The organism is Bradyrhizobium sp. USDA3516 (assembly GCF_057651995.1).
On record NZ_JBYGYN010000017.1, the window covers coordinates 55,991 to 102,172 of the forward strand.

Annotated in this window: 39 protein-coding genes, 1 tRNA gene and 2 pseudogenes (1 of these 42 running past the window's edge); 19 read left to right on the forward strand and 23 right to left on the reverse strand. The window is 61.3% G+C overall.

Features of this window, described 5'->3' with window-relative positions; translation table 11 throughout:
• The 4 genes from AC24YW_RS35655 to AC24YW_RS35670 form a co-directional block, all read left to right on the forward strand.
• Window positions 1-183, forward strand: partial view of a hypothetical protein gene (locus tag AC24YW_RS35655; protein WP_487487068.1) — the 3' portion only. Its footprint begins 63 nt before the window's first position; 183 of the gene's 246 nt are visible here — the last part of the coding sequence; its start codon lies off the left edge, out of view; the stop codon is at window positions 181-183.
• Window positions 180-476 carry a hypothetical protein gene (locus tag AC24YW_RS35660; RefSeq protein WP_461327291.1) on the forward strand — a complete coding sequence of 99 codons (297 nt, stop codon included), beginning with the start codon at window positions 180-182 and terminating at the stop codon, window positions 474-476. Before AC24YW_RS35655 ends, AC24YW_RS35660 begins: the two co-directional genes overlap by 4 nt.
• A gap of 226 nt (window positions 477-702) precedes the next feature.
• On the forward strand, window positions 703-2,562 hold the full coding sequence (locus AC24YW_RS35665; protein WP_487487069.1) for an ATP-dependent nuclease: 1,860 nt from the start codon (window positions 703-705) through the stop codon (window positions 2,560-2,562).
• Entirely contained in the window at window positions 2,559-4,283 is a 1,725-nt protein-coding gene (locus AC24YW_RS35670; protein WP_461327289.1) for a UvrD-helicase domain-containing protein, read from the forward strand. Before AC24YW_RS35665 ends, AC24YW_RS35670 begins: the two co-directional genes overlap by 4 nt.
• Before the next feature lie 18 nt (window positions 4,284-4,301).
• On the opposite strand, the gene AC24YW_RS35675 is transcribed toward AC24YW_RS35670, so the two are convergent.
• The 3 genes from AC24YW_RS35675 to AC24YW_RS35685 all read right to left on the reverse strand — a co-directional run bounded on the left by AC24YW_RS35675 (window position 4,302) and on the right by AC24YW_RS35685 (window position 8,905).
• On the reverse strand, window positions 4,302-5,594 hold the full coding sequence (locus AC24YW_RS35675) for a Shedu immune nuclease family protein (protein WP_487487070.1): 1,293 nt from the start codon (window positions 5,592-5,594) through the stop codon (window positions 4,302-4,304).
• Window positions 5,595-5,669: 75 nt separating this feature from the next.
• Window positions 5,670-6,374: a hypothetical protein gene (locus tag AC24YW_RS35680; RefSeq protein WP_487487071.1), complete on the reverse strand. Its 705-nt coding sequence runs from the start codon at window positions 6,372-6,374 to the stop codon at window positions 5,670-5,672.
• A gap of 545 nt (window positions 6,375-6,919) precedes the next feature.
• Entirely contained in the window at window positions 6,920-8,905 is a 1,986-nt protein-coding gene (locus tag AC24YW_RS35685) for a hypothetical protein (RefSeq protein ID WP_461331496.1), read from the reverse strand.
• A 153-nt stretch (window positions 8,906-9,058) separates the two neighbouring features.
• On the opposite strand from AC24YW_RS35685, the gene AC24YW_RS35690 reads away from it, so the two are divergent.
• Complete coding sequence (locus AC24YW_RS35690; protein WP_487487072.1) at window positions 9,059-9,673, forward strand: hypothetical protein; 615 nt, start codon at window positions 9,059-9,061, stop codon at window positions 9,671-9,673.
• Between the two features lie 143 nt (window positions 9,674-9,816).
• On the opposite strand, the pseudogene AC24YW_RS35695 reads toward AC24YW_RS35690, so the two are convergent.
• From AC24YW_RS35695 to AC24YW_RS35720, 6 genes and pseudogenes are all read right to left on the reverse strand, one after another.
• Window positions 9,817-10,200, reverse strand: a pseudogene (locus AC24YW_RS35695) (hypothetical protein).
• An 18-nt stretch (window positions 10,201-10,218) separates the two neighbouring features.
• On the reverse strand, window positions 10,219-10,419 hold the full coding sequence (locus AC24YW_RS35700; protein WP_487487073.1) for a hypothetical protein: 201 nt from the start codon (window positions 10,417-10,419) through the stop codon (window positions 10,219-10,221).
• Between the two features lie 468 nt (window positions 10,420-10,887).
• Complete coding sequence (locus AC24YW_RS35705) at window positions 10,888-11,433, reverse strand: hypothetical protein (protein ID WP_487487074.1); 546 nt, start codon at window positions 11,431-11,433, stop codon at window positions 10,888-10,890.
• Between the two features lie 330 nt (window positions 11,434-11,763).
• Entirely contained in the window at window positions 11,764-12,519 is a 756-nt protein-coding gene (locus tag AC24YW_RS35710) for an ImmA/IrrE family metallo-endopeptidase (protein WP_461327369.1), read from the reverse strand.
• Complete coding sequence (locus AC24YW_RS35715; RefSeq protein ID WP_461327368.1) at window positions 12,516-12,941, reverse strand: hypothetical protein; 426 nt, start codon at window positions 12,939-12,941, stop codon at window positions 12,516-12,518. The genes AC24YW_RS35710 and AC24YW_RS35715 overlap by 4 nt, the downstream gene beginning before the upstream one ends.
• Window positions 12,938-13,546, reverse strand: a complete 609-nt coding sequence (locus AC24YW_RS35720; protein ID WP_461327367.1) for a sigma-70 RNA polymerase sigma factor region 4 domain-containing protein — start codon at window positions 13,544-13,546, stop codon at window positions 12,938-12,940. The genes AC24YW_RS35715 and AC24YW_RS35720 overlap by 4 nt, the downstream gene beginning before the upstream one ends.
• A gap of 146 nt (window positions 13,547-13,692) precedes the next feature.
• Here AC24YW_RS35720 and AC24YW_RS35725 point away from each other — a divergent pair, with 146 nt between their 5' ends.
• The 5 genes from AC24YW_RS35725 to AC24YW_RS35745 all read left to right on the forward strand — a co-directional run bounded on the left by AC24YW_RS35725 (window position 13,693) and on the right by AC24YW_RS35745 (window position 19,710).
• On the forward strand, window positions 13,693-14,892 hold the full coding sequence (locus AC24YW_RS35725) for a nucleotidyltransferase domain-containing protein (RefSeq protein WP_487487075.1): 1,200 nt from the start codon (window positions 13,693-13,695) through the stop codon (window positions 14,890-14,892).
• 4 nt (window positions 14,893-14,896) lie between these two features.
• Window positions 14,897-15,379 (forward strand): type II CBASS E2 protein, encoded by a 483-nt coding sequence (locus tag AC24YW_RS35730; RefSeq protein WP_461327376.1) that lies wholly within the window; start codon window positions 14,897-14,899, stop codon window positions 15,377-15,379.
• Window positions 15,376-16,416, forward strand: a complete 1,041-nt coding sequence (locus tag AC24YW_RS35735) for a CBASS cGAMP-activated phospholipase (protein ID WP_487487076.1) — start codon at window positions 15,376-15,378, stop codon at window positions 16,414-16,416. The genes AC24YW_RS35730 and AC24YW_RS35735 overlap by 4 nt, the downstream gene beginning before the upstream one ends.
• 192 nt (window positions 16,417-16,608) lie before the next feature.
• Window positions 16,609-18,516 carry a hypothetical protein gene (locus AC24YW_RS35740; RefSeq protein ID WP_487487077.1) on the forward strand — a complete coding sequence of 636 codons (1,908 nt, stop codon included), beginning with the start codon at window positions 16,609-16,611 and terminating at the stop codon, window positions 18,514-18,516.
• Window positions 18,517-19,710: a hypothetical protein gene (locus tag AC24YW_RS35745; protein ID WP_487487078.1), complete on the forward strand. Its 1,194-nt coding sequence runs from the start codon at window positions 18,517-18,519 to the stop codon at window positions 19,708-19,710. It begins immediately after the preceding gene.
• Window positions 19,711-19,794: 84 nt separating this feature from the next.
• Here the strand turns inward: AC24YW_RS35745 and AC24YW_RS35750 are convergent, their stop codons facing one another.
• The gene (locus tag AC24YW_RS35750) at window positions 19,795-21,138 is read right to left on the reverse strand and encodes a type II toxin-antitoxin system HipA family toxin (RefSeq protein ID WP_487487079.1); all 1,344 of its coding nucleotides are present in this window, start codon (window positions 21,136-21,138) and stop codon (window positions 19,795-19,797) included.
• Window positions 21,128-21,406, reverse strand: coding sequence for a helix-turn-helix transcriptional regulator (locus tag AC24YW_RS35755; RefSeq protein WP_487487080.1), 279 nt, complete (start codon window positions 21,404-21,406; stop codon window positions 21,128-21,130). Before AC24YW_RS35755 ends, AC24YW_RS35750 begins: the two co-directional genes overlap by 11 nt.
• A gap of 537 nt (window positions 21,407-21,943) precedes the next feature.
• Between AC24YW_RS35755 and AC24YW_RS35760 the strand changes: the two genes are divergently transcribed.
• Together AC24YW_RS35760 and AC24YW_RS35765 are read left to right on the forward strand one after the other, a co-directional pair.
• Window positions 21,944-23,257: a DUF2130 domain-containing protein gene (locus tag AC24YW_RS35760; protein ID WP_461327360.1), complete on the forward strand. Its 1,314-nt coding sequence runs from the start codon at window positions 21,944-21,946 to the stop codon at window positions 23,255-23,257.
• 42 nt (window positions 23,258-23,299) lie between these two features.
• Window positions 23,300-23,581, forward strand: a pseudogene (locus AC24YW_RS35765) (IS5/IS1182 family transposase); the annotation flags it as partial.
• A 12-nt stretch (window positions 23,582-23,593) separates the two neighbouring features.
• Here the strand turns inward: AC24YW_RS35765 and AC24YW_RS35770 are convergent.
• The 3 genes from AC24YW_RS35770 to AC24YW_RS35780 form a co-directional block, all read right to left on the reverse strand.
• On the reverse strand, window positions 23,594-26,062 hold the full coding sequence (locus tag AC24YW_RS35770; RefSeq protein WP_487487081.1) for an AAA family ATPase: 2,469 nt from the start codon (window positions 26,060-26,062) through the stop codon (window positions 23,594-23,596).
• Entirely contained in the window at window positions 26,049-26,252 is a 204-nt protein-coding gene (locus tag AC24YW_RS35775) for a hypothetical protein (protein WP_354202895.1), read from the reverse strand. Before AC24YW_RS35775 ends, AC24YW_RS35770 begins: the two co-directional genes overlap by 14 nt.
• Before the next feature lie 515 nt (window positions 26,253-26,767).
• Window positions 26,768-27,091 carry a hypothetical protein gene (locus tag AC24YW_RS35780; protein WP_439401230.1) on the reverse strand — a complete coding sequence of 108 codons (324 nt, stop codon included), beginning with the start codon at window positions 27,089-27,091 and terminating at the stop codon, window positions 26,768-26,770.
• Between the two features lie 170 nt (window positions 27,092-27,261).
• Here AC24YW_RS35780 and AC24YW_RS35785 point away from each other — a divergent pair, with 170 nt between their 5' ends.
• Window positions 27,262-28,788: a site-specific integrase gene (locus tag AC24YW_RS35785; RefSeq protein WP_487487082.1), complete on the forward strand. Its 1,527-nt coding sequence runs from the start codon at window positions 27,262-27,264 to the stop codon at window positions 28,786-28,788.
• Between the two features lie 311 nt (window positions 28,789-29,099).
• On the opposite strand, the gene AC24YW_RS35790 is transcribed toward AC24YW_RS35785, so the two are convergent.
• The 5 genes from AC24YW_RS35790 to AC24YW_RS35810 all read right to left on the reverse strand — a co-directional run bounded on the left by AC24YW_RS35790 (window position 29,100) and on the right by AC24YW_RS35810 (window position 33,559).
• Window positions 29,100-29,175, reverse strand: a tRNA-Lys gene (locus AC24YW_RS35790).
• A gap of 166 nt (window positions 29,176-29,341) precedes the next feature.
• On the reverse strand, window positions 29,342-29,938 hold the full coding sequence (locus AC24YW_RS35795; protein ID WP_487487083.1) for a Spy/CpxP family protein refolding chaperone: 597 nt from the start codon (window positions 29,936-29,938) through the stop codon (window positions 29,342-29,344).
• 194 nt (window positions 29,939-30,132) lie between these two features.
• Window positions 30,133-31,137, reverse strand: coding sequence for a TRAP transporter substrate-binding protein (locus tag AC24YW_RS35800; RefSeq protein WP_487487084.1), 1,005 nt, complete (start codon window positions 31,135-31,137; stop codon window positions 30,133-30,135).
• Between the two features lie 187 nt (window positions 31,138-31,324).
• Window positions 31,325-32,887: a 2-isopropylmalate synthase gene (locus AC24YW_RS35805; RefSeq protein ID WP_487487085.1), complete on the reverse strand. Its 1,563-nt coding sequence runs from the start codon at window positions 32,885-32,887 to the stop codon at window positions 31,325-31,327.
• 408 nt (window positions 32,888-33,295) lie between these two features.
• Window positions 33,296-33,559: a hypothetical protein gene (locus AC24YW_RS35810; protein ID WP_487487097.1), complete on the reverse strand. Its 264-nt coding sequence runs from the start codon at window positions 33,557-33,559 to the stop codon at window positions 33,296-33,298.
• Window positions 33,560-33,741: 182 nt separating this feature from the next.
• On the opposite strand from AC24YW_RS35810, the gene AC24YW_RS35815 reads away from it, so the two are divergent.
• From AC24YW_RS35815 to AC24YW_RS35825, 3 genes are all read left to right on the forward strand, one after another.
• Window positions 33,742-34,974, forward strand: coding sequence for an SMP-30/gluconolactonase/LRE family protein (locus tag AC24YW_RS35815; protein ID WP_487487086.1), 1,233 nt, complete (start codon window positions 33,742-33,744; stop codon window positions 34,972-34,974).
• 160 nt (window positions 34,975-35,134) lie between these two features.
• On the forward strand, window positions 35,135-37,642 hold the full coding sequence (gene uvrA, locus AC24YW_RS35820) for an excinuclease ABC subunit UvrA (protein ID WP_487487098.1): 2,508 nt from the start codon (window positions 35,135-35,137) through the stop codon (window positions 37,640-37,642).
• Between the two features lie 162 nt (window positions 37,643-37,804).
• Window positions 37,805-39,115, forward strand: coding sequence for an ABC transporter substrate-binding protein (locus AC24YW_RS35825; RefSeq protein ID WP_487487087.1), 1,311 nt, complete (start codon window positions 37,805-37,807; stop codon window positions 39,113-39,115).
• A gap of 190 nt (window positions 39,116-39,305) precedes the next feature.
• On the opposite strand, the gene AC24YW_RS35830 is transcribed toward AC24YW_RS35825, so the two are convergent.
• The 4 genes from AC24YW_RS35830 to AC24YW_RS35845 all read right to left on the reverse strand — a co-directional run bounded on the left by AC24YW_RS35830 (window position 39,306) and on the right by AC24YW_RS35845 (window position 42,726).
• On the reverse strand, window positions 39,306-40,475 hold the full coding sequence (locus tag AC24YW_RS35830) for a Gfo/Idh/MocA family protein (protein WP_487487088.1): 1,170 nt from the start codon (window positions 40,473-40,475) through the stop codon (window positions 39,306-39,308).
• Window positions 40,476-40,518: 43 nt separating this feature from the next.
• The gene (locus AC24YW_RS35835) at window positions 40,519-40,833 is read right to left on the reverse strand and encodes a septal ring lytic transglycosylase RlpA family protein (RefSeq protein ID WP_487487089.1); all 315 of its coding nucleotides are present in this window, start codon (window positions 40,831-40,833) and stop codon (window positions 40,519-40,521) included.
• A 101-nt stretch (window positions 40,834-40,934) separates the two neighbouring features.
• A complete protein-coding gene (locus tag AC24YW_RS35840; protein WP_487487090.1) occupies window positions 40,935-41,780 on the reverse strand; it encodes a CmcJ/NvfI family oxidoreductase in 846 nt (281 codons plus the stop codon).
• A gap of 484 nt (window positions 41,781-42,264) precedes the next feature.
• A complete protein-coding gene (locus AC24YW_RS35845; protein WP_487487091.1) occupies window positions 42,265-42,726 on the reverse strand; it encodes a hypothetical protein in 462 nt (153 codons plus the stop codon).
• A gap of 341 nt (window positions 42,727-43,067) precedes the next feature.
• Between AC24YW_RS35845 and glgC the strand changes: the two genes are divergently transcribed.
• Genes glgC through AC24YW_RS35860 form a run of 3 tightly spaced genes read left to right on the forward strand, consistent with a single transcriptional unit; the run spans window position 43,068 to window position 46,074 of the window.
• The gene (glgC, locus tag AC24YW_RS35850; RefSeq protein ID WP_487487092.1) at window positions 43,068-44,330 is read left to right on the forward strand and encodes a glucose-1-phosphate adenylyltransferase; all 1,263 of its coding nucleotides are present in this window, start codon (window positions 43,068-43,070) and stop codon (window positions 44,328-44,330) included.
• Window positions 44,327-45,781, forward strand: a complete 1,455-nt coding sequence (gene glgA, locus AC24YW_RS35855; protein WP_487487093.1) for a glycogen synthase GlgA — start codon at window positions 44,327-44,329, stop codon at window positions 45,779-45,781. The genes glgC and glgA overlap by 4 nt, the downstream gene beginning before the upstream one ends.
• A 32-nt stretch (window positions 45,782-45,813) precedes the next feature.
• Window positions 45,814-46,074, forward strand: coding sequence for a SemiSWEET transporter (locus tag AC24YW_RS35860; RefSeq protein ID WP_036006700.1), 261 nt, complete (start codon window positions 45,814-45,816; stop codon window positions 46,072-46,074).
• The last annotated feature ends 108 nt before the right edge of the window (window positions 46,075-46,182 follow it).

Here is a 46,182-nt window from a genome sequence, read left to right on the forward strand (position 1 = left end):
TTGGCCTTTCCGTCGTCGACTAACGTCCCGCGCACCTGGCTCGCCGCCCTATCCAGAGCAAGAGCCTGGCTCGATGCTACGGACGTTCTGGAGGACGGGTCGCCACGTCTCTGCCAGTTGATCGACGCGGCCGGTGAGGTCGAGGAGGCAGCGATCCGCGCGCTGTCACGGGGTACGGTGTGATCGGCGAACGGCTTGGTTTTTCCAGGCCGCTGCCCGGCGCCGCGTCCGCCGCGAAGGCGGCCTACGACCGTGTGGTCGGGAAGTCGCCGCGGCTCAGCTTCGACACCACGCGTGGCGGCATTGAGCTGCACGTCCTCAACACGGAGGGCGAAGCCAGCATCGTCGGGACCATCCAGGCCTCGCCCCCACTGCGCGCCTTTAGAAGGAGAAGCACCGTGCGACGTCATCAGGGCAGCAACGCACCGGGTCAATGGCGCAAGGCGACACGCGACATTGGGCCGGTTGCGCTTTAATCAACTCATGGCGTTACATCGCAATATTTGATTTGTTCGCGACCTCGCCTTTTACGCGACGAGTAACCTCGCCATCGTGATCTCCGAATGGTCGACTTCATCTTTCCTTGGGCGTGAAGGCTGGCCTTACGCCACAGGGCGCCCGAATACGGCCGGGTGACAATTGCGGCAATCCGGATCAGGCGGGCGCCGCACGGATTGAATATTTCTTTGGGGCGGAAGGGGCATGTATCTAGAAAAGCTGACGCTGAACAACTTCCGATCTTTTGCGCAGTCGGAGATTCCACTGTGCAAGGATCTCACACTCCTTGTCGGAGAGAATAACGGCGGCAAAAGCAATGCGATCGACGCCATTCGTCTCTTGACCACTCCGCTCGGTGGCCGTCGCGAGCTCTATTGCGAGACGACCGATATTCGGTTTGGAAGCGCGGAACGGAAGTTCGAGCTTGCCGGGACGTTCGCAGAGTTAACTCCCCCACAGCAAGGCCGCATGATATCGGCCGCGACCGACGCAGCCATCAGCGGATGTATCTTCGGACTTCGATACGACGAAACGACGGGACGCTTTCCGATCCGGCCGAGCCTATGGGCGGGGCATCAGCAGGGCAATCCAGAGCCTGGCTGCCACGAAATGGTCCGTCACGTTTATCTGCCTCCGCTGCGCGACGCGAAGCGGGCGCTGGCTTCTGGCAACCCGACGCGAATCTACGCATTGCTGAACCACTTCCTCGAAGGAGGCGATCCGGAAGCGCTCGCAAAGTCATTGCGGCGGGGCAGCGAGGCGGAGATCCTTGGCAAGGTCGGAGGAGCGGTCGAGATTGGCCTGAGTGCCTTGACCGCAGGGGTCCGCCGGCAAGCCGCCTCGCTCGGCTTTGCGAGCGATGAGAAGCTGATCGATATCGCCCGTGACCTGCGGTTCAAGCTTGCCGATCACGGCATAGAACCAGAGGATCTTCGGTACTCAGGTCATGGCTACGCAAATCTGCTCTACATGGCGACTATCGCGGTTGAGCTTGAGAAGGTAAACGACGCGGATCTAACGCTTTTCCTCGTCGAAGAGCCAGAAGCGCATTTGCATCCCCAGCTTCAGGCCGCGGTCCTGAGTTTCTTGGATGAGCAGGCCGAAAAGTCGCGCAAGCCACGTGCGGGCCACAAGGGGCCGGCGGGCGAGTTGCAGGTGATCGTGGCCACCCATTCGCCAAACCTGTCGGCCTGGGTTGAAAGCAAGAAGCTCGTCTTTTTCCGGTCATTCCTGCCAGCGCAGGTAGCCTCGTCGCCGGCCGGGGCAGACAAGGCGGAGGCCCAGCCGCTCGCCGGTGTCCCCGCCGAGATGATGCCGGAGAACGAGCCGAATCCGGTCATGCCGGTTGGTCGTGCGCGGCGGGAAACACGCTGCATCCCGCTGGCAGCGTTACCGCTCGATCCGGTTGAGCGCCGGAAGGTCGACCGTTATCTGGACGTAACCAAATCGGCCTTCCTCTTTGGCGGCCGCGTGCTGCTTGTGGAAGGCATTGCCGAAGCGCTGCTGCTTCCCGTCATGGCCAGGAAAATCGTGCTGAAGGACGACGCTGACAAGCTGCGCCTGTTCCGTTCGGCAGTCTTCGTCCCGATCGACGGGGTAGACTTCCAGCCCTACGCCAAGCTGTTGCTTTCGCCACTCGACGAAGTCCGAATCGCGGATCGCCTGGTCGTGTTAACGGACGGCGACGGCGCGGATGTGCCTGAAGGCGGAGTAACGCCCGGCGCCGCGCGCAAACGCGACCTCGAAGCTCTCGTCGCCGGTCTGGGGGCCGCGGATCTTCTCGATGTCGTCATCAACGACTATTCGCTTGAGACCGAGCTTGTGCGCGCCGGCAACGCTGGCACTTTGAAGGACGTCTATCTCAAGCTCCATCCGCGTTCCGGCGACAAGTGGGATGCGGCTGTGGGGCAGACCGATGCCGCCCAGGCGACGGCGGTCCAGAAGCTCTTCGAGACGACACGCAAGGGCGATTTCGCGCAACTGGTCGCCGAGGAAATCAACAACGGCGCGGTCTTTACGGTACCAAACTATCTGAAGCTGGCGATCGAGACCTTGGTTAAATGATCGCCAAGCCATTCGAGCCGACCGATGAGCAACGGCGGGTGATAGAGCATGCAGGCTCTGCGTTCATCGCTGCCTGCCCCGGCGCGGGAAAGACGCGCGTAATGGTCGAGCGAGCACGGAAGCTTCTTGGCGGCGGACCGACAGGTCGCGGCATCGCCTTTCTTTCGTTCACGATTGCCGCCGTCTCCGAACTGGAGGATCGATTGCGTCGAGAGCAGCTTGTCGAGACCCCGGCGTTTCCGCATTTCATCGGGACATTCGATGCCTTTCTCTGGCAATTCCTCATCGCACCCTTCGGCGTCGATGGCTGCGCCGCTAAACCGAGACTTATCCCGGACAAGGACGACCGCACTATAAAGCCGTTTCCCGCCGCGCAAGCCCTGCCGCTGGAATGCTTCGATCGAACGACGGGGAACGCTATCCCCGCCATGATCCGGCGTCACGGCTTTCACGGGAAGATCAAGGCATACGAGACGGCGGCGCGAAGGACACGCGCGCGCCTTCTAGAACGGGGCGAACTTGACTTTGCTGACGCGCGTTCCGTGGCACTCGCCCGGCTCCGCGATCCGGCCTGCGGCGCCGTCTTGGGGCCGGCGTTTGCAGGGCGCTTCCAGGAGCTTATTGTCGACGAGGCGCAGGACTGCAATCCCGTCGATCTGGAGATCATCACCTGGTTCCGGACAGCTGGCATTCCGATCAAAGTCATCTCGGACCCGAACCAGGCGATCTACGGATTTCGGGGTGGCGTGACGCGGGAGCTTAGTCAGTTCGCCGCAACATTCAGCGACGCCGAGCGTCTACCCATGAACGGAAACTTCCGGTCCAGCGGACACATAACAAAGGGCGTCGTGGCCCTGCGCGCGCCCCACATGCGCACCACGATCGACGAAGCTCTGGGAGAGTTTCGAAAGGAGCCGACGGCGGTTCAAATTCTGTCCTATTCCGGCAAGAGCGTTCCATCGACGATCGGGACGAAGTTTCAGGAACTGGCGGCAGCGATGGGACTGGCGGCCCGAGATTGCCCTGTCGTCTCCGCGACACGGCGGACCGGAGCAAACGCCCTTGGACATCCGCAGGATTCCGGGGTCCGGGATCTCAGCTACAGGTTGGCGGTCGCCGTCAGCGACTTCCATTTTTCGTTCGAAGTTGGTGGCCGCAAGGAGGCTCTCGTCGCCATTCACCGTATCATGCTCGAATTGGGCGACCGGATGGGCGGAAAGACCTATCACCAGCACCTCGCCGATGCTGACGTGCCCTCTGACGCATGGCGGCCAGAAGCGCTCGCTTTGGCTCAGGCGCTCCGCTTCAGCCCGGAGCGGTTCGCCACAACCGAGGCATGGCACGACGAGGCGCGCAGGTTGCTCGCGCCCCTGCTGTCGGCTGACGGCCGATCCATCAATCAACGGCTTCGTCGCAATGGCGAGCTGGAGAAGGCTTTGTCGGTCGCGCCTGCATACGGCCACCCCGCACGGACCATCCATAGCGTGAAGGGGATGGAGTTTCCCGGAATCTGCGTGGTGATGTCGCCAAGCACCGCGAAGGGTATCGTCGATTCCCTGGTCGGTGCTGCTGCGGGCGATAACGAAGAAGCTCGGAAAATCTACGTCGGCGCATCAAGGGCACAGCGTCTCCTGGCGATCGCGTTGCCACGGACGCAAGCCCCGCGTCTGCGGGATCTGATGGTCGCAATGGGCGGCGCCGTCGAGCTTGTTACGCTCTAGCAGAGACTGCTCAAGGCTTCAAATTGCTCTGGTCGCTTCATCCACCTCACCAGCGTTTCGAGCCGTAGACCGGCGCTGCAGTGAAGAGATGATGTTCTCCAGCCGGCGCAATAGGTCATCGTAGGTCAGAATATCGATCATGTTCGCATATTTGCGCTTAATGATCTCTAGATCGAGTTGCTGCCTCCCGTCGAGCGCCAAGGAACCGTTCGGGCGCCGATCACGGCCAAGAATGATCATGGCCTTGGGAGTTGTGATATGGATCGCCATGCCAGGCGGAAGCCTTTCCGAGTAGCGTTGCGTGAGGGCCTTCTCACCGGCCAAGCCCCATTTGGACAGGTGAAACAGGTATTTCTCCGCCTGCATGATGCTGCCGGAAAGCTCCTTAGTTGGGATGTAATTGTCTCGATAGGGAGTGCGAGCCATGAGCGCATCGTCGAAGGGCTTTTTTATTTCAATAACGTTGATGTTTCCGGCCGCATCGACCAGTGCGAGATCGATAAAGCGGTCTCTGGTGGTTCCCGGGGACGAATAGGCGTCGACCACCTTCACGTTGGACAACACCGCTACGTATTTTGGAAAAATTAGCAGCAGAAAATTGAGGATCATCTTCTGCCAGTCGTGTTCGGACCGCGTCGCGCCGTCCCGCAGCCATCCGATGATGGTGTCGCGGATGAAGACGTATTTTTCGATCTCCGTCTGGAGCAGCTCTTGTTGCGCCAAAGGCACGTCGGACGCAGTCGAGCGCCGGCGGTTGAGATAGCCTTCATACTGTGCTCGCGCGTCCTTCATGGGTGTGATGTAATCGCCAATCACGGTTGCGACCCTGGCGGCGGCATATCGGTTGAGTTCGGTGGTGTTGGGGAATTTACTCAACAGGGCCCTGAAATCGGCGATTGGAATGGCGCCGGGCCGGTCGCCACCAACGATTATCGGCTGATCGGGTGCGACGAGACTGGCGATCTTGCTGAAAATGGAGATGTTCCGCTCGGCAACGAAAATCTTTCGTTCGATCGGGAGGCCCGTGTCGGCGATAAGTACCGCGTTATCAATATTAAAGATCCGGCCCTTGATGTGGAAATAGCCGCCACGGCGCACCGCGAAGCGGAACGAGTACTGAAAGTTCTCGAAGTCATTCTCATCGTCTGTCTCAGCTGGCTCTGCGACCAGGTCCTGACGATTGAACGTGAAGACTCGACTAAGAGTGACGGTGCCGTGATCTTGTAGTTCACGCCAGACCCATCCGTTTCCTGGCTGGTCGGCTTGGTACGTCAACACCAGGCCGGACGTAGAGCTTACGAAATCGACCAATGCTTTACTCCTCCTAGGTCACGCAACCGGCCTATGCAGCCTTTGGAGCACACTGGGACGCGGCTCAGCTCGTGTTTAGGATTGCTGCTCCTTCCACCGACGATGCTCCTCACGCAGTGCGGGCTCAGTTGAAGCGAGCTGGCGATCGTAATCCAGTCCGTTGGGGCTTGCGGCGGCCACTTTCGCAGAAAGGACGAGGAGCCGCCACGCCGCGTACTCGTGAAACGGATTCAGGCCGATAACGTTACCAAGCGAGAGATCGCTCGGCGCCGGCGCCAACAACAACCTGGAGAAGGTGGCGATGGCAGCATTCATATCCCAGTCCGAGACGAACAGCACTAAGGCGCACAGGGCGAGCAACGCGACCGGGGGTCCCTTCAGCCTATAGTAATCCGGACGGACCTTACCAAAATCGATGCCGCCATTCGCAGCGACGAAGCTGGCAAGCGAGACCGCTGCGTCGTAGTAGCGCTGGAGTACAGTGGGGTCGAACACCTCGCGCTGATAGTGCTTCCGAAGCAGCTCCCCCGCTTGTCGACAAATCCCGTCGTCGATTGGGATACCTTTTATCAGATCGAACAGATGCTGATGATCTTCGGTGAACCGATGCTTGGCGGCGGCTTTCCAGTTGAATGCGGGCATTTCCGCTTGAGCTGGGTGGAATGTCCAACGTTGGTAGCTGGGACGACGATGGAGCGCTCGCGTCCAGGCAATCGCCTCTTGCGGCGTTGTTAGGGTGAAGCGACTGGCGGACTTAAGATCGAAGAACCACTGGCGCATGTCCCGAATGCGCCGCTGGTCAATAACCCTTGCTCGATACCTTTGCACACGAGGAGCCGCACGGCCCTCGTTTCTGTGCTTTTCTCCGAACCGAAATCGAGGACGCTTGCCTGCACCGATCGATTTTCGTCATCGCCGTAGAACTCGCAGAATGGGTGGTGCGCGTCGCCACCATTGGGATCGACGAACCTGAAGTGTGCTTGCCGGAGAACAGCCCTTGACGCACGCGACCTGGCGGATCGAACCACGCGAGCACCGAACTTCCCGCACGATGAGCATTGGATATCGGCGCGGATCGCCTCGCCGGATGCGCTGAGAAGCTCAGCTCCATCGCGTTCCGATGTCGGCTTTTCGCCTGTCATCAACATCGCGAGTTGGTCGACATCGAGTTCGCGGGCGAATCTGACTGAAAAAGCAGTTGCGGGCATCTCTTCCCCAGATACATCTGATCCTGAAGCGCCCGACAAACGATCGAGCGACGCGGCGGTACGCTACATATCAGGATTAACGTAGGGTCTGGACTCTCGCAACGTGAAGCCACCTGGCTACGGACACCAATTGTGCGCGCAATAGCTGTCGATCGGTTTGGTGATGGTCTTGATCACCTGGTCGACGACCTGTCCAGGCGTACTCCTCTTGAAGGAGCCGGCGGGGTCCGCGATCCATTCCTTCAGCTTTTCGGTGGAAACTTCGTGACCTATGCGTTCGGCCATCTCCTTCGTGAACTTGCCAATGGCGACGAAAAACTTCACCACCTCATTATTCGGCCCAATGACGAACGGACCCAATTTGACCTCGGTCGACGAGTCGCCACCACAAGCCGCTGGTTTCGCCAGTTCGGATATCGCTGCCCTCAATGCCTGGCGCGCCGCCGCGGCTCGAACCATTTCGTCGGCGCGATCAGATGTCGACACCGTTAGCGATGCCGTAATGAGCCAGCCGGCGTCGCTCACATCGATCCCAATCGGAGAAACTGCAGCAGATAAATAACGCCATGCCGGCTCGATCGTCATGCTTCGGCCGCTCGCCGAAAATTGCCGCAAGTGCCCGTCCGGATCCCGCGCATCGATCACCAAGGGCAGCCCGTCCAGAACGATGATCGGTGTCGGGCCAGCCAGCGCCAATGGCTGGTGTCGCACGATTCCTACGCTTGGCACCTTCGTCCATCCAAAATCCGTCTTCGCCTTGCCATCGGTCTCCAGGTCGAGATCGAAGCGGCCGCAGCGCGCTGCGGGACGCACCACCACTAAATTGGCCCCGTTGAGAGAGGCCGCTTCAACTTTGAGGTCAATTCCAGAACGGGCGACCGCGTCGCCGACGAGACCTAGGGTTGTTCCGACTCCACCGCCGATCAGCGGATCCACGTGGACGTGCACTTTCGCTTCGGCGTGCGCCGCCGCTTCGAGATCGACGCTCAGCCCCTGTTTTGGCACCCAGTTCGACTTGATGTTGCCGATGACGACTTGGCCGGTCAGCGAGCGATCGTCGACGAACTCTGCGAAGGTGCCGCCCTTCCCAAGGAGATCGTCGCTCCAATTGTCTTCGGCGATACGCCCATTTATCTTTGTCGATTGGACCGTCACCGTCCTTTGCGCTGGCGGTTGGCTCGCGAACCGATCAAGCATGGAGAGGAGCGGCTTCGATGACAGCCAGACTGCCATGTCAACGGCTGGTGTCTCCACCCGAAGCAAGGTGGAGCGAATGCTTTCGAGTTCATGTGTAAGGGAATCCGGGCTGCCTCCTTCTGGAACCGGCGGCTTCGGATAGGAGTCCTTTTCGCTCGAGGCTAGTAGCCACATCCCGTTCCGGACTATCAGCGGGAAGAAGGATCCGACTGTCCAGGAGACTTCCGTCTTCGGCACGGCCAGTTCGTAAGTCAAGGTCGAGCCCAATCCCTTGTTGAGGTCAACCGTAGCAGTGCTCTTCCCGCCGAACTCCGCCTGCAGGTTCTGCTGTAGCGGCACGCTCAACGGGGCGGCGGCAAGCAACTTGGGAAGCAGGCCTGTGGTGATCAGTTCGGACGCCAATCTACCGCCCCGAAAATCAAGGCCGGCCCATGCGATCCGAGGCACGATATCGAGCGGTATCATCCTAAACTCGAGCACCCCCGAGCCCGGCTTTGACTCTTCGTAGCCAGCATAAACGAGCTCGGAATCGACTTTGAGCGTTAGATCCGCGCCTCTCTTTGGTGACGAAGCTTGCAACTCGAACTGAATGTCGAGAAATGCCGGCATCGCCGTTACAGACACGTCTTTGAGCTTAAGGGACAGATCGTCATCTTGCAGCGCGAGAGTGAGGCCGTTCAGGGTTCCCACCAGTTTTTTCATCGCGTCATTGGAGAGGAAGACCGCCGCATCCCAGCCGGTGGGCGATGGGGCTCGCTTGAGCGCAGCCTCCGCCAATTTGGCCGCCTGCCACTCCAGCCCGAGCCGATCTGCCCGATAGGCGACTTGAAGCCGTTCGCGATAAACAGCGAAAGCAGCTCCCCCCACAACGGCTAGAGCGATCAGGGCGGCAACGATCCTCTTCATGTAAAGGTACTCCGTGACAACACGCTGAAGTTATGAAAAACTGTAAAATACAACCCCACTGAAATGACATTGTCGATACTTTTGATGGATTGGAATCTTGAATTTGTCGCTGCGTCCTTATGGCCGCACGAACCAGGTTGTTAGGGTGTTTTCATGTTGCCGTTGGCGCGCTTCTGGACCTGGATTGGCACCGCTTACGTTCCTGCCCTGGCCAGCGGCATCTTCTACATCAATAACGGCCCTCACCGGGGCGTCCTGATTTCGGCCGGTTACCTCGGCCTTTGCGCAAGCCTGGCAGTCGGCACCATCCTCGCCGTGACCCTGGCGCTCTATGTCATGAAAGCCCGCAAGTCGGCGGATCCGATCCTTGCCCCTCCAAACACCCTATTCGAAGACGCGGAGCATCGAAATCGGCTGATATCGTGGGGTACAGTGATCGTTTTCGCGCTTGCAATACTGGTGGGGCTTATCGGCTTTGGCAACAGATACGCCGACAGCCGCATCCACCTATGGGACAAAACGACCCCGCTGGCGGACTCATTCACCGCCAGCCGAGCGGCCGCCTATGCAAAAGGCTGTCCGAAGGGGCCATGCTTCGCGATGGGCCAGCGCATGGAGGATAAGACACCGGCCGAACATGTGGCGGAATATGTCTTGTACTGGACCGATGGCTTCCTGATCTTTCTGTGCCTGTCCCTCTTGGCGGCTTTGACGTTCCTCGCTCGTGCTTTCCGCCAACCCCATGAGCCTCCAAGGTACACCCTCTAGACGGACATGGCTGGTTGTTCGCTGGTGGGAGCGGCCCTGATGCCGCTCTAGTTCAGCGTATCGGCTGTTTCCGCAAAGTGCGCCAACCAAACGCAGGCCAAGTTGGGTCAGCAGCAGAGATAGTCAGGCTGCCGCTCCGCAGACTAGCAAGCGCTCGCCCGCGCCCGTTCGCGAGCTTCGCGCCGTCGCTTCGCCCGTTCGACGGGCTTTTGTAGCGGGCGTACCGGCACCTCGCTCTCCTCGATTGGAACCGCGTCGATCTCCTGGGCGGCGCCAGGACGCGCCTCCATGAATTCCAGCACGGCCCGCCCCTTGGCGGTGATCTTCCAGCCGCCGTTTTCACGCTCGATATGGCCTTGCGAAAAGATGTCGAGCTCCGGCACGCGCGCAGCCAGCCGCTTGGTGCGATCGGCCCAATCCCGACCGCTGGTCGCCAGGATCGCCAATGTCGCGCTTCAGATCGGCCATCGCGGCGAAGCCGTTCGGGTACTCACCAGGATCTTCAGAACCGTGACCTGAAACTTCACCCCCGCCCCCTTGTCCGGTCAGCGCCACATGATCGGCGCTTGCGAGAGAGCCGCGCGCGCGACCTGCCTTAGTTCGTCCGGCGACACTCCGCCTCTGGTAGCCGCCTCCAATATTTTTGAGGCGACGTGCGTACGCGCACCGATCTCGCGGTGCGAAACGCTCTCGCAGACCTCGTCGAGGACCGCGTGCAATAGCGCGGTGGTTGTTGCATCGAACATGAAATGCCCCTGTGCGGGAAAGCCGCAGCTTAGTGCGTTTGCTCGGCATTGGGGATTCAGGAATGTTAACCTTTGCGAAAGAATGGTGCCCGGCGGTGCTACCCTCAAGGTCGAGGCGGGCGGCCGTTCGGGTTCCACCACAAGTCGGAACCAGCAGAGCTACCTGTCAATTCACTACATGAAAATACGTTAAATTTCAATGCCTTAATCAAATTCAGCTCATTGGTGGCGCACGGCAAAGCGTAACAGGGGGGAAACTGGGCCCCAAATGCTCGTTGAATTTCGACCGCGGATGCACTAGATTGCGCGGAGATCGCTGGACATAGGGCGTGAGCACAACCAGCCCCTCCTGATGGGAAACGTCAGGGCCATCTCATGAGATGGGCAGCCCCGAAAGGGGTCAAGAGGTTCGCCCCGAGACATCTCACGATGTCGCACAGGCCCGAAAGGGCCTGTTCGTTTTTTCTACTACCACGGTCTCTTTCGATTCCGATCGTAGTTGCGGCGTGGCGACTGCCCCTTCAGTGTCAGATCGACCAAGGTCGCAAATTTCACCTGACCGAACGTTGCGACCCGCCTGCTTGAATCACGCACAAACGCGCTCCGGACGCGCATCTTCAATTTGGCGCGCTTGTCTCCCTTCCACCGCTCAAGCGTGAACGGAATCACGTAGTGAAGCGGGTCATCGCCCTGCCCCGCCGCCAATTTCACAACTAGACAACGGTCGCTTTCGCCGAGCCATACCACGCCGCTCACGGCGTGCTCTATGTGGGCCCAAATATCCAACGAGGCCTGATACCGCTTCTCGCAGAAACGACCATCCTTCCTCGAGCAAGGCGCAAACTTGGGCCGTTTGTCGTCCTCGGTAGCATCCTCGGTGAAACAGTGATCGGAAAATTCCACCAAAATGTCGTGTTGCTCGCCGTTGAACTCGACTGAAATGACGGTCTCGTCCAGATGCCGGAGATCGTACGACTCCTCGCCGATCTTGAAAATTCCCCAACTGACCGCCAAGACAAATCCATCGCTATTCTGAACCGACACCTTGGAGGTCGCCGGAAGCTATTGCACGCCGGTAAAGACCGGAAGCCTCAGCCTGATCGCGCCGTTCTAACGAAGGTCGCGTTGAAGGCCGCGCGGAAGCGCCTCCTCCCAGGAAACACCATCCCGAAAGTGACGTCGGCCGGCTGGGCTGAGTAACAAGTCATCTAATTAAGAAAGCGGCCGATCGCAACCATGAGACGGCTTAGCGTTGCCAGACTGTCGAACGAAAGCTCCTGGATCCCCCTGTCCAAATCGGACCGGTCGCTACAAAGAGGCCGGGCTGAACTCGCAGCCCAAGGTCTAAGCGATCGCCTGTCGGGGCAGCGTGAGCACAGTGAGGATCTCATCATCCGGCAGCAGGAACGACTGCTCTTCCACCTCGTACCGATCGCATCCCTTGAAATCGAACCACGCATCGGCCGGATTCTTTCGGGGAAAGTTCTGTTCGTCGGCACCTCTGAGCAGCATATCGGCAGCGAACGTCTGATCATCCAGTGCCCTGACAGGCCGCCACCATTGCGCAATCATCGGTGACGTCTTGTACCAAACGCGCTCCCGCCTGTTATGGCAAACGATGACCATGGGGAAATGGTTCAACGCGGTCATCTTCACGAGCGTGGCCGTGAGACTAACGTCGAACTCGTCGGCCAACTCCCTGGACGCCGCCAAAGTGAGACGCTTCATCTTCCGAAGTCGAGGAAGCACCATGAAATTCGGAAGGATCAGATCGGAGGCGAAGTCGTCGGCACGCCGCTCCGGGCTGAGGGCGTCATGCCTGAAATTGCAGACGTCGTTCTTGCCGCAGAAGAGAATCTTTCCGCGGTCGAAGTGCCAATGCCCAAGTTCGTGTCCGAGGGAAAAGCGGCGACGCTGGCGCATGCTGAGACTATTGACCGAGATGACGGCGCGCTTCGTCGATCCCACGATCGTGGCTTCGCAGTTGTCGATCGGCCTGTAATTGACCACTGCGCCCTGCGTCCATGCGATGGCGTCGAGGTCGATATCCTTGGGCTCCGCGATCCCGAGCCCGACAAGCAGGCGCTCTGCCGGGGTCATCCTTCCCCTTCTTCCTTGTCCTCGTTTTCAAGTGCCTCGAGCTGCGCCAGATCCTTCAATAAGTTTTCCTCATCGCTCACCGAAAGTTTGCCGCCCTTGCGCGCGGCCATCATTGAATCAGCGACTTCACCGGAACGCATCCCATCGAAACGACGACGCGCTTTCGCAAGGTCGAAGCTCTTGACGTTCTGCTGCTCACGGTATGCCTTCGATTCATCCTGAGCCCGCTTGAAACGCATGCGAGCGGCACGCGCCTTTGCCTGCTCCAAAGCGCGGCCGGCGCGAGCCACGGCCTGGTCGAAATCGTCACCCGCTTCCTTGAAGTCTTCACGCAGATCGGCTTCCGAGGCGTCGAGGATGCTGTCGTCAATGGCCTTGTCAATCTTGGACAATCGTTCGAGGTCTGTCGGGTCTCTGCTCATAGCCGCCATCCCTTCGGATACTCCCGACGCGCGATGCGCCGGATTTTCTTGACCACGTAGTCCAGGCGAGCCTGGTCGACGCCAAGAAGATCTCGCAACGCTTCTCCCCTCATGTCGCTCTCCCAGCCGAGTAGCACCATGCTCATCTCCTCGTCGGCGCCGTAGTGCACATTCAGTGCCGCACAGACTTCCGCTGCCCGCCGATCCTGTTCCGCCCGAATCGCCGCGTCCTCAGGGTTAGGTCCCGAATCCATCAACTCAAACTTCGACTTGCGCTCGTCGGTCGTCGCACCCTCTATCGGGACCTGCTGCATCAGTCGATCGCGCCGGTGGCCGGCGATGTTTCGCATCGACTGGACCAGGAAGGCCATGAACCGGGTGATCCGCGGGCAACGCTTCTCCTCGAACAGCGCGGAACACATCGCCTCCTGCAGCAGGTCGCCCTCGGCGAAGTCGGTCCCACCAAGGTAGCGGCGTTCAATAGCGTCCAACCGAACAAGGTCGAGTGGCGTCAGTCCATCCAGCGCCGACGCCACCTCATCGTATGTGAGGTGCTCGGGCGCGGAGGCCGATACTTCGGGAGGTGGCACGCTGACGTCGTCCATAGCTTCACGCATCCTATGCCGCCCAAAAATTTCTTTCGGACAAAAACAATCGAGTCCGAAACGCGCGGCTGGCCGGCATGCAGGTGTAGAGGCGACCGGTTTCGAAGAGAACCGGGGGCAATCATTCGAAAACCGGTGTTGAAACAATGAATTACATAGCAGAACGGGCGCAGCTGCGCCAGTCGCAGCTGGCGGACCTCATTGAGGAGGCCTGCCAGCATCTTGAGCCGTCATCCAATCAGCGCGAGGTCGCGCAGCAGCGCTATGAGGGCGTCGGCGACTGGCTGTCCCGGTCCGAGGACCCGCTGCTGGCCGAGATCGCAATCCGGCTCCAGGGCTCCGTGGCGATCGGCACGACGGTCAAGCCGATCGGCAGCGCTGAATACGACGTGGACCTGGTGGCCCACGTGCCGGATATCGACATTGCCATCTCGCCCTCGATGCTCAAGCGGCAGATCGGGGATCGCCTGCGGGCCAACGGCCACTACGCCCCCCTGCTGCAGGAAATGCCCCGCTGTTGGCGGCTCAACTACGCCAACGAATTCCACCTGGATATCACCCCCAGCATCCCCAATCCCGGCTGCCCGCTCGGCGGCGAACTCGTCCCCGACAAGATGTTGAAGTCCTGGAAGGCGTCGAACCCCATGGGATACCGCGCGAAGTTCGAGCGTCGCGCCAAGCTGCGGGCCCGCATCCGCTCCGCCTTCGGGCGGACCCTCGGCAGCACCATCGCGAAGGACTCGGTGGAGCCCTATCCGGAGGAAATGAAGCTGAAAGGCCTCTTGCGCCGGACCGTGCAGATCGCGAAGCGTCACCGCGACCTCGAATTCATTGATGACACCGACGGCTTGGCTCCGCTGTCCATCATTATCACAACGCTGGCATCGCGAGCCTACGAGTTTTGCGTCGGCAACCTGGTGTATAACCACGGACTGGACCTGATCGTCGACCTGCTGCGTCGCATGCCGGACTTGATCGAGACCCGCGTCACCGACACCGGTGTGGAATGGTATCTCTGGAACCAAACGACGATCGGCGAGAACTTTTGCGAAAAATGGAACAAGCACCCGGAGCGCGCGGCCGCGTTCTTCGAGTGGCACACCAAGCTGATCTCCGACGTCGAGCGCCTCGCCGCCGCGCAAGGGCTCGACGACGTGCGCCGCCTGCTGGGCGATGTCGTCGGACGCTCGCCGGCTAATGCCGCGCTCGATGCGCTAACCGCACGCGTCAACACGGCCCGTACCGGCAACAACCTGTCGATCAGCAAGCCAGCGGGTCTGATCTTGGGAACGGCCGCCGGTGCCACGCCCGTCCGGGGCAACACCTTCTTCGGCGACGCGCGGTGACGGAATGCGATTGGGGCGCCGGAAGCCGCTGACAGCAGCACAGCAGTACGTGAACCTGAGAGCCAATCCGCTGAGCTCTGGAGACGGCGTGCTGCGGGCGGGCGCTTTCGTCTGGAGGTTCGATACCTCACCCTCGCCTCTGAGCCGGATCTACCGCGTTCGCATCGAGATGGCGCAGGAGCGATCGCCGCGCACGTTCATCGAGACGCCGGATCTCGCGGAGCTCGCCGGCGGTCGCGACTTGCCCCATGTCTATCACAATCCGACGCGCTTGTGTCTCTATCTGCCTGGAACCTCAGAGTGGCAGCCATGGATGCGGATCGATCAGACGATCGTGCCGTGGAGTGCGCTTTGGCTCTGGTATTTCGAGGACTGGCTGGCATCCGGCGAATGGAAGGGCGGAGGCGTCCATCCGTCGGGACACGATCGAGAGCTCGGCCGCCCGCCGAGACTCCGTTTCAGAGATCAAACGGGAGTGCACGCATGAGCCACGACGACCTGCCGACCTACAAGATCCTGTCCATCGACGGAGGCGGTATCCGCGGTGTCTTCCCGGCCGCCTTCCTGGCGAAGCTTGAAGATCAACTCGACGCGCCGCTAGCCTCCTACTTCGACCTGATCGCAGGAACGTCCACGGGCGGCATCATCGCCATCGGACTTGGGCTCGGCTTGTCGGCGAAGGATATCCTCAAGCTCTATGAAGAACAGGGCCCCGTCATCTTCGATCAGCACCGCGGCGCCGTCGCGAACTTCGTGTTGCAGCGCTGGAGAGGCGCGCGTCACCTCTTCGCCTCGAAATATTCCTCCAAGCCGCTGCGCGACGCGCTCGTCGGCGTGCTCGGCGATCGACGACTCGGCGAGAGCCGGACCCGCCTGGTCGTGCCAGCGTGGCATCCGATGCTCGAGCGGGTCTACATCTACAAGACCGCCCATCATCCGCGGCTCGAGACCGACTACAAGGTCTCGGCGGTCGACGCCGCGATGGCAACGGCAGCGGCCCCAACTTTCCTGGACCCGCACGTCACGCAAGACGCGATCGAGCTCGTCGACGGTGGGGTTTGGGCAACCAACCCAATCGGTGTCGCGGCGATTGAAGCCATCGGGATGCTCAATTGGCCGGCGGATCGGCTGAAAATCCTCAGCATCGGCACGACCAACGACGTGAAAGCGCCACCTCGATGGAAGGGCAAGCTACCCATGGCGACGTCGATGGTGCGCCTGTTCATGGCGGGACAGTCCCACAGCGCGATGGGTACGGCAAAGATCGTCACCGGCGACGTCCATCATCGGCAGGCAATCTGGCGGATCGATCAGACCGCTCCGTTGGGCCGGTACACCCTGGACAACGCCGGACGCATCGCGGAGATGAAAAACCGTGGCTTCACCGAGGCTCGCGAGCAGCTGCCTATCCTGCGGCCCCATTTCTTCGCCCAACAGGCGAAGGCTTTTGTGCCGCACCACCCGCTGCCCCCCGCGAACGCCGATCTCGATCCTGACAAATCTGCGTTCGATCCAGCCGCATAACATCGTTGCTGTGGCGTTGCAGTCTCAAGGTGCGGGACAGTTCTTCTCAGCCACGCATCTAACGCGCTGGATTGCCCGAAACTTGATGGCGCGGATCTCGACGGCAAGCCTCCCCGAAGGAGTTCGACGCTTGCGATCCGGAGCTCAACGGAAGTATGAGACCACCTCGCCCTCGCCACCGAAAGACGGTCGATGATTGCTTATAATTTCACGCTTGACACGTTTTTTGACCGCCGCGAGATGCGGTCTCTCATCATCAATGATACGCGCCTTCAGCCAGATCACTTCAAATTCGAGCAGCAGCAGGCGAATGCGCTCATTGAGCGCTTTCGCGCCGGCGTCCCCGAATTCTGCCGGACATATGACACATTCATTGCAATCTTCGCTGATTTGCGAGATGCGCTCGCATCCTACCGCCTGTCGGCGAAACACTCCGAGCCAATACGCCGCTCTGCGGTCATTTTAGCGCTGTTCGACGGCTTCCACATATTCGATCAACCATTCATTCCGCCAACCGATAACGACACTGTTCCCGAATCCGATCTGATGAACCTTCGCGCGTTCCGGACGGACGATGGCAATGACTACTCCGGCGACGACCTCCTAGAAGGCATTTTTGACACGCTCAAAGTTGCACTGGACTACTGCGCCTTCCTCAAGTCGCAAGCAGATCAGGGGGATGGCGCGGCCCCGAACCTTCGCTTGCTCTTCAGAGTGTTCAATCAGTTCAGGATTTACAAGAACGATCGGCTTGAGTGCCTCTGCCTTGGCAACGAGGTGGATACCGCGCCGGAAGCGCTCGCAGACAATGCTATTGAGATCGCACAACGGATCAGTTTGGCGCGCGAGGGATCGCTGAGAATGCAACACATCTCGTTCGGCGGCGCCAAAGGTTTCGCCGTGGCACAGCACCGCTTCCTTGACGGTCAATTGCGCGTGGGACGAAAAAATCGACGGGACTTTGCCAAATTTCGCGCGAGCATGCACGATCACATTGCCTATCCGTTTCTGAGAAATATTGTTCGGTGTCTGAAGGCGGATCACCCCGCTTCGCGCGCGCTCGATATTTATCTTCTCCTCACCTTCATATCACTCGGAAACCTCTCCCGTTTCGGCTTGAAGAATGAGAGCAACTCATATTTGTTCGACGCCACGTCATTCGACGCATTTGTCGCGGCCTTCCTCGACATCGACGAGAAAATGGCTAGCGATCTGTTAGATCGGTTCCTATTTATACCGGGCCAGAAGCACGACATATGGTTCACCCCACTCGTACGTCTTGAGACGAGCTACGCGTTGCTGTCTCCGATGTGCGCTCATGCGAACTTCGAGCGTTATGTCGAGGAACTGGTATCTGGTAATGATGATATAGACATCGGCCGCGATTTCGAGACCTACATCACTGACCTGACGACGCACGCGATCAGGAAGGCGTCGCTTCCCTTCGCGGTCCGTGGGCCCATGAAGCTGAAGCCGACCACCTCGACTTTTGAGGAGGTTGATCTGCTGATCCTAGCCGATAAGACAATCTACCTCGCGGAAGTGAAGTACGATGCGTTCTCAGCCGAGCCACTTGCGATTTTGCAGCACGTGGAAAAGATGGCTGGCGCTTGCAAACAGGCTGCCAGAAAAGCGGAGTTCCTTATCGCAAATTGGTCTACCCTGTGTTCGAGCCTGAACTGGCCAGCTGACGTCGAAAGAGTTGTTCCATTCGCCCTCACAGAAAAGACTTTTCTGAATGGCTTTTCGTTCCGCGGCGTGCCCATCGTTGCCCTGAGAGACTTCGAGGACTTCTTCAGTGGCGCGATCTTGTTCAATTTGAGCCTCGGTAAAGGCGGCATCATTTCCGGCGGCTCCTTTCAGAAGACTTTTGAGAGCGACCGGTCCGCGGCCTCGGACCTCGAGACGTATCTCAAGGAGCCTTTGAGACGACGGGAATTCGCCAAGCGCCTCCGGATCCGAGCAATCGACCGCAGACCCACGCAAGAGGTAAGGACCTCCTACCGCAGGTACGAATTCGAAATCGTCAACGTAGTTCCGTCCGCAGATCAGGATTCATCTTCACGGGAGCAAAGCGCTTCCGTGTCCACTGGACGTTAAATGGCGAGCACGCTGCTGAAACCAAAATTCGTTGTGCTGGATTCGTCCCACCTTGCGGATCTTGCGCGTGATCACGCCTCCAGTGACGAGCGACTTCGGCGATTGGCAAGGGAGTTTCAGAGCGCGTTCGATGCCACGGGTAGCGTACTGTTATTGAGCTGGCATCACATGGCCGAGCTTCTCGCACACCAGAATCCGCGGCTTGTGTCTGAAGTCGTCGGCTTTCTCGAATCACTTCCGCTGGTCGCTTGTGTATCTTCCGCCAAGAGCACTGATGTCATCGGAAGCATCCTCGACTTGCAGGCTTTAGAAGTAAGCGCTGCATTTGCGAACCAAGATGCGGATGTGATTGCTATCCGTGACTTTGTTGCGCGGAAAATGCTGCGTCTTACGAGCGGTCCAGCTGCCCTTCGTCCGTTTCTCGAAGCCCTGCCGATCTTGCAGACGGAGTTCGTCCGACAGCAAGCGCGCGACCGGGAGATCGTCGCTATCTCGCGGTCTGATTTTGCGGGCGTAGCCCAGATCAAAATAGCTGACATGCTGCGCGGGCACGCTCGCTTGCCTGAGGACATTCGGCATCGTCTTCAGGTTATGCATGACAAGTTGAGTCACGATATGAAGGCCCGTGGCGACAACCGCATCCCGGACGCGGACGCGACGGCAGCATCGTTCCTCGCTTCAGTCCGCAAACTCGGCGGCGCCATTGTGGGCTCCGATAACCCCGGGTTGCGGATATTGGAGGCATTCGGCATCGAACTGTCGGATATTGATAGCAACACGACAGTGGCCGACGTTGGCGCGCTCGCAAGTTTTCACAGCAAGCTGCGCGTCATAAACCGAATTACCCAACTGCCTTGGCTCGAGCTCAAGACAGCAATTTCCGAACGACGACTGCCGTCGCAAGTGGTTCAAGCCGGAATCGGGCAATTCCGGCCGGACGGCAAGCAGTGGAAGGGAAGCGATCTGAATGATGCGCACCTCGGTAGCTTGGCCGCCTATACCGATGTCACCTATGTCGATAAGCGAACCTATGAAGCGTTTCGAGCAGCTAGAAGCAAGCTACCGATCCTGGCCCAGTTGGTCCGACGCGTCGAAAAAGCGGGTCGCTACTCAGATATCATCGAGCAACTCAGACATTCAAATGCCTCTGGCCGACCAAAAGTTGAGGCCTTGTCTCAAGACAGGAGAAGTTAATAGCTGGCCCGTCACCGGACGGAGCTTTGTGACGCTCGCCCCATGAGACCCGCGATCTTCGCTGTCCCAGCGTTTTCCGATTGCTTAGCGGGGACGGGTGGTCGGCAGCTCTTCGACGTCGTCGGTTGCGATCGTCGGATCCTCCAAATTGTAACCGAACCCTTCGTAAGCGAACGCACTGCGGATCAGTTCGCAATCCCGCTCGCTGACGCCAACTTGCCGGCACACGCGATACCAGGCCTCCTCAATGGTTGCTTTCATGCCGTCAACGATTGCCGTAGCGTCTTCTCTGGACAAGAGAAAACGTTCGCACTGCGACAGCAAGTTGACGCGGTTGGCGTATCGTCCCCAGTTGCCGAATGCCATCGCCAGGTCCCGGCGCTCCAATGCAATCATCGGGTTCGGTGTGAGGTCGTATGCCGGCGACAGCGACCACGCTTGGTCCTTTGCCAAGATGGCATGGTTACGTGGATGATCGTCGGTGTTGGAGATGAGGGCGTTAAAGCACACCCGCCGAAACAGCTCTGGCAGATCCTTCGACTGACTTCCGGATGCGGCTCGCCGAATTTCGTCAGCCAGCAGGAGATATGACCATTTCTGACGCTTATCGACAGTGTCAGGCGTGTCATCGGCATCGAGCAGCGTCAAGGCGCTCACCATCCTGCTGCGGTGGTAACCCTTCTCGGCCTTATTCCGATCGAACCGCTTGATCAGGACGACATCTTTGTCGCCGATCGTGGTCATCTGGCTCTCTGCGCAAGAGATCCCGCACTCGCGAGCAAGGGTCAGCATGGCGTGCTCGACCCGAGGGTTGTTCCATCGATCGTCGCGATGGGGGAATTTCGCGAGCCAAAGCGTATCCTCGTCCTCGACAGTAGCCTTCGGCCGCGCGCCCCCCATTGAAGTACCCGCGCGCATCAACGCCTCGGCCTGTTCAGCGTCAGCACCTGCTGGTGCTGGTGCTGCTGGATCCTTCTCAGCGGCGACGATCTGGTCGGCTACTTCGATTAAACGCGCCAAGTCCAGCGTCTTGTTGAAAGTACGAACAGGTGCCGGCGGTTGCACGTTAAGACCAAAGCCCAAGGCGCCGGCGCGATCGTCGGGTGAATTGAGCAGATATTGAATTTCGCTCGGCGACGGATTGCCCAGACGAGTTTCGATCAGCTTGCGTCCCCAGGCATCCGGAGAGCTGTCCCGCAACGCGCCGAAATTGCCCCGCAACTTCGTTGTCCGGAACGGAGGGACTTGAATCTTGAGCTCGACCGGATCGAACTCGACGCGATCCTTTCGCTCGAGGTAGCTGCGGCCATAGACGAATTGTCCAACGGCGGCCCCTTGGCGTGTCGTGTCGAGCTGATACCGCCCCGCCGTAACCGGTTCTGTCTGGCCTGGCAGGGTGATGTAGACGAAACACTCCTCAGAAGGCATTGCTTGGTCCTCCCCCCTGTCGCGCACGCTCGCGCTCATCGAGGCCGCTTAGAGCGAGCCCCTCCTCATCGTTCTTCGGGCTGGCAACCTCGGCAAGCGATGGAAGCAGATTCATTGCCCACAGCATGCCGACATACACGCCGGCACTGGTGCTCAATTTCCCATTCTCAGCGTCAGCGATGACGTGGCGATCTACGCCTAGCTTAGCTGCCAGTTCTGCATGGCTCAGGTTGCGGCGAAGGCGCGCGGTCCGGAGATTGTTACCCAAGCGCTTGATCGCCTCCTGAACAGCTGAGGGTGGCGCGCTGATTAATTGGCTACGAGGAGGCATGGCGTCTTAAGGCTCCCTTAAAAGGCTTTTTGGCGCCTTATGGCCCCCTAGATATAACCACTCGTCCTTGTGATGTCAAGCGTTTGGCGCCTTAAGCTACCGCAAATGCGTATATTGGCGCCTGAAGACGCCACAACGTCTCGCGAAAGTTTAGAATTCGCACGGCTAACGAGTGCAACCTTGCGCCTCAACAAGGGCTCGCTGATCTCGGGACAGCCATAAGATTAAGAAACCAATTGACGGCCGCCTCGTGAGTACATAACAAGAACAACTGCGATTACCCCCCTTTCAACCTCGCTCAATGTGGCAAAGCCAGTCCCCGCCAAAGCGCCGGCGATTTCCGCCCGACTCGAAAGTGCGGATTGCGTGGAAAAGGGCTGCGATCGGCGAACAGCATGTGGACATCGCCGCCTTAGACGCCCCAACCGCGCTTGGATGATGTTCAATCCGCACCGATCCGAATGAGGAAAGTTCATGAGCTTTAAAGCAGCCGCAGCCGGAGCTTCAACTGAACCGACCCTGCAATGTCCCAATTGCAATCACGAGATCCATTTGACGGAATCGTTGGCTGCTCCGCTGCTTGCTGAAACGCGTCAACGCTTTCAGGAACAGCTGGCGAGCAAGGACGCCGAGTTGGCTCGCAAACTCGAGGCGCTGCGGCTGGAACGCGAGCAACTTGCGAAGGACCGCGAGCAAGTTGAAGACCAGGTCGAACAGCGATTGACGGCAGGGAGGGCCCAACTTGCCGCTAGCGAGGGAAAGAAGGCGCGCGAGGCGGCTGCTGCTGAGCTACAGGCAAAGGAATCGGAGGCTGCGGAGCTACGGGCCACTTTAGTCAACAATAACCTCAAGCTCGCCGAGGCCCAGAAGCAACAAGCCGAAATGATGCGACAGCAACGAGCGCTCGAGGACGAAAAGCGCGAACTCGACTTAACCATAGAAAAGCGCGTGCAGGCCTCCATTGGGGAAATCCAGGCTAGGGCAAAGCAGGATGCCGACGAAGCTGCGCGCTTGCGCGTTGCGGAAAAGGACCAAACGATCGAGTCTATGGCCCGCACGATCGAGGAGTTGAAGCGCAAGGCCGAGCAAGGTTCGCAACAGTCGCAAGGTGAGGTTCTCGAACTTGAACTCGAGGAATTGCTCCGGGGAAGGTTTCCGACCGATCTGATCGAGCCGGTCGGCAAGGGTGAACTCGGTGCCGACATGATACAGCAGGTGAACGGCTCGATCAGTCAGCCCGCCGGCATCATCCTATGGGAGTCGAAACGGACTAAGGCCTGGAGTGACGGCTGGCTTGCAAAACTTCGCGATGATCAACGCCGATGTGGAGCCGATGTGGCGCTCATCGTCTCGCAGGCTTTACCGAAGCATGTAGAGCATTTCGATCTCATCGACGGCATCTGGGTTGCTCATCCACGATGTGCGCTCCCGGTTGCAGTGGCTCTCCGCCAGGGACTTATCGACGTCAGCAGTTCGCGCATGGTTCAACAGGGACAGCAGACCAAGATGGAGCAGGTCTACCAGTACCTGACTGGCACGAAATTCCGCCAGCGGGTAGATGCCGTGGTCGAGAAGTTTAACGATATGCGCGAGGATTTGGACAAGGAGCGCAAATTCTTGGGGAGGCAGTGGGCCAAGCGCGAAACGCAAATATTGGCTGTGATCGAGTCGACCGTCGGCATGGTGGGTGACCTGCAAGCGATCGCCGGCAAGGCGATGCCGGAGATTCCGAGTCTGGAGATCCCAATGCTGGAAGCCGTAGGCGAACCTGACTGGAAAGTAGGATAGTCGCATATCGATCCTCGCCGTCACGCGTGATCGATAGCAATTCTGCAGGTATTGCTGGCTTTGAGCCCCGGCGAAGCACACGACGTCCGATTTGCCAGAAAATTGCCATCTCGTCTGAAATTCGGGTCGAATGCTCCCTGCCAACTGTGGCTACGACGCAGATTGGATCAGAGAACTTGCCTTGAAAACGGCACCTAGGCCGACATCCCGCCGAAAAGCAATCGCAGCGATCCGATCTGCTTCAGCCCTTATCTCCACCGCACCTGCAACTGGGTCGAGCGGTTCTCGAACAGGATCAAACAATGTGGCCGGGTTGCCACGCGCTGCGGCTGCGCGTCATTTCTTTTTCGCTACCAAGTTGAGGCTGATCGTGCCGCAGCTGCAGCGGAGCACCTCCTTGTCGCCCTTGATAGGTGAAACACAGAGGAACTCACCGCAGTCGGTGTTGGGACATTGCATCAGCCGAAGCAATTCCTGAAACGAACTCGCGACCGCAACGAATTCCTTCGGCTGGAGATCCGCCCAGGAGTTGTAATGGACGGCCTTGTTGATCATCCATTCCTCCGACTTCGTCGCAGCAACGCGTTTCTTGGATTCCACTTGGAGCGTTTCGGCCTCCTGGATATTCTTGCCCCATGAGGCCGCAGAATCGCGCGCCTCCTGGAGGCGGGCTTTCCATGCGGCCAGCACGCTGGGCCAGAGATCGCCGAGATCGTATTGTCCGTTACCGTGGTATTCGATGCGAGCACGCAGGTTGTCCGCTAAGATCGTCGACATGAATTCGAGGTAGCGTCGCAACGTTCCCGCCGCCTGCGGCACATTGCCCTTGGCGAGGCATCCGTCGATCTGCGTCCAGACGTCGCCTTCGGTCCAGACCTGTGGCCCCCCGTCAACCGTCCAGCCGCCGAAGCTGAGTGTGCTCTGAACCAGCTTTTCGCTCTGCATGAACTTGAGCCACACCCCGTCGTGGGTAGTCAGAATAAACTGCGTGCTTGGGAACTTTTGCTTCAGGAGTGCACAGACCTCACGCCGATGGCCGGCGTCGACCGACATCAGAACATCGTCCAAGACGGCGAGTGTGAACCCGTCGCCGAGCGTATGCTTCACCAGCGCGAGATAGAGGCAAAGCCCCATGCCGTCTTGATGGCCCTCGCTATGATAGGCCCCCGGAGGAAACTTACCGCGCCCGTAGAAGTCGACATCGAAGGCGAGCTTACCGAATGACGGCGAGAGCTTGCCTTCGAACTTGTCCTCATCGTCACGGTTGATGAAGCTGTAGTATTCGGTAAAATCCTTCTGCACCTTATCGTAGATGCCCTCCAGGATTGCGGTGCTGACCTCGCCGTAGTGGCTCAGTACAGCCGAGGCCTTCTCAGCCTGCTGCGCCGACAAACTCAGCGCCCGCTGCGTCACTCGGCATTGATCGTACTTTTCCTGCGCGACGATCAGAAACTCCTTCGCCGCTTCCTCCTTTGAAGGATCTGGCAACGTGCCGATGTAGGCCCCCAGACCATCTGTGGCTTGGAGCAGTTCGCCCGGGGTGGGCGTGCCCAATCGGCCGAGCGCTTGCAGGGCCTCAGCAATGACCGCTGGATCGCGAACGATCTTCTCGAGAATGAGACGGTCGCCGTCGAGCACCTTGGCATGCACGCCGAGCGCCGAAGCGTCTATCGGAGGGTTGGCCTTTTCGCACCATTGAGCCACCCTGCCGGCTTCGCGGACCACCGCCTGCAGGTGCGCCGTGATGGGAGCGATTGCGGATGCAAGCTGCTTCAGAACAGCGGAGGCAGCGTCGGCCTTTGCGATCTTCTCCTGAAGATGGGCGACCAACGCGGCCATTTCCCAGGCGTTGTCGCAGAGCGGACAAGCATCTTCCTCGATCAGTTCGAGCCCCCGCTCGAGCAACGCACGTTGCTTGACCACCTTCAGCAAGGCAGGATCATCGGTGAGCTTGGTAAGCGCGGCAACTGCCGCAGCCTTGTCACCTAGCATTCCCGCCTGCTGCGAGGCAGCCAGACACTCCTGATAGGCTGCAAGGTCGCTCTTGGCACCAAACTTGGAAAAGGGCTGCGGCGCCTTCTCTTCGGCCTCTGCATTGACGCCAGCCTTGAGGGCATTTGCCGGCGCGAGGTCGGTGATCGGATCGAGCCTCAGAAGGGCCCGCCGGGCATTCACTGCGGCAAGCAGGTCATTTTTCTTCGGAGCCGCAATATCAAGATGCCGAAAGAAGTCGGACTTGGTCCGCCGATCTTCCGCCTCAGCACGGGTATGATCTCGCTTTGCCTCATTGGCAATGCGCTGAAACGAGGTCCGCAGCTTTTCGAGTTGATCGAGACGCAGAAGTTCCTGGACGTATTGCGACCGCTTCCCTGCCGGGACGAGGATGTATTTGATGATCTCGCGACGGGACAGCGCAAACTCGGGATGGGTTTCGAGCTGGGCGAGGATGGCTTTGGCATCGGCGTCGTTCGGCTTCAACGTCGCGATGTTTGCGTTCTTGACGCTCCGTTCGATTGTGAAGCTTTTCTTCAGTGCAGGCGCATAAACCTTGAGGCGGACCAATGCGTTCTCGGGCTTCTTGCTCGAGTCCACATGCGGCGCGTGCGCCTTGACACTCAGCTCAGCCGTGCCCGCGCCGCCAAGCCGCGTGATGCTTCCGGTGAGGGCAAACTCGATTGCGTCCACGATACCGCTCTTGCCGGTGCCGTTCGGACCCGCGATGCCGAGGCTCCTCCGCCCGAGCGAACGCTTCAGATGCCGGATGCCACGGAACTCGACGATTTCGATTTCTTCAATCTGGATCATCGGTCTGCTCCGCAGGGGTGAAAATCGCCTCCCGCAGGCTTTCTGCGTCCAGCTTGTGATCCGCCAAAGCCTGTCGCAGAGCGGAGAGCGATGCTGGCGGAAGGGTCTTGTGGTCCTCGAGCCTTTGCAAAAAAGCGTCGATCACGGAGGAGACCGTGGATGAAAAAGGCGGATCACTCGGAGCAGCCATATTTGTCCTTACCGTCCGCCTTCGCGTCATGGCGTATGCCGTTCATCGCTGGCCGACGCGACGCGCGCTATCTGAGGGTGCGCCACGGAAAATCGAGCGCCTCGATTGCAGGAGGTGAATATACGTGCCGTATAAATGATGGCGTTTGCGCCGGCTAGATGGAGCGCGCCGAATCTATCGCGAAACGTTGGTATGCAAGGACTCGATTACGGCTCGACCCGGCGCTTCTGGCGGCGCGAGACACCGCGGCCGCACGAAATCTAATCCTTGGGTGAGGCCCTAGCCCGGCCAAGGATTGAGCAAAGGCCGTTTTACGTGACCCAGGCGTGACCCAGGCGAAAGCCGCCAAACGGCCTCGGCGATAGAATCTCTTAACCTATTGCTCTACAAGGGATTTTGGTGGGCGCACCAGGGCTCGAACCTGGGACCCGCTGATTAAGAGTCAACAGGTCCAGAAAAGAGCATCTGATGCTGGAGCGGCGGACGAACGTCTGGCATGTTAACACCCGGGCGTCCTATTCGCACTCCAAAGAAGCCAAATTCCCTACACGCAGGTTGGGAATGCTTTCCGTCTGTACTCCCGTCTGCTCATTTTGCTTCATCAAATCTTTGGCCAAAAAGGCCAAGAGCGGCGAGGCATTATGCATTTGCGCGCTGAGAGCATACAGCCACCCTATTCTGCGACCGACGTCGCCGCGGCGATTGGCGTTTCTCTGGATACGTTCTATCGCACGCGCCGCCTCAGGCACGAGCGTGATAGCCTGCCTTCGCCGATCAGCGAGCGAGGACCGCTGAAATGGGAACGCACCGGCTTCGATGCTTGGCTTACCCGACATCATCCTATGCGCCCAAAGACAATTGCTAATGACGCATTCGCGCCGCCGCCAGCAGCAACTGACGAGGATCACCGCGAGCGGCTGCGGAGAGCTTACGGCCAGTACGACTCTTGACAGACTAGATCGCGCTAGATTCCAATGGGTGCCATCTCTTACTGGCACTGAGGCTTTCCATGGCCGATCCCAAATTTCCCCATGTGAAGTGGCGTAATGGCCGTCCTCGCTCGTCGCACGGCTCTTATGCCAGAGCTCTCGGCTTTGTCGATGCCGACTTGCGCCATCCGCCGTACGATGAAAAAGGCCGTCCGGTCGGTGCTTGGTTCAATCTCCAAGAAGCCTCAGACTTTTCAGACAAGCGGAAGTCGGAGATCGAGGCGGCGCGCCACGCCGGCAAGCTACCGAAGAAAATTACCATCCGGAAGCGTTCTACGATCGAAGATCTTCTGGACGATTGGAGCAAGTCGGTTGAGTTCAAATCCTTGTCGGCCGCCTCGCAATCTTCCTATCGCAAGTGTATCTCCGCTATCTTGTACCGACCGCAATCACGCGAATCCGCGGCGAAGATGCGCGCCGAAATCCGTGCCGCCAGGCTGCTCGGCTTGGCCGAGCCCGTACGAGAACTCGAGGCGATCGCGACTGCCACTCCGACGTCAATCGGCAAACCGGAATTCCGCGCCTTCTATAACTATGCGAAATCGGCTCGCGGCCATCATATGGCGCTCTCGATGATAGCGACGCTCTCAGCGGCGTTCACTTGGGGGCAAGAAAGCACCCTGTGGCGTCTCGGACCCAACCCGCGAGAAGGCATGGAGTTCGATCATCCAGAGGGACGCATCGTGCAGGTTACGATGCCCGAATTCTCCGCATGGGTCGCCGCAGCCGATGCGATCGAACGGCATTCGGTCGGCGATAGCTTTCATCTGGCGTTGTTCACCGGGCAGCGCCAGACTGACCGTCTAATTATGCGCAATGAGAGCGACTTTGAGGGCCGTCACGCGTTCCGGCAGAGCAAGACTGGCGAGCTTGTCGACATCAAAGAGGCGCCACAACTCAGCGCACGGCTGAATGCCTCGCGTGCACGCGTAAAAGAGCTCAAGCTTCGGCTTCAACTGGATAAGGTGCCACCTGAACTCGTGGTCAATGAGGACAATGGCGAGCCTTATGACGAGAGTACCTATCGCCATTGGGTGTCAACCGCCCGGGCCGTCGCGATCTTTGGCTTTCTCGCGCGCGACAGCGCGCGCCAGGCAATTGTACGCGCAGAGCGACTGAGCGCCGAACTGATTAAAGATGTCGATAGGCTGTTCGCCCCTTTTCCTCTCGACGAGGAGAATAAGGCGCAGCGCGCTCGAGCGGTCGATCAGCGCAAGAGCGCATTGGCGGAATGGCTGGGTGCGCAGACCGCATGCGACAGCAATAGCGATGAGACGGCATGGCGCCTGAAGCCCTGTCCTGCGCTGATGTTTGTAAACGGCGCCGGCGAACTCGACCAAAAGCACGACCAGGATCTGCGCGATACCTGCGTCATGCTTCTCGATCGAGCTGGCTGCGACTTGCTGACGATTTGCGACATCACTGGGCATTCATACCGAAGCGCGCAGACCATCGTGAAGCACTACCGCGCCCGGAATGCGGCTCGCGCCGATTCCGGCATCGACAGACTTGAATTGCAAGTGCGTAAGGAAGGCATGAAAGGCTGAACAGAGACCAGTAGGCCTCATGGCTGGTGTTTCAGCGGAGCATGGGCTCCGGCCTAAGGTCGCGCAGCGCGCGGCCAATCTCGCATTCTGTGTTTCGACTCATTCCTTCAACGAGCCAAGCGCTTCGGCACTGGGTCATCTGTGAACGCGCGGGGTTTGCCATCTACGATCGCCCGCGCCCGGCAAGAACGCTCCCAATTATCCGACTCGTCGCACGCCGTGCGACGTACGACCACTAAAAGCGTCGCACGAGACCCCGTTTGTTCCGTCGCGCAAATTAAAAAAGCCCTTGCGGGCCAATGCCTTGAGAGTGGTGGGCGCACCAGGGCTCGAACCTGGGACCCGCTGATTAAGAGTCAGCTGCTCTACCAACTGAGCTATGCGCCCGAAAGGCGGTCAAGGCCTTGCGAGGCCGGTCGTTTAGCAAAGCGATCCGGGTCTGGCAAGCGATCGGACGCAAGTTTTCCAAGGTCTCGTCCACAGGGACGGAAATGCGAAAAGCCGCTGGATTCCAGCGGCTTCGCCAGGGTTTACGGCGCGAGAACCGGTCCGTTCAGAGCCGGCCCTCCCGGTCCCGGTCGGGACCGCGGTCACGGTCGAAGCGGTCATGGTGGAAGCGCTCCATGCCCCGTTCCATCATGCGGTCCATGCGATCCATGAAGTGGTGGTGGCGCGGACCGTTTTCGCCGCCGCCGAACGGGCCGCGGTGCCGGGTCAGCACGGCGAGACGCCGCTTCTGGCCCTCGTCGAGGGTCTTGTAGAGCGGATCTGCGGCATCGGCGATCTTCTTCAGGGCGGCCGAGCTGGCGCCCATGTCCTCGGCGCGCTGGCGCAGGCGGGCGATTGGATCCTCGGCCCTGTCGGCATCGCCCGGCCCGGCATTCATCCGCGCATTGGCGCGGTCGATGCGCAGCTTGGCGAACTCCCGCACCGCCGCCTCGACCGGCGGCCACATCTTCTCCTGATCGGCGTTCAGCTTCAGCCCGGCATGGACGGCGGCAATCCGCGCGTCGACGAAGGCGGCGCGGTCCTCGGGGTTCATGCGGATATGGCGGACGTGCTCCATCCACGGGCGATGATATTGGGCATAGACCGCGCCCGAGCCGGCGATGCTGAGCACGGCGATGGCGGCGATGGTGAATTTCTTCATCCTGACCTCCTCTGGAAAGGTGCCGTGAGGATGAGCGCGAGGGGGCTGACGCGCAACTTACAACTTGGACAGGAAGGGCCTCCTTGCAGAGATGTAACTGCGGTGAATGTCCGTTCAGATGCAAACAGAATTGATTCGCAACAAGAGGGCCTCCGTGCGGTGCGCGGAAGCCCTTCGCTGGTCGCCCGTGGCGGTCAGTTCGTCGGGCTCTTGGCTTCCTTCAGGAACTCGTCGATCAGCCCCTGGCCGATGCGGCCCGCGGCCTCCTTGTAGACCGGCTCCATCGCCTTGCGCATCGCCTCGTCCTGATCGGCCGTCAGCTTGATGATCTCGCTCTTGCCGCTCTTCTTGATCTCGGCCAGCGCGTCATCGTTCTCCTTCTGCGACTGCGCGTTGCTGAACTCGGTCGCCTCTTTCATCGCCTTCGACAATGGGTCACGGATGTCGGCCGGCAGATCGTCCCAGAACTTCTTGTTCACGATCACGACGTAGCCGATATAGCCGTGATTGGTTTCGGTGATGTACTTCTGCACCTCGTGCATCTTCTGGGTATAGATGTTCGACCAGGTGTTCTCCTGGCCGTCGACCACGCCGGTCTGGAGTGCCTGGTAGACTTCCGAGAACGCCATCACCTGCGGCAGCGAGCCGAGCGACTTGAACTGGGCCTGGATCACGCGCGAGGATTGGATGCGGAATTTCACGCCCTGATAGTCGGCCGGCGTGATCAGCTTCTTGTTCGCGCTCATCTGCTTGAAGCCGTTGTCCCAATAGGCAAGGCCGGTGATGCCCTTAGGCTCCAGCAGCTTCAGCAGCTTCGTGCCGAGCGGCCCTTCCGTCACCTTCCGCAGCGTCTTCAGGTCGGGCAGGATGTAGGGCAGGTCGAACACCTCGAACTCGCGGATGCCGAGCGGCCCGAACTTGGAGTTGGACGGCGCCAGCATCTGCACGCTGCCGAGCTGGAGCGCCTCGAGCTCTTCCTTGTCCTTGTAGAGCGTCGAGTTCGGATAGACTTCGACCTTGACCTTGCCGCCCGTGTACTTCTCGGCAAGCTCCTTGAATTTCTCCGCGCCCTTGCCTTTCGGCGTGTCGGTGGCGACGACGTGGCTGAATTTGATGATGATCGGTGATTGGGCCGATGCCGGCCCGCTCGAGCCGAGTGCCAGAACCGCGATGGACGCGGCGATCGCCAAGGTGCGCATGGTCTCTCCCTGTTGTTATTCTCTTTGTTCTCTTCGGCTGCCCTGTGCGGGCGCCGTTACAATAGCCGTACCATCAATAGCGGCTCACGTCTTGGGCCGCCATTGGCCCTTAGCAGGGCAGATATTCTCGACGCCGTCATTCCGGGCCGGTCCGCAGGACCGAACCCGGAATGACGAACTTCGTTCGTCAGCTCGCCGCCGCCGTCGTCACCGTGTCGCGCTGGCGCTTCATCACGATCTTGTTGAGCGCGCCGAGATAGGCCTTGGCCGAAGCCACCAGCGTATCCGGATCCGCCGCGCGCGCCGTCATCGAGCGGCCGTCCTGCGCCAGCCGCACCGACACTTCCGCCTGCGCGTCGGTGCCCTCGGTGACCGCGTGGACCTGGTACAGCTCGAGCTTGGCCTCGTGCGGCACCAGGCGCTTGATGCAGTTGAACACGGCATCGACCGGGCCGTTGCCCTCGGCTTCCTCGATCTTGATCTGGCCGTCGACGTCGAGCTTCATGGTCGCGCGCTGCGGGCCGTGGGTGCCGGCGATCACGGTCAACGAGGTCAGCTTGATGCGGTCGTGGGAGGCCGCCATCTCCTCGTCGACCAGCGCCTCGATGTCCTCGTCGTAGATGTCCTTCTTGCGGTCGGCCAGCGCCTTCATCCGCGTGAACGCATCTTCCAGCTGGTTCGGGCCGAGCTTGTAGCCCATCTCCTCCAGCTTGTGCACGAAGGCGTGGCGTCCGGAATGCTTGCCGAGCACCAGCGAGGACTGCTTCAGGCCGACCATCTCGGGCCGCATGATCTCATAGGTGGAGGCGTCCTTCAGCACGCCATCCTGGTGGATGCCGCTCTCATGCGCGAAGGCGTTCCGGCCGACGATCGCCTTGTTGTACTGGACGGGAAACGAGGTCGCCGCCGAGACCAGCTTCGAGGCGCGGGTCAGCTGCGTCGTGTCGATCTTGTTCCAGTAGGGGAATTTGTCGTTGCGTACGTTGATCGCCATCACGATCTCCTCGAGCGCGGCGTTGCCGGCGCGCTCGCCGATGCCGTTGATGGTGCACTCGACCTGACGCGCGCCGCCGGTGACGCCGGCCAGCGAGTTGGCGACCGCCATGCCGAGATCGTTATGGCAGTGCACGGAGAACACCGCCTTGTCCGAGTTCGGCACGCGCTCGATCAGCGTCCTCATGAAGTGGGTGTATTCCTCCGGCACCGTATAGCCGACGGTGTCGGGGATGTTTACCGTGGTGGCGCCCGCCTTGATCACGGCCTCGACGATGCGGCACAAAAAGTCCATCTCGCTGCGGGTGCCGTCCTCGGCCGACCATTCGACGTCGTCGATCTGGTTGCGGGCGCGCGCGACCATGGCGACCGAGGTCTCGATCACCTGCTCCGGGGTCTTGTTCAGCTTCACGCGCATGTGCAGCGGCGAGGTCGCGATCACGGTGTGGACGCGGCCGCGTTTTGCAAATTTCACCGCCTCGGCGCAGCGGTCGATATCGGCGGGGTGCGCACGGGACAGACCCGCAATAACCGCGTTCTTGGAGCGGCGGGCGATCTCGCTCACAGCTTCGAAGTCACCCTGCGATGTGATCGGGAAGCCGGCCTCGATGACGTCGACGCCCATCTCGTCCAGGAGTTCGGCGACCTCGAGCTTCTCCTCGAAGGTCATGGTGGCGCCGGGGCACTGCTCGCCGTCGCGCAGCGTGGTGTCGAAAATGATGACGCGGTCCTTCTCGGACTTGTTCGCGGTGGCCATGACTAGATTTCCTTTTGAGCGTTGGCGCCGTTCAGAGCCCGTTTCAGTCCCTTGGCGCTTGAGGTGTCCGGTGATCTCGACCAACCCCTGAGCGCCCAGGCGCATGGCGCCCAGCCGGCCCTCAGGGGCAAGTAAGAAGAAGGCCGCCAATAAGGAGGGTGGGCAGCAGTGCAGCCGGGATCGCGGCGGCGGCCAGAGCCACCTCCCCCGAAATCCCCTCGATTTGGCCGCGAATCAGCATTGCCGGACCCTGTTGAGCCTCAAATCCTCGGTCAAAACCGTTGACGGTTGGTTTCCGGGAGAGGCCCGATGTGGCCGTTTCTAGACGAGAAACGGCCGCAACTGCAACGCTAAAAGATGGTCAACATACGTGACCTAATAGCTCGATGGTCGCTGCCCGCACGGCGACTACGCGGTGCCGGTGCGGCGGGCGCGCGCCCTGTCCTCCCAACGGTTCAGCATTTGGCCGAGCTCGCCGGTGGGCGCAGCGGTGCCGGTCTTCGCGATCTCGTTGGTGTTCGCCGCCGTATTGGCCGAGAGCCAGTCCGGCTCCGCGTACTCGCGCCAGCGGCGTGCCTCCGCGCGCCTTTTTCGGGAGACGTAATCCCGCGTGAAATAGCCAGCCGCAAAGGCAAACGAGAGAAGGATGACCAGGATGACGACTTGCACAATGAGCTCCGGCTTTATCCCCCGCTAGCGCCCTGCAATCCAAACGCACTCGAAGGTGACGAAATTGCGACCTGCGATCACGCATCGGTTTCAAGTCTGCCCCTCGCAACCGGACGCGGACCGGACTAACCTTCGCCTCGCTCGGCCGGATCAACCGGCCAGCCGAAGATGACCGGGAGGATACGATGACACGCCAGGAGGCTCCTGAGCAGGAGCAGCGTGCGCAGAATGCTGCGCTTTCACGACGAACACTGGTCCGGGGGCTGGCGCTCGGCGCCGCAGCCACGATGGCGGGCCCCGCGCCGGCCCAGACCGGACCTGCCGCACCGCCGACGACGATCACGACGCCGCCGCGCGATTTCGGTCCGGGCGGCGCGCCGACGACATATTTCTGGGACCCCGACATCATCGCGGTCGATCCGTCCTTCAACGATCTCGCCCAGCCCAACACCGCCATCAAGCGTCTCTACACCGGACTGCTCTGGGCCGAAGGCCCGGCGTGGAGCGCGCAGGGCCGCTATCTCCTGTGGAGCGACATTCCCAACAACCGGCAGATGCGCTGGACCGAGGACGACGGCCGCGTCAGCGTGTTCCGCACGCCCTCCAACAATTCCAACGGCAACTCCTTCGACTTCCAGGGCCGCCAGCTCTCCTGCGAGCACCTGACGCGGCGGGTGACGCGCTACGAGCATGACGGCACCGCCACCGTGCTCGCCGATTCCTATCAGGGCAAGAAGCTGAACTCGCCGAACGACGTCGCCGCGCATCCCGACGGCAGCTATTGGTTCACCGATCCGCCCTATGGCGGCCAGCTCTACGAAGGCGAGCCCGACGTCGCGGGCGGCCCGAGCAATGCGAGCGGCAAGCTCAATCCGCGGATCGGACAGCCGGCCGGGTTCGTGCCGGGCAAGCGAGAGCTGCCGACCAATTGCTATCGCATCGATCCCTCCGGCCGCATCGACCTCGTCGTCACCGAGGACCAGGTGCCCGACCCGAACGGGCTCTGCTTCTCGCCCGACTACAAGAAGCTCTACATCGCCTCGACCGGCAAGGGACCGGGCGACACCGGCCCCGGCGGCAAGGGCGAGATCTTCGTGTTCGACGTCGGCAGCGACAACAAGCTGTCGAACCTGAAGAAGTTCACCGATTGCGTGATCGACGGCGTGAAGTGCGGACCGGATGGTCTGCGTTGCGACGTCAACGGCAATCTCTGGGCCTCCAGCAATGCCGGCCGCGCCGTCGGCTACAGCGGCGTCACGGTGTGGTCGCCGGAGGGCAAGCTGCTCGGCCGCATCCGTCTGCCGGAAGTGTGCGGCAACGTCTGCTTCGGCGGCCCCAAGCGCAACCGCCTGTTCATGGCCGCGAGCCAATCGCTCTACGCGGTGTACACGGCGACGCAGGGGGCGGGGCCGGGCTGAGAGTGGCGCGACGGCGGACGCCGGCGCAAATTCGCCGGCGCCCGCTGGTTCTGCAGCAAAGATCTGCCGTCCAGTCGCAACAGACAACGAGGTCCGTGGCCTCGAGGGACCCATCCTGCGATCCTGCCGTTGATCCCTTCGGGGAGCCGACGGAGGCATGATGGACGATCGACCAAGACAACCCGACCTGATGCAGGACGACGGCTTCGTGCGAGTCCGGGGCGCGCGCGAGCACAATCTCAGGAATGTCGACGTCCGCATTCCTCGCAACGCCCTCGTCGTGTTCACGGGCGTATCGGGCTCGGGGAAATCCTCACTCGCCTTTGGAACGATCTACGCCGAGGCGCAGCGGCGCTATCTGGAGTCGGTGTCGCCCTACGCGCGGCGGCTGTTCCACCAGATGCAAATCCCGGAGGTCGACGACATCGAGGGCCTGCCGCCGGCCGTGGCGCTGCAGCAGCAGCGCGGGGCGCCGACGACGCGGTCATCGGTCGGCAGCGTCACCACCATCTCGAACCTCTTGAGGATGCTCTACTCCCGCGCCGGCGATTACCCGCGCGGACAACCGATGCTCTATGCGGAGGCGTTCTCGCCGAACACGCCGGAGGGCGCCTGCCCGACCTGCCATGGCATCGGACGGATGCTCGACGTCACCGAGAAATCGATGGTGCCAGACGACACCAAGACGATCCGCGAGCGCGCTGTCGCTGCCTGGCCGAGTGCCTGGCAGGGCCAGAACCTCCGGGACATCCTGACGACGCTCGGCTACGACGTCGACAAGCCCTGGCGCGAGCTTCCAAAGAAGGACCGCGACTGGATCCTGTTCACGGAGGAGCAGCCGACCGTTCCTGTCTATGCCGGCTACGATGCCGCCGAGGTCAAACGCGCCCTGCGCCGCAAGGAGGAGCCGAGCTACCAGGGCACGTTCACCGGCGCCAAGCGCTACGTGATGCAGACCTATGCCAAGTCGGAGAGCGCGATGATGAAGCGCCGCGTCGCGCAATTCATGATCACGCGGGACTGCCCGACCTGCCACGGCACGCGGCTGAAGCCCGAGGCGCTCAAGGTCAAATTCGCTGGCCTCAACATCGCAGAGATGTCGCACCTGCCGCTCAAGCAGTTGCACGACGTGATCAAGCCGTTTGCAAAAGCTTCATCGGACAAGACTGAGAAGACCGTCGTCGCCAGGCGCATCTGCGAGGATCTGTCGGCGCGCCTCGCGGTTCTGCTCGACCTCGGCCTCGGCTATCTCGCCTGCGAGCGCAGCACGCCGACGCTGTCGCCGGGCGAGCTGCAGCGGCTGCGCCTCGCGACGCAGGTCCGCTCGAATCTGTTCGGCGTCGTGTACGTGCTTGACGAGCCGTCCGCGGGCCTGCATCCGGCCGACACCGAGGCCCTGCTGCGGGCGCTCGACCGGCTGAAGCGCGCAGGCAATTCGATTTTCGTCGTCGAGCACGAGATCGAGGTGATCAGGCATGCGGACTGGCTGGTGGACGTCGGCCCCGACGCCGGCGAAGGCGGCGGTCTCGTCCTCTACAGCGGGCCGCCTGCGGGGCTCGGTGACATCGAGCAATCGCGCACCGCCCGCTATCTCGCCCATCCACGAAAGAAGCTGCCGACGGTCCGCCGCGAGGCCAAGCGGCATCTGAAGCTTAGGGGGGTGACCCGCAATAACCTTAGCGGCCTCGACGTCGATATTCCGCTGGGCGTCATCGCCGGCATTACCGGCGTGTCGGGCTCCGGCAAGTCCAGTCTGATCAGCCAGTTCCTCGTCGAGACCGTGGCCGCGCATCTCGGCCATACCCTTGCCACTGATGCGGATGACGACAGCCTGGCCCCCACGGTCGAGACGCTGGGCGGCAGGATCGTTGCCGGCCTTGACCAGATCAGCCGCCTCGTCGTCGTCGACCAGAAGCCGATCGGCCGCACGCCGCGCTCCAACCTTGCGACCTATACCGGCCTGTTCGATCACGTGCGAAAACTGTTCGCAGCGACGTCGCAGGCAAAGTCGCGCCGCTACGACGCCGGCCGCTTCTCCTTCAACGTCGCCAAGGGCCGCTGTGCGACCTGCGAGGGCGAAGGCTTCGTGTGCGTCGAGTTGCTGTTCCTGCCCAGCGTCTACGCGCCCTGCCCAACCTGCAAGGGTGCGCGCTACAACGACAAGACGCTGGAGGTGAAGTTCAACGGCAAATCCATTGCGGACGTGCTCGCGATGCGCGTCGACGAGGCCTTTGAGTTCTTCGAGGGAGATTCCGCACTGAACCGATCGCTCTCGGTCGTGCGCGAGGTCGGGCTCGGCTATATCCGCCTTGGCCAATCCGCGACCGAACTGTCCGGCGGCGAGGCCCAGCGCATCAAGCTCGCGACCGAGCTGATGCGACCGCAACGCGGTCACACGCTCTACATCCTGGACGAGCCGACGACCGGCCTGCACCCGCGCGACGTCGAGCGCCTGATCGCGCAGCTCGAGCGGATCGTGGATGCCGGTAACAGCGTGATCGTGGTCGAGCATGACATGGACGTCGTGGCGCACAGCGACTGGATCATCGATCTCGGCCCCGGTGCCGGTGACGAAGGCGGCCGTGTCGTCGCTGCGGGAACGCCGGAGCAAGTCGCAAGAGCCGGCGGCAAGACGGCGCCCTATCTGGCGCGGCGCCTCATGCAATGATCGCGCAACGAGAGAAGCCGGCCGCCTCGCCGCCATTTCGCAAGTGCGTTCTATGACGCCACGAACAGACCTCGACTTTCGCGATGTTGACTTTCGGCCGTGCCGCTCCCCATACTTCGCGAACAACAACAAGATCAGACGACGGTTTTGAGGGAGGATAGGATGCCGACTTCACGCAGGCAGCTGCTGAAGACCTCGGCGGCTGCCGCCGCCGCACTCAGCCTCGATTGGACCCGCGCCCAGGCACAAGCCGAGAATATACGCATCGGCCTCGTCTACGACCTCACCGGTCCCTTCGCCGCCGGCGGCTCGGTCGCCTCGTCGATCGGCGCGCAGATCGCCATCGATCTCGTCAACGAGAAAGGCGGTGTCGGCGGCAAGTACAAGGTTGCGCCGGTCGCCGCGGATTCGCAGAGCAAGCCCGACGTTGCGATCAACGAGGCCGAACGCCTGATCAATCAGGAGAAGATCGACATCCTCAACGGCGTCTATGCGAGCGCGCATGCGGTGCCGCTCGCGGCCAAGGTCGAGCAGCAGAAGAAGATCCTCTGGATCACGACGGCGGTCTCGACCGCCGTGTTCAAGGACAAGAACCTGCAATACGTGTTTCGCGCGCAGATCCATTCCGATCAGTATGGACAGGCCTTTGTCGGCTTCATGAGCGAGCACGCGAAGGCGAAGCTCGGCATGGAGCCGAAGGACGTCAAGATCGCGCTGATCCACGAGGACGGCCCTTACGGCGTCGGCGTTGCCGCCGCCGACGAGGCCTATGCCAAGGAGGCTGGATTGCAGGTCGTGTTGCGCGAGGGCTATTCCGCCTCAGCGCCCGACCTCTCGGTGCTCGTTACCAAAATCAAGCGCGCCAAGGCCGACGTCATCTCACATGCGGGCTACAACCCCGACATCACCCTGTTCCTGCGCCAGGCGCGCGAGAGCGGATTGCGCTTCAAGATGCTGTTCGGCAACGGCGCCGGCTACAGCCAGCTCGACAAGCTGCGCGCCACCTTCGGCGCCGATATTGACAATTTCTGCAACATCGACCCGGTGCCGGCCCAGCTGCTCGATCCCGCCAAGCTCGCGCCCGGCATGGGCGATCTCATCAAGGAGATGGTCAGTCGCTACAAGGCCAAGACCGGCGCCACCGACGTGCCGCCGCATTGCTCGATGGGCTTCAACCAGACCTGGGTGCTGCTCAACAATGTGTTGCCGGTCGCCAAGGAGAAGTACGGCAGCTTCGAGCCCGAGGCGATCCGGAAAGCGGCGCTCGACGTCGACATCCCCGCTGGCGGCACGATCCAGGGCTATGGTGTGAAATTCTTCCCGCCGGGCACCCCGCTCTCCGGCCAGAACGAACGCTCGACGCCGGTCGTGATGCAGAATGCCGGCGAGCACATCTCCGTGGTGTGGCCGACCAACATCCGCACGCAGGACCCGGTCTTCCCGCTGCCGAAGGGCTCGACCTACGGGGCGTGAGGGGCCGCGTGCTCTCACCCTCCCCTGGAGGGGGAGGGTCGGTACGCATGAAGCGAAGCGAAATGCGTAGCGGGGTGGGGTGATCCCTCCTCACGGGCACTGCCCGATTGGAGAGATCACCCCACCCCGCTCACGCTGCGCGCGATCGACCCTCCCCCTCCAGGGGAGGGTAAGAGAGCGCCGATCTTTTCTACAACACGATCCTCTTCCCCTCCTCCGCGGCCCAGTACCCCGCGTAGTTCACCTTGATCGTCTCATAGGCCAGCGCGAGGTCTGACAGCGGCTGTCGGCCCGTGGCGACGCACTCCATGAAATCCTGGATCTCCTGCAGATAGCCGCGCGTCCATTCCTCCTCGAGGCAGACATATTGCCAGCCGGTCTTGCGATCGACCTTCTCGGTGATATAGACGCCCGCGAGCTTCTCCTCACTGGTCTGATAGCTCATCAGATGATCGTTCGGCGTGATGTTGGCGAACAGGGAGCCGCCGCTCGTATAGGTCTCGATCAGATTGCGCACGCCGCCCATGATCATGTCGCCGGAGAACACCGTCGCCTTGGTGCCGTCGGAGAACGTGGCGGTGAGCGTGCCCCAGTCCTCGACGTCGACGGGATTGGCCTTGATGTAACTGCGCTCCTCAGGCTTGAGGCCGGCGGTGACGTTGCCGACATCGCAGGTGACGCTGGCGACGCGGATGCTTTCGCCGCGCGCCCTGGCTTCGACCTGCTTCAGATACAGCACGGCCGAAAGCGGATGACAGCCCATGCGGATCAGCGAGCCGCCTCCCGTCATCGCCCACTGCGCGGCATGGGCGGCATGCGAGCCGGAATGACTCTCCTCGCCCTTCATGAACAGGATCTTGTCCTTCGTCGCCCTGATGATCTCGGCGGTCTTGGTCACCGCGGGCGCGTAGATCCAGTCCTCGGCATACATGAAGAGTTTTCCGGTGCGCTCGATCGCGGCCCGCGTCCTGTCCATCTCTTCGATCACGCGCTCATACATCAGCGCCTTCGGCACGTGCTTGCCGATCGGCTGCTGATCGCCCTCGCGGCCGAAATAGCCGGCGAACGGCTTTTCGCAGATGACATGCTTGCCGGCCTGCATGGCGCCGACGATCATCTCGGCATGAAGATTGGGCGGGGTGCAGATGTCGACGACATCGAGATCGCGGTCGGCGATCAGCTCGGCGAAGCTCCGGTAAACACGCGGGATACCGTGATGCCGGGCGAACGCGACGACCTTGTCGCCGCGTGCGGCGACCGCCGCGACCTCGACGTCGACGCCATAGACGCGCCGGAACGCATACATGTGCAGCTCCGACACGAAGCCGCAGCCGACGAGTCCCACCCTGATCCCAGTCATAGCGCCCCCTTGCTTTGGGCGGCACTATAGCGCGCCTGGAGGCCTAATCCACCGAGACGCGCACCACGCCGGCGCTCATCATGCCGAGCGCGCGGGCGGCGGGCACCGAGAGATCGACGATGCGGCCGCGGATGAAGGGGCCGCGATCGTTGACGCGGCACTGGATCGTGCGTCCGCTGTAGGACACCCGGAGCACGCTGCCGAACGGGCGGGTGCGGTGCGCGCAGGTCAGCTCGCCGTCTTTGCCGGCTTTCGCGTATCTGTAGTACGACGCAAGCCCGCTTTCGGCGTGGGCAACGGAAAAGGAAAAAAGCAAAAGGCTGGCCAGAGATAGCAATAGCGTCGTCTGCGCTTGCACGGCACTCTCCCGGGTTGCCCTGCCCGGCCTGCAAACGTCGCTTGTTCCCCAAAGTTCCTGGAACATTGCCGGGCGATGCCCGGCAATGCAGTCGCACTTCGTCACTGCCGGTGGAACACCAGCGTGCGGACTTCGATGCTTTCGCGGGGCGCCGCATCGGCCGGCGTGGTCGGATCGACGAACGCAGTATGCGGTCCGAAGCGGGTACGGCCGTCAGTTGCGGAATCGTAGCACTTCAGCAGCAGCGCCTCGTCCGGCGTCATCTCCGGGAAATAGAACCAGCGGTGGTCCGGATTGTATTTCACCGAATAGGTCTCGCCGCGCCGATTGGGATAGATCAGGTCGGAAGCGACGAGGTCTTCCGGCCTAACCGTGGTGCCGTCGGCCATCGCAAGCGGTGAATCCCGCAAGGGGCCGCGGATCGGCCGCCACAGATTGATCACCTGCACGCGCCCCTTCAGCAGCTCCTCCGCTTCATCAGGCAGATGCTCGCGCACGCGGTTGGCGCCGGACGTGATGGTCTGGTCGACATGGACGCGCGTGGCCGGCTGACGCGGGCCGCCGTCGCGGATATCAGGCGCGCCGTCGACACGCTTGCGCACGGTGTGGTCGAAGATGACGACGCGGTCGGCCTTCAGCGTCGCGCGCAGAAAGGCCTCGACGGCTGGATAGTAGACGCCGCGGATTTCCTCGTCGCTGTAAAAATCCTTCACGCCAGTCGGGTGACGCACCAGGGCAAATCCCTCGCGATCGAGCGAGAAGCTGCTCGCGATCAGCCGCCCGTCGAAGATCGGCACCTGATGCGGCTCCGGCAGCGAGGTGCTCTTGGGCTCGCCCGGCGGCGGATCGAACGCGTAGGTGCGCGGCTTGCCGTCGATCGGGGCGAGATAGTTGAGTTCAGCGGTGACGAAGGGAAGCGATTCGATTCTTGTTTCTTGCAGGCCCATGGCCAGTCTCCCGATGTGGTCGTCGGATTGATTTTTGCGGGCGTGCGATGGGGCGCAAGGGAGGCGGTGCAAATAGCAATAAGGGTGTTGTCGGGCGGAGAGAATGCAGAAGGAATGTTTCGAAGAAGGCGATCGCGCTGGAACGTGCTCGTCCCGCTTCACGAATGCTTGAGTGAATCGTGAGCTTCGCACCCACAGTCGTCATTCCGGGGCGCTCGAAGGGCGAGCCCGGAATCCATCGAGCCGCAATGTTTGTCGACGAATGGATTCCGGGCTCGCGACTTCCTCGCGCCCCGGAATGACGGACCTGCGGCGCGTCCGGGACACGAGCGTGCCTTGCGACTACAACCCGCCTTCGTGATCGCATCCGTGAACGAACGATCGACGATCTCCGCGGCGGCCAGCTTCTGCTCAACCCGATCCTGCTCATGCATTTTGCATGCATGAGCCTGATCGTGTGGCTGTCATTCTAGCCGCGCGGTGCTCACCAATAGGCGCGATAGTAGGGGCGGGGATAAACACCGAACGGGCGGTGATAAACCCGGTACGGCCGGTAATAGCCATAGCTGTAGTACGGACGGTACGGCCGATAATAGCGCGGATAGGCATAGACCGGTGCGTAGCCGTAGCCGCCGTAATAGGCGGGGGCATAACCATAACCGTAGCCCGGATATCCGTAGCCGTAGCCACCGTAATAAGGTCTGCCATAGTAACCGTAAGGCGCGCTGCTGGCGATGGCGCCGCCGATGAGCGCGCCGGCTGCGAGACCACCAAGGGCAAAGCCCCAGCCGCCGCCGCGCCAATGCACCGGTGTGGCATTATCACCGGCCGCAGCCTTCATCGTCGCAACGTTGGTGGGCATCGGGGCCGCCGCGCCCTGGCCGATCTGGGCCACCATGACCACGCCGGCCAATGAACAGGCAATCGTCGTCTTCCAGATCCTCATCGTCCTACTCCCTGTCTGACCTTTCGCTTGGAAAAAAGGATCGCAGCGCCATGATCGGGCATCCTTGCGCCAAGTCAAAGCGCAGAATTTCAAAGCCTGGAGTTTGCGTGCACCGCACAAGACGCTTGCCTCCGTTCTGATCACCGATGCCCGGCGACGTCGTCGCCTGTGACAGCCGCACGACAGTGGCTGAGGCCCGATCACCCCGGCAGGGCATTAAGCTTCCGGTGCATTCGCAACCAACAACCACCTTCACGATTTACTATTCGTGCCATTACTATCGGTTCCAATGTGCGCGGCCGGGAGGCTTCTCGCGAGCGCCAGAGTTGTGGGAGGATCACATGAGTGCCGCGAGACCCGAGCCGCTTGCCCGTCAGGCGCTAGCGTTTGTCCTGGCCGGAGGACGCGGCAGCCGCCTGCTGGAGCTGACCGACCGCCGCGCCAAGCCGGCGGTCTATTTCGGCGGCAAGTCCCGCATCATCGATTTCGCGCTATCGAACGCGGTGAACTCCGGCATCCGCCGTATCGCGGTGGCGACCCAATACAAGGCGCACAGCCTGATCCGGCACCTTCAGATGGGCTGGAACTTCTTCCGCCCCGAACGCAACGAGAGTTTTGACATCCTTCCCGCCAGCCAGCGGGTCTCCGAGACCATGTGGTATGTCGGGACGGCGGACGCGGTGTACCAGAACATCGACATCATCGAATCCCACGCCTGCCGCTTCATCGTGGTGCTGGCCGGAGACCACATCTACAAGATGGACTATGAGGTGATGCTGCGCCAGCACGTCGAGAGCGGCGCCGACGTCACCGTCGGCTGCCTCGAAATGCCGCGGTCGGAATCCTCCGGCTTCGGCATCATGCATATCGACGAGAACGGCTGGATTCAGGAGTTTCTGGAGAAGCCGAAAGATCCGCCGCCGATGCCGGGCAAGCCGGACGTCTCGCTCGCGAGCATGGGCATCTACGTGTTCGACGCGAAATTCCTGTTCGATCAGCTCAAGCGCGATGCCGAGGACCCGAACTCGAACCACGATTTCGGCAAGGACATCATCCCCTATCTGGTCAAGAACGGCCGCGCGATGGCGCACCAATACTCGACCTCCTGCGTTCGCTCCGGCAGCGACACCCCCGCCTATTGGCGCGATGTCGGCACGGTCGACGCCTATTGGGCCGCCAATATCGACCTCACCGACGTGGTGCCCGAGCTCGACCTGTTCGACCGCGCTTGGCCGATCTGGTCCTATGCCGAGATCACGCCGCCGGCGAAATTCGTCCACGACGAGGAGAGCCGGCGCGGCCAGGCGGTGAGCTCGCTAGTCTCCGGCGGCTGCATCATCTCCGGCGCCTCGCTGCGCCGCTCGCTGCTGTTCACCGGCGTGCGCATCAACTCCTACGCCAATGTCGAGAACGCGGTGATCATGCCCTACGTGAGTGTCGGCCGCGGCGCCCGTCTCCGGAACGTCGTGATCGACCGCGGCGTCGAGATTCCGGAAGGGCTCGTCGTCGGCGAGGATCCCGAGGTCGACGGAAAGCGCTTCCGCACCACCGAGCAGGGCATCTCGCTGATCACCCAGGCGATGATCGACAGGCTCAATACATGACGCCTGTTCGCGTCCTCGCGGTCGCCTCTGAAGTCTATCCCCTCGTCAAGACCGGCGGCCTCGCAGATGTCGCCGGCGCACTGCCGGTTGCGCTGAAGGCGCACGGCGTCGAGATGCGCACCTTGCTGCCGGGCTACCCCGAGGTGATGCGCCTCTTGTCCGGCACGGAGGAGCTGCGGCGCTGGCCGGATTATTTCGGCGGGCCCGGGCGGCTGCTGGCGGGCTCGCATGCCGGGCTCGACCTGTTCGTGCTGGAGGTGCCGCATCTCTATGCACGGCCGGGCAACCCCTACGTCACCACCGAGGGCGTCGACTGGGCGGACAACGGCGTTCGCTTCGCCGCGCTGTCGCGCGTGGCCGCCGATCTCGGCCACGGTCTCGTGCCGGTCTTCGTGCCCGATGTCGTGCATGCTCACGACTGGCAGGCGGGGCTAGCGCCGGCCTATCTGCACTACGACAATCGTCCGCGGCCCGGCACCGTCATGACCATTCACAACATGGCCTATCAGGGCAAGTTCGCCCCCGAGCTGATCGGATCGATCGGCCTGCCCTGGCATGCCTTCAACGTCAATGAACTGGAATATTTCGGCGGCATCAGCTTCTTGAAGGCCGGCTTGCGCCTTGCCGATCGCGTCACCACGGTATCGCCGACTTACGCGAGGGAGATCCAGAGCGACGAGGGCGGCATGGGCCTCGGCGGCCTGCTTCGCGACCGATCGAACGTGCTGAGCGGCATCCTCAACGGCATCGACACCGAGGTCTGGAATCCGCAAACTGATCCGCACATCGCCTATCGCTTCGGCGCGGAGGACCTGACATTCCGGGCCGCGAACAAGGCGGTGCTGCAGCAGCAGTTCAACCTCGACTCCTCGGACGAAGCGCCGCTGCTCGGCGTCATCAGCCGGCTGTCGTGGCAGAAGGGGCTCGACCTGCTGCTGGAAGCCATCCCGACCATCCTGCGCGAAGGCATGCAGCTCGCATTGCTCGGTAGCGGCGACCGCGATCTGCAGGATCGCTATCAGGCCGCGGCCCGCGCCAATCCCGGCCGGATCGGGGTCGTGATCGGCTATGACGAGATTCTCGCGCATCTGATCCAGGCCGGCTCCGACGCGCTGATCGTGCCGTCGCGCTTCGAGCCGTGCGGCCTGACCCAGCTCTGCGCGCTGCGCTATGGCGCCGTGCCGATCGTCTCGCGCGTCGGGGGCCTCGAAGACACCATCGTCGATATCGGCGAGGCCGACGCGTCCGGCCGCGATGCCACCGGCTTCAAGTTCGCCCCCGTGACGGCGGACGCCCTCGCCGGCACGCTGCGCAAGGCCAACGTCGCCTTCCACGACAAGCTGACCTGGCGCCGCCTTCAACGCAGCGGCCTTGCGACCGACGTCTCCTGGCGCAACCGCGCCGGCGACTATGCCGCGCTGTACCGCGGACTGATGGCGGAGCGCGCGTGAGGCAGAGCCGAATCCATGCTATAGAGCAGGACATGGACCCCTTCGCGATCAAGCTGCTCGGCTTTGCCGCCGCCACCTGCACCACCGTCGCCTACGCGCCGCAGTTCATCAAGGTCTGGAAGACCCGCTCGGCGCGCGACATTTCTCTCGGCATGTTCCTGGTGATGATGCTGGGCCTCACGCTCTGGCTCATCTACGGCCTGCTTTCAGGCGATGCCCCCCTGGTCGCGGCGAACGCCGTCACCATGGTTCTCGCCGGCGGCATTCTGGTGATGAAGCTGAGATATGGATGAGGCCTGATACCCTCTCCCCTTGTGGGCCTGTTGCGTAATTCGCCATTTGTGATTCCCTAGGGCAAAGCCTTGGAGGGTAGCGATGGCAGTGAAGCAGACGGGGCAGCC

What these genes read in the sequence shown, in the direction of transcription:
- AC24YW_RS35845 (WP_487487091.1), bottom strand. Translation starts at nt 42,726, where the DNA reads ATGAGGATCTGGAAGACGACGATTGCCTGTTCATTGGCCGGCGTGGTC.
- AC24YW_RS35805 (WP_487487085.1), bottom strand. Translation starts at nt 32,887, where the DNA reads ATGGCCACCGCGAACAAGTCCGAGAAGGACCGCGTCATCATTTTCGAC.
- AC24YW_RS35815 (WP_487487086.1), top strand. Translation starts at nt 33,742, where the DNA reads ATGACACGCCAGGAGGCTCCTGAGCAGGAGCAGCGTGCGCAGAATGCT.
- AC24YW_RS35710 (WP_461327369.1), bottom strand. Translation starts at nt 12,519, where the DNA reads ATGACCCCGGCAGAGCGCCTGCTTGTCGGGCTCGGGATCGCGGAGCCC.
- AC24YW_RS35665 (WP_487487069.1), top strand. Translation starts at nt 703, where the DNA reads ATGTATCTAGAAAAGCTGACGCTGAACAACTTCCGATCTTTTGCGCAG.
- AC24YW_RS35760 (WP_461327360.1), top strand. Translation starts at nt 21,944, where the DNA reads ATGAGCTTTAAAGCAGCCGCAGCCGGAGCTTCAACTGAACCGACCCTG.
- AC24YW_RS35770 (WP_487487081.1), bottom strand. Translation starts at nt 26,062, where the DNA reads ATGATCCAGATTGAAGAAATCGAAATCGTCGAGTTCCGTGGCATCCGG.
- AC24YW_RS35735 (WP_487487076.1), top strand. Translation starts at nt 15,376, where the DNA reads ATGAGCCACGACGACCTGCCGACCTACAAGATCCTGTCCATCGACGGA.
- AC24YW_RS35720 (WP_461327367.1), bottom strand. Translation starts at nt 13,546, where the DNA reads ATGGACGACGTCAGCGTGCCACCTCCCGAAGTATCGGCCTCCGCGCCC.
- AC24YW_RS35730 (WP_461327376.1), top strand. Translation starts at nt 14,897, where the DNA reads ATGCGATTGGGGCGCCGGAAGCCGCTGACAGCAGCACAGCAGTACGTG.
- AC24YW_RS35830 (WP_487487088.1), bottom strand. Translation starts at nt 40,475, where the DNA reads ATGACTGGGATCAGGGTGGGACTCGTCGGCTGCGGCTTCGTGTCGGAG.
- AC24YW_RS35700 (WP_487487073.1), bottom strand. Translation starts at nt 10,419, where the DNA reads ATGTTCGATGCAACAACCACCGCGCTATTGCACGCGGTCCTCGACGAG.
- AC24YW_RS35775 (WP_354202895.1), bottom strand. Translation starts at nt 26,252, where the DNA reads ATGGCTGCTCCGAGTGATCCGCCTTTTTCATCCACGGTCTCCTCCGTG.
- AC24YW_RS35690 (WP_487487072.1), top strand. Translation starts at nt 9,059, where the DNA reads ATGTTGCCGTTGGCGCGCTTCTGGACCTGGATTGGCACCGCTTACGTT.
- AC24YW_RS35840 (WP_487487090.1), bottom strand. Translation starts at nt 41,780, where the DNA reads ATGGGCCTGCAAGAAACAAGAATCGAATCGCTTCCCTTCGTCACCGCT.
- glgA (WP_487487093.1), top strand. Translation starts at nt 44,327, where the DNA reads ATGACGCCTGTTCGCGTCCTCGCGGTCGCCTCTGAAGTCTATCCCCTC.
- AC24YW_RS35800 (WP_487487084.1), bottom strand. Translation starts at nt 31,137, where the DNA reads ATGCGCACCTTGGCGATCGCCGCGTCCATCGCGGTTCTGGCACTCGGC.
- AC24YW_RS35680 (WP_487487071.1), bottom strand. Translation starts at nt 6,374, where the DNA reads ATGCGCCAGTGGTTCTTCGATCTTAAGTCCGCCAGTCGCTTCACCCTA.
- AC24YW_RS35740 (WP_487487077.1), top strand. Translation starts at nt 16,609, where the DNA reads ATGATTGCTTATAATTTCACGCTTGACACGTTTTTTGACCGCCGCGAG.
- AC24YW_RS35785 (WP_487487082.1), top strand. Translation starts at nt 27,262, where the DNA reads ATGGCCGATCCCAAATTTCCCCATGTGAAGTGGCGTAATGGCCGTCCT.
- glgC (WP_487487092.1), top strand. Translation starts at nt 43,068, where the DNA reads ATGAGTGCCGCGAGACCCGAGCCGCTTGCCCGTCAGGCGCTAGCGTTT.
- AC24YW_RS35745 (WP_487487078.1), top strand. Translation starts at nt 18,517, where the DNA reads ATGGCGAGCACGCTGCTGAAACCAAAATTCGTTGTGCTGGATTCGTCC.
- AC24YW_RS35825 (WP_487487087.1), top strand. Translation starts at nt 37,805, where the DNA reads ATGCCGACTTCACGCAGGCAGCTGCTGAAGACCTCGGCGGCTGCCGCC.
- AC24YW_RS35725 (WP_487487075.1), top strand. Translation starts at nt 13,693, where the DNA reads ATGAATTACATAGCAGAACGGGCGCAGCTGCGCCAGTCGCAGCTGGCG.
- AC24YW_RS35750 (WP_487487079.1), bottom strand. Translation starts at nt 21,138, where the DNA reads ATGCCTTCTGAGGAGTGTTTCGTCTACATCACCCTGCCAGGCCAGACA.
- AC24YW_RS35685 (WP_461331496.1), bottom strand. Translation starts at nt 8,905, where the DNA reads ATGAAGAGGATCGTTGCCGCCCTGATCGCTCTAGCCGTTGTGGGGGGA.
- AC24YW_RS35715 (WP_461327368.1), bottom strand. Translation starts at nt 12,941, where the DNA reads ATGAGCAGAGACCCGACAGACCTCGAACGATTGTCCAAGATTGACAAG.
- AC24YW_RS35860 (WP_036006700.1), top strand. Translation starts at nt 45,814, where the DNA reads ATGGACCCCTTCGCGATCAAGCTGCTCGGCTTTGCCGCCGCCACCTGC.
- AC24YW_RS35670 (WP_461327289.1), top strand. Translation starts at nt 2,559, where the DNA reads ATGATCGCCAAGCCATTCGAGCCGACCGATGAGCAACGGCGGGTGATA.
- AC24YW_RS35795 (WP_487487083.1), bottom strand. Translation starts at nt 29,938, where the DNA reads ATGAAGAAATTCACCATCGCCGCCATCGCCGTGCTCAGCATCGCCGGC.
- AC24YW_RS35780 (WP_439401230.1), bottom strand. Translation starts at nt 27,091, where the DNA reads ATGATGTCGGGTAAGCCAAGCATCGAAGCCGGTGCGTTCCCATTTCAG.
- uvrA (WP_487487098.1), top strand. Translation starts at nt 35,135, where the DNA reads ATGGACGATCGACCAAGACAACCCGACCTGATGCAGGACGACGGCTTC.